Consider the following 57,671-nt stretch of genomic DNA (forward strand, 5'->3'; position numbering starts at 1 on the left):
GATGCTTTCTCGTATCTACTCATGTTTTTTCCTTATATGACTTCGCTAAAAATCAAGTAAGGAATTAACATGAGTATTTTTTCAGGCAAAGCCTAAATGATGATAACCACCTACTGAAGTAGGTGGTTTAGGGCCGAAAATCAAAAAAGCCACGATAAACGTGGCTTTGTTGGATAAAGCTTAAACTTTTACGGTTCTATTATAAGAACTTACCTAGCGCTTTAACTTGGTCTAGCATGCGGTTTGAGAAACCCCACTCATTGTCGTACCAAGCCATCACTTTAACAAGCTTACCATCTACTTTAGTTTGCGTAGAATCGAATATTGAAGACGCTGGATTGTGGTTAAAGTCGATAGAAACAAGCGGTAATTCGTTGTACTCAAGAATACCTTGCATTGCACCTTCTGATGCGGCTTTAACTACTTCGTTGATTTCAGCGGCTGTTGTTTCACGCTTAGCAACAAATGTTAAGTCTACTAAAGACACGTTAATTGTCGGTACACGCACTGCCATACCGTCAAGTTTACCCGCGAGTTCAGGAAGTACTAAACCAACGGCTTTAGCAGCCCCTGTTTTCGTTGGGATCATTGACTGTGTCGCACTACGCGCACGGTATAAGTCTGGGTGATAAACGTCAGATAGATTTTGATCATTTGTATAAGCATGAATGGTTGTCATGCTACCTTGCTCAATACCCACTGTGTCGTTGATTGCTTTTGCAATTGGCGCTAGACAGTTTGTTGTACACGATGCGTTTGAAATGATGTTGCTGTCAGCGTTTAATACGTCGCTGTTCACACCGTGAACAACCGTCGCATCCATATCAGTACCGGGTGCAGATACGATCACTTTTTTAGCGCCCGCTTCAATGTGCTTTGCAGCAGCTTCGCGCGATGTGAATAAGCCAGTACATTCTAAAACGATATCTACGTTTAGTGCTTTCCACGGTAAGTTGGCAGGATCACGTTCTTGTGTCAGGGTAATTTCGTCGTTACCAATTAACATGGTGTTTTCAGCAAGTGTTACTTTTTGAGAAAATTGACCGTGTACTGAGTCAAATTGCGTTAAATGCGCGTTAACATTTGCTGGTGCTAAATCGTTGATGGCAACGATTTTGATTTCGTTGTTTTGAGCTGACTCATAAAGGGCACGTAATACGTTACGACCGATACGTCCATAGCCATTAATTGCAACATTAATCATTCTAATATCTCCCGTTAATTATTTTACTTCACTTGCTTGGCGAGCAAGCGCTTCAATGGCTTGCCAGTCTTTGTTTTCAATAAGTTGTTTATCTAACATCCACGTACCACCCACACAAATAACATTACTTAATGCAAGGTAGTTAGGTGCGGTTTCAAGGCTAATGCCACCTGTAGGGCAAAAAGTCACTTGCGGTAAAGGACCGCCAATTGATTTGAGCATCGCGGTGCCGCCCGCTGCTTCTGCAGGGAAGAACTTTAAGAACTTAAAGCCATGGCTTACTAACTTCATCACTTCACTGGGGGTTGCGGCACCGGGTAAAAATGGAATGTCAGACTCTTTAGCCAGTGCTAATAATTCGTCGTTTACACCTGGGCTCACCATAAAGTCAGCACCGGCTTCAACAGATGCATTAAATGTCGCTTTATCAACCACAGTACCTGTGCCTACGTATGCTTCTGGTACGGCTTCTTTCATTAGCTTTACTGCCTCTGCCGCAATCGGTGTGCGCAAGGTGATTTCTAATGCTTTTAAGCCGCCGTTATAAAGCGCGCGTGCTAGCGGTGCTGCATCTTCAAGTTTTTCGATTACAACAACCGGTACCACAGGTGCCGATGATAAAATTTTCTCAATGCTCATTGTATGTTCCTCATAGCCCAGTAACGGCGTATTATTATTCTAAACCGAAGGCGCTTGCGCCAAGGTCTGCACTACTTACTATATTTCTGAAACCTGCGAATAACTCTCGGCCTGTACCGTATGTTTGGCTCGGTTGGCTAAGTTGTAATTCACGTTTTGCTAATTCTTCATCACTTATATGTACCTTTAATACACCCGCCGGTGCATCAAGCGTTATCAAATCACCTTCGTGAATTTTAGCAATCACACCGCCTTCAACCGCTTCTGGTGCTAAGTGAATGGCTGCAGGCACTTTACCTGACGCACCCGACATACGGCCGTCTGTTACGATAGCCACTTTGTAACCTTGGTCTTGTAACGTTGCCATCACAGGTGTGAGCTTATGAAGCTCAGGCATCCCTTTTGCTTTTGGCCCTTGCTCTTTTAAAACAGCAATAAAGTCGGTGTTAAGTTCACCACGGCTGTACGCTTCTTGTAGCTCACCTTGCGAGCTGAATACTTTAGCTGGTGCAGATACAACTTGGTGCGACTCTGCAACCGCTGATACTTTAATAACCGCTTTACCCAGATTACCCGTTAATAGTTGTAAGCCACCTTGTTTGCTAAATGGATTATCAATTGGGCGTAATACTTCTTCGTCGTGTGATTTTTCTGGACATGCAACCCATTTCACTTTGCTTGGCCCTGAGCTATCCGTCATGATCACTGAAGTATCTTTATCTAGCATTGGCTCAGTTGTATAGGCCTCTAAGCCATCACCTACTATGGTTTTTACATCGTTATGTAGGTAGCCTTTGCTTAATAGCTGCTTCATTAAGAAGCCCATGCCGCCAGCAGCTTGGAAATGGTTCACATCGGCTGAACCGTTCGGGTAGATACGTGTAAGCAGAGGCACAACCTCTGACAAGTCAGACATGTCTTTCCACGTCAGGATCACACCTGCCGCTTTAGCAATAGCCACTAAGTGAATCGCGTGGTTTGTAGAGCCACCTGTAGAAAGCAAGCCTACAAGACCATTAATGATCGTTTTTTCACTGACGACGTCGGCTAGACAGTTTGCATCTTTCGTTTCAATTAACTGTTTCAACATTGTTTCAACAGCATGGCCTGTTAAACCATCACGAAGCTCTGTGTAAGGGTTAATGAATGAGCTACCTGGAAGGTGAAGACCCATAATTTCCATTAACATTTGGTTAGAGTTTGCCGTGCCGTAGAATGTGCAAGTACCTGCACTGTGGTATGACGCGCTTTCAGCTTCTAAAAGCTCTTCACGACTAACCAAACCTTGAGCAAACTTTTGACGAACACGGGCTTTTTCTTTGTTAGGGATGCCAGACTGCATTGGCCCTGCTGGCAAGAAATACGTAGGTAAGTGACCAAAAGATAACGCACCAATTAATAGCCCTGGGACAATCTTGTCACACACACCTAAACAGAAAACACCGTCGAACACATCATGTGATAAAGAAACCGCAGTAGACATTGCAATCACATCGCGTGAAAACAATGACAATTCCATACCATCACGACCTTGCGTAACACCGTCACACATGGCTGGTACGCCACCAGCAACTTGAGCGGTTGCATCATACTTGGTAGCAAGGTTTTTGATGATTTCAGGATAATCTTTGTAAGGCACATGCGCTGAAAGCATGTCGTTATAAGAATTGATAATCGCTAAATTAGGTTGCTCATCTGCTTTTAAACGAGCTTTGTCATCACTGCTACAGGCAGCCATAACATGGGCGATATTACCACAACCTAAACCGGCACGGACTCTTGTTTGTTTTTTTGCGTGCGCGATTCGCTCTAAATAAGCTTGGCGGGTCTCTTTACTGCGTTCGATAACGCGTTCGGTGACTTCTTGAATACGAGGATGCAACATATAAATTCGACTCATCTCTATAGTTAGAGGATAAAGGCTCAGTGACAATTAAAGACTCCACGAAAATAATTGCACTGAGCATCTTTGATTTACCCGTTCAAAGGTACGCTGACAGGCTGTCTCTCACAACCAACCTGACACCGGTGTCACTGTATTAACTCATGACTGTGACACCGGTGTCAACCCTATCTGTTAAATTTAGTTTAATTTTTTAAAATGACCAAATAATGAACAGTACTATTTTAGCTTAGTATGAATAGAATTCATGCAAAATCATGAGAAAGAGATTTATTGAATGATGACACTAATTAGAGTTAACTTATTAATAAACAATATATTAGATGTTTTATATGAACGGTTTATAGATCAAATAAAAAAGCCCGAAAAAGCGTCACTCAATTTCGGGCTACTGTGAAAAACAAGATGAAATTTATTTAATTGCTGCCGTTGACTCACGAGTAATCAATTTTGCTTCCAAAGTCACTTGATATGGTGACTCCTGTGGCTCACTAATATGGCTAATTAATTGTGTTACTGCTTGGTGTGTCATTTCTTCGACTGGTTGAGCAATGGTGGTTAAACCAGGCCAAATATGACGCGCAATGGGGGCATTATCAAACCCTGCTATCGAGATATCATCGGGTACTTTTAGCTGCATTTGTGTTGCTAATTTAAGAACCGCAGCAGCCATGTAATCATTTGATGCAAAAACAGCAGTCGGACGTGGGCTTAAATCTAAAATAGTGCGCGCACTATCAACACCTGAATGGTAACTAAAGTTACCCTCTTCGACTAAACGCTCGTTAAACTCAATGCCATTAGTAGCAAGTGCGCGACGATAACCTTTAAAGCGCTGCTCTGTCGCACTGTGATCCGGGTGACCTTTAATAAACGCAATTTCTTTGTGGCCGAGCTTAATTAAATGTTCTGTTATTTCAAAAGCACCTTGCTCATCATTACTGCGTACAGAAATAGAATCATCCTCTAGCACGGCTGATGCAACACGGGCATACGGAATTTTTTTCGATTTTAAAAATGTAACAAGTTCAGCAAAATCTGAAAATGGAGGCGTTAGAACAATCCCGTCAAGTCGTGATGTTTGAAGTAACTGTTCTATATTACTGATCAGCTCTTCACCACGTAATTCACACGGGTGAATCAACAAATTATAATTGTGTTCATGACACGCAGCTAACGCACCTGTTTGTACCCGCGTGATATAACTCTTACTTGGATTATCGTATAAGCAACCAATAATAAAACTACGGTTCTGCGCTAACCCTCGTGCGATAGGGTTTGGTGTGTAATCAAGCTCTTTAAATACTTTTAGTACTTTTTCGCGTGTAGCATCACTCACGTTTGGCTCATTATTGAGCACACGAGACACTGTTTTTTTAGAAACACCGGCGTAGCTGGCGACACTATTAATGGTTACTTTTTTCATCCGATACTCATCCAACGACACTCCTTGGTTACGCGTTACTATTTACATGTAAACACGCAGCAGCACCAACCAGTGGAATGTTGTCTTGTGTTACAAGCGTAACAGGGATTTGCGACGTATATTGCGACATAATACCTTTATCAGCAAAACGCTCAACAAATCGACTAGATAATAACCGTTGTTGCATACGAGGTAAAATCCCACCACCAATAAATACACCCCCTAAGGCGCCAAATGTAAGTGAAAGATCACCCGCAACACTGCCAATCCAATCACAGAACTGGTTAAGTGTGGCTTCGCATACTTCGCACTGGCCTGTGCTTGCCAGCTCGCTTATTTGCGCCGCATCAAGGTTTTTAGCTTCAATACCTTTAACAGCGGCCATTGCGCGATATAAATGGGCAATGCCTGGACCTGAGAAAACAGTTTCTACAGATACATGGTTTAATTGCTTTTTAAGCTCTTTAATTAACTCACGGTCAAGTTCGGTCACTGCCGCAAGCGTAATATGCCCTGCTTCACAGCTTAATACAGCACTGCCCTGCGACGTTCTCACTAAACAAGCAGCACCAAAACCCGTACCGGGTCCCATGACAGCAATATTTGCATTGTCATCAGCTTGTCCAGCTTTCACTGCAACATTTTTTGAATCATCTAAATAAGGTGCAGCATACGCAAAAGCAGCAAAGTCATTAATGACTTCTAATTGCGTAAAAGCAAATTCATTTTTAAGGTCGGCAACACTAAAGTGCCAACCTAAGTTAGTAAGGTGTACTTGTCCAGCTTTAATTGGACCCGCAACGGCTAAACATGCTCGCGACGGTTTTGCATACGAAATATGATTAAAATAATGTGATATGGCGCTTTCAAGTGAACCAAAATCTGCGCTTGGAAATTTAAGATTTTGCTCGATAACGAATTGATTTGTTTGTTTGTTAAAGTCTGTGATTAAGGCAAAACGCGCATTAGTGCCACCAATATCGGCAACGAGAATGGGATCAAATTCTGTGTTAGGCTGTGTGTTCATGTTGTTTTCTCTATTTGTCTAAGCTTTTTGCCGCTTATTCTTATATTTTTCAATGGCCTAGCCACTGTATTTGATAATACTTTGAGCTATCCTCTCAAAGCAGCTATCTTTAGTATTAAAAAAATGCTGCCCAAATAAATGGGCAGCCAAATACGTTTTGACAACAAAATGATAAAACAGTGACATTATGACACCGGTGTCAGCTTTGAATCAATAAAAATTTTCATTATTTACCCATGCATACGTATTTATTCACTAAAATGACAGTGTAGGTATGGATAAAAAGTAAAATAAATGCTTGCTTATTAACGTATTTCGCTTTGCTGTGTGACTCATCACAAATTGCTTGAAAAAAATAATAAATAGCCGAAAATGGCACTCACTGACACTGTAACTTGGTAACCATATGAAAGGTAAGGCTACATCATTTGACATTGCACACTATGCGGGTGTGTCTCAGTCAACCGTGTCTCGCGCACTCAGAAATAGTCCGCTGGTCAACGAAGAAACACGTCGGCGAGTACACGAGGTCGCAAAACAGCTTAATTATAAAGTAGATAAAAACGCCAGTAACTTGCGCACGCAACAAAGCAGTACCCTCGCGCTGTTACTCTTTGAAGATCCTACATCGGATGAGTCACAAATAAATCCTTTCTTTTTGGCCATGCTTGGCAGTATTACGCGTGCTTGCGCAAAAGAAGGCTACGATTTATTGGTCTCCTTTCAGTCAAGTAGCTCTGATTGGCAAGCCGACTATGAAGATAGTCACCGCGCTGATGGCCTTATATTACTTGGCTATGGCGACTACTTAGACTATCAACCCAAGTTTAGAACCTTAATTGAGCAAAACACCAAGTTTGTTTGTTGGGGAGCCAGTGTAGATAACCGCCCTGACTTAACGGTTAGCTGTGATAATTATGGTGGCGGAAAAATGGCGGCGCAGCATTTACTGGCAACCGGTCGCACCGATTGTGCTTTTATAGGTGATGCATCAGACCATAGCCCTGAATTTTTTGCTCGCTACCACGGTTTTAAAGATGCCTTTTTGGCAAAAGGGATTACTCTTAGCGAACGAAAAATGGCCAATGCAATTTCTACCGAAGAGTCAGGTTACCATGCCACTCGTTCACTGATTGCTAATAATATTCGCTTTAACTCGCTGTTTGCTGCGAGTGACTTAATTGCTATTGGTGCTATTCGGGCTTTAAAAGAAGCAAAAATCAACGTGCCCGACGATGTTCATGTTGTAGGGTTTGATAATATTGCTGTTGCAAGTTTTGTTAATCCACCGCTTACAACAGTACAGCAAGACACCACACTCGCAGGGCAAATGTTAGTTGATAACCTTTTAAAACTAATTCGAGGTGAACCGGTTGAGAACACCCTACTCCCGCCGCGTTTAATCATTCGAGGTTCAAGTATTTAAATCGCTAGATAAGGGCTCTTAAGCGAGTCAATCTCTAGCCATTTTCATTCACTGACAATTCAACCACCATTAAAATGGCTTTTTTTTCGATTTACCCAAGACTATTACCGCGAAAAAGCAGATAATTATACCTATTATGATGAAAACGCTATTAGCAAGCTTTTAAAGTTTGTAGTAGCTAAGCGCACTAAGGTGGAATTTTTTAATGGAAATTAAAGTTAATTTTCTCGACAACCTCAGACTTGAAGCCAAGTTTGATGACTTCTCTGTCATCGCAGATCAACCTATACGCTATAAAGGCGATGGTTCAGCACCAAGTCCTTTTGATTATTTCTTAGCGTCTTCTGCACTGTGCGCCGCTTATTTTATTAAAGTGTATTGTAACTCTCGTGATATCTCGACGGATGGTATTCGTGTTGCACAAAATAATATTGTTGATCCTGAGGATCGTTACAATCAAATATTTCAAATTCAAGTCGAGTTACCAGAGCACCTATCCGAAAAAGATCGCACGGGTATTTTGCGCTCAGTAGAGCGTTGTACAGTAAAACGTGTTATTCAGACAGGCCCTGAATTTAAAATTGATACCGTAGAAAACATTGAAGCCGATGCGCAAGCAATGTTAATGGCAAAACCTGATGAAGATCATAACACCTTTATTTTAGGCAAAGACTTACCGCTTGAAGAAACCATCGCGAATATGACCGCGATACTCGAAGACTTAGGGATGAAAATAGAAATTTCATCTTGGCGCAATATTGTGCCAAATGTATGGTCGTTGCATATTCGTGACGCCGCATCGCCTATGTGTTTTACCAATGGTAAAGGCGCAACCAAAGAAAGCGCACTGTGCTCTGCGCTTGGTGAGTTTATAGAACGTTTAAATTGTAACTTCTTCTATAATGATCAATTTTTAGGTGAAGAAATAGCAAACAGCGCATTTGTTCATTACCCAAATGAAAAATGGTTCAGCCTAACCGACGATGACTCCCTGCCTGAAGGTATATTAGACGACTACACGCGCGACATCTATAACCCCGATGGCGAATTATGTGGCTCTCACCTAATTGATACTAATTCAGGTAACACAGCGCGCGGAATTTGCTCTATTCCTTATGTGCGCCATTCAGATGGTGAAACTGTTTATTTTCCATCAAACTTGATTGAAAATTTATTCTTAAGCAATGGTATGAGTGCGGGTAATAACTTTGCAGAAGCAAAAGTACAGTGTTTGTCAGAGATTTTTGAACGGGCCGTTAAACGCCAAATAATTGAGCAAGAAATTGCTCTTCCAGATGTACCTGACGCAGTCTTAAATAAATACCCAAGCATTGTTGCTGGCATTAAAGGCCTTGAAGAACAAGGCTTTCCTGTTGTTGTTAAAGACGCATCACTGGGTGGTCAATTTCCGGTTATGTGTGTCACGCTAATGAACCCAAAAACAGGCGGTGTATTTGCCTCGTTTGGCGCGCACCCAAGTTTTGAAGTCGCATTAGAGCGCAGCCTTACAGAGCTGTTACAAGGTAGAAGCTTTGAGGGCTTAAACGATGTTCCTAAACCGACCTTTAATAGCATGGCCGTGTCGGAGCCAGAAAATTTTGTTGAGCACTTTATTGACTCAACAGGGGTTATTTCATGGCGCTTCTTTAGTGCGAAGTATGATTTTGAGTTTGTGGAGTGGGATTTCTCAGGCACAAACGAAGAAGAAACCGCAAGCTTATTCGGTATTTTAGAACGCTTAGGTAAAGAAGCCTACATTGCAGAGTTCTCAGATCTTGGTACTGCGTGTCGTATATTAGTCCCTGATTATTCTGAAGTTTACCCAGTCGAAGATTTGATTTGGGATAACACTAATAAAGCCTTAAATTTCCGTGAAGATATTTTAAATCTGCACCGTCTAACTGAAGATCAACTTGCTGATTTAGTTGAGCGATTAGAAGAAAGTGAGTTAGATAACTATATCGATATCATTACGCTAATTGGTATCGAATTTGACGAAAATACGGTGTGGGGTCAATTAACAATTCTTGAGCTTAAGTTATTAATTTACCTAGCATTGGGTGATTTAGAAGCGGCTATGGAGTTAGTTGAAGCCTTTTTACAATACAACGACAATACCCTTGTTGAACGAGGTCTATTTTATCAAGCGATGCATGCAACACTGGAAGTTGCGCTTAGCGATGACCTAGAAATTGAAGATTACATTCACAACTTTACGCGTATGTTTGGTCAAGAAACCATGGACGCCGTGGTTGGCTCGATTAATGGGGATGTTATGTTTTATGGTTTAACCGAAACAAGTATGAAACTTGAAGGCTTAGACAGACATCAGCGTTTAATCGACAGCTACAAAAAGTTGCACGCAGCGCGAGCAAAAAAAGCAGGTTTATAAGGCACAATCATTTTGCTGAACTGATAAATAAAAAAACCGCTGAGGGTTAAAGCTCAGCGGTTTAATTTTAATATTTAAATGCTCAATTTACTTCAAAGCATCTTCGACAACAGGGTAATGATCCCACACATGCTTATCGCTTAAAGAGCGAAGTAATTTAATGTACTCTGCATGCGTCCACGCAAGTGGTGTCGCTGAGTTCGTCCCTTCGCCTAACTCATAGCCAGCTTTATTGTTACCAACACCATCCCACACTTGCTCAGGTAACATCATGCCTTCATTAGCAAATGCTTCCATGCCTTTTACATACGTGTTTTTGATCGTGTTTTGTTTCATCGCATTTAAGCTATTGCTGGCATTTGCTGCGGCAATTTCATAGTGACCGCGTTCACCCGTGAAAAACGGCCATACTCGCCCACGCTGACCTGGGGTATTATTCCCCCCTTCTGCGTAGTTATTGCCCGTTACTTCGTCTTCGCCGTAACCATCATTACCATAACGACGGTAGCCTGGGAATGACCCAGAGCCATCAGCAAAGTTAAAGGTATAGCGCACTTGTAGGTTATCAATTAAGCTTTCGTCATCATATTCTGGAAGCGTTTTTACAATGCTTGGTGCAAGCGCATCACGAACACCGTAGCGAACCAGCTCTAAAAACCCTCCGTCCAGAATTTGCTTTTTGTCGAAGCCATCACGACCATTATTCGCATTAAGCGTGGTCGATGAGTTTGGATCTTTATCTTGGCCAATACGAATGAAATATTCTCCATCGGCATTGTCTGATTTTAGGTTACCTTGCGTGGTAAACATGGTGCTTTCGATTTCACTATTGTATTGCTTAGCGGTTTCTAAGTAACGCACTGCGTTTTTAGTATCACCTGCTTTTTTGGCAATATCAGCAGCAGTAACTAGGCCCGCTACAACAGCAGCAGTCGTAGAAGGAGAGTAACCGTTTTGTTCTTCCCAGCGCTCTTGCTGCGTTGCGGGTGGGGTGATTTGTGTATCATTCCACAGAATCTTTGCAAGGCCACCATCTACCAAAAAGTCAGCCGCTGGTTTGAGCATTTTGCCATACCACTGTGTTAACTCTTGGTCGCTAAGTACGTCGGCTTGATGAAGTTTCCATGCAAGCATAATTGGCATAGCCGTTTGGTCAAGTTGCACACCAACCCATTCAAGTTCACCATCAACGTGTGTTTTTTGTAAAAACCAACCAGTGTCTCCCCCATTACCAGGAGTCCGAGCGGTAACTTGTACTTTTTCTAAATATTCAAAGGCTGTCTTAGCTGTTTTAGTATCGCCCATGGCCATAAACGCCATAGCCACCTGATAAAAGTCACGTACCCAGACTGCTTTATAGCCTGTAGAGCCTGTTTTAGCTGAGACCGTTTCACCCCATGGGTTTGATAACGACGCAATTAGTGCCCCCGCATGTGTTTTATCTTCTTGCGCCTTTAATACCATGGCACTGGTATAAAGTAATTTGCCATTATCAGCGGTACTGCTAGTTAATGTGCTAAGGGGCTCAAGGCTTGCTAAGTAATCTTGCCAACCAATTGCATCACCTTTACCGTTATAGGCATCTAGTAACTTTTGGTAACCTTGACTTAAGCTTGCTTGACCTTCTTTTAGGCTCGCAGCTTCTGATTGACCAAAACTTAGTGCTAAATCGAATGTTGTATTAGTTGAAATATCACCCAGTTCAGCAAGTAAACTAACGTTACCCGATTGCTCACCGGTATTTTGGTACGTTGTGCCAAGTGATTGCGACATTTTAAGTTCTTTTAAACCGTCACTTATGCCCGTAAAACCAACCGTTGCCTGTTTGAATGGCTGACTAGCTTGCAGTGATAAGAAATTATCGTCTTGCCATGCGACTAAGCCTTTATCAGTTACTTTAGCAAAATCGTCTAGGCCGTTATTATCAATATAAGGGTTCACATTCACATAGGCTTTAACGCCTTCTAAATCGGTATTAAATACGCTGCGTACAAACAGAGTTTGACCGTTTGGATCAGTGAAAATATGCTTTTCTAAAGAGAAACGACCTTGCTTATCTTTGCTTACCACTTTATAGGCAAGTGAAAGTGGCCGACCTGCTTCATCTTTGTATAGATAATCAATGCTGACATCAAGATCATCATTTTCTGTCACAGTAAAATCTTTGCCTACCACAACAAATTGCATATCTTTAATTTGTGCTTGGTGAATAAGACCAAACATGGTTTCAGTGATCATGCCTTTGGCAATTGAAAACCACACTTTTGACACTTTACCAGTCGCAGCTGAATCATCATAATGATCCGCTTTATATTGCTCATAGGATGTGCCAATACCTGTTTTACCTGAATAAGCCCAAAATGGCTCAACACCGGGCGCGCCCGGGGCTGAAATCTGCGTTAACGCTGTTGTTGATACAGATTGCTCAGAGCTACAAGCCGTTAAACCTAAAGCAATAAAACTTGCCGTAATAAGATTAATTTTTTTCATTGTGTGTCCTTATTATTGTTGCTTAACGCGAAGTACAGCGAACGCTGCCAGTACGAGCGACACAGCACCTAGCACTAACGCATAAATGGGTTGGTTATCGAAGAAGTGGCGTAAAATCAAGCCTAAAACACTCGCCGCAAGTAACTGTGGGATAACGATAAAAAAGTTGAAAATCCCCATGTATACCCCCATTTTTTTAGTGGGTACAGAGGTGCTTAACATGGCATACGGCAGTGATAAAATAGATGCCCATGCAAAGCCTACTCCTATCATGGGCCAAATAAGTAGACTGGGGTCTTTAATAAAGATAAAGCTGGCAAGTCCCAAGGCACCCAGCACTAGATTGATTGCATGCGCCAGTTTTAAACCATACTTCTTAACGATGACCGGGATACATAATGCTGCAATGGCTGCAAACCCGTTGTACGCTGCAAACAAAACCCCAACCCAATCGGCTCCGTTGTTATAAGCCAGTGAGCCTGTGTCACTACTGCCGTAATGAAAGCTGGTTACCGCTGAGGTTGTATAAATCCACATAGCAAACAGTGAAAACCAGCTAAAAAATTGCACTAAAGCCAGTTGCTTCATTGCCTCAGGCATTGTGAATACATCATTTACTACTTGATAAAAGCCACCCGAGGTTGCATTTTTAGCTTTTAACGCTCCCGCAATGAATTGAATAACACCAAAACTAATTAAACCACCCGCTAATAAATAAAGCTCTTTTTCAAGTGATAACCCCGTAACAATGCCCAGCACCACGATACCAAGCACAGTAAAAATAACCGCACCTTTATTAAAGTTTACATTACTGTGAGTGGCGTTCTGTGCGTCGCTGTGTTCATGTTCATTAAAGCTTTCAAGCTGTTCTGGTGAATATTCTTTGGTGGTAAATATGGTCCAAAAAACGGCAACAAGAAGTACAACTGCACCAAAGTAAAATGAAAACTTTACCGAATCAGGAATTTGACCCGCAGGTGCAGTGTTAGCAATATCAAACCAGTTTGTCATCATCCACGGTAAAGCAGAGGCAACAACCGCACCAATACCTATAAAAAAGCTTTGCATGGCATAACCAGTTGCACGTTGCTTCTTAGGTAGGTTGTCGCTTACCAGCGCACGGAAAGGCTCCATAGTGACATTAATAGAGGCATCCATAATCCATAGCATTCCCGCAGCAATCCACAGGCTGGGCGAATTTGGCATAATAAATAACGATAACGTTGTTAAAATTGCACCGTAGAAAAAGAATGGACGACGACGGCCTAGTTTATTCCATGTTTTGTCGCTCCAGTAGCCAATAATAGGCTGAACAATTAAGCCTGTTAGCGGTGCGGCAACCCACAAAATAGGGATGTCATCAACATTCGCGCCAAGGGTTTGAAAAATGCGGCTCACATTACCATTTTGTAATGCAAAACCAAATTGGATACCGAGGAACCCAAAACACATGTTCCATATTTGCCAGAAGCTTAGCGTTGGTTTGTTATTATTCATAATCAGCCTTTAGGGTATATACTGCGCTGCTTAAGCCGTTCAGTTTTAATTGAATGGGCGCCTGTTTTGTTAGGTCAGAAATAACAATGTCGGCATGACTTTCTAAGTTATCGGTAAGGGTAAGTGACGTGTGATTACGCGTGGGGAGTTGCGTTGCATTAAGTGTAAATGACACAGTTTGAGACGCTTGTGAGAAGTTACTCACTACCAACACCAATTGCTGACCTAGCTTGCGGGTAAAGGCTATTACTTGCTCTGAACCAGTTAGCTCAACTGCTTGCATGTCACCGCCCACAATGGCAGGTAACGTATTAAGTGACATTAGTTTTGTGTAATAGGCGCGCAGTTCTGCTTGTTCTTTCGTTAATGCCCCACCATCAAACTTTCCATCATTCATCCATGCTTGATGCGCTGGCACACCCACGTAATCAAAAATACTGGTACGGGTTGGGTCACCAAATCCAGCGTCTTCAGAGCCATCTTCACCCACTGCTTGGCCAAAATACAGTAATGTCGGCGAGCGAGTCATCAGTGTTGATACCACCATAGCTGGCTTCCCTTTTTCGCTGCTACCCGCAAAATCAGGACTAGCAATACGTTGCTCATCATGGTTTTCTAAAAAGTGCAGCATGTGCTCTTCAATATCGGCCACTTCGCTTTGGATATCAAAAATACTAGTGGCAGGTTGCTTACCTTGCATAACAGCTTTAACGGTATCGTAAAAACCAACTTTGTCGTAAAGGTAGTCCATCTTGCCTTGCTGAATATAAGGACGATAAAGGCTTGGGTTGTACACTTCAGCTAAAATAAACGCATCCGCTTTTTGCATTTTGATAGATGAATTTAAAAAACTCCAAAACTCCACTGGCACCATTTCGGCCATATCATAGCGAAAACCATCCACGCCTTTATCTAACCAGTAAAGCGCGATATCACGGAATTTATACCAGCTATTTGGTAAGTCTTTGTCTTGCCAGAATGCATAGTGAGCGCGGTAGTCTTTACTCGCATAATCAGCTGGCAACGTTGGAAAATCATAACTGCCGTCAGGCTTAACACCGTAGTTAATTTTTACTGTTTCGTACCAATCATTAATATCTGGTTTTGCTTCGCGAGCTCCATTACCCGTCCATTTAGCGGGCGTTTCATCAAAGTGATTGTCAGCAAGTGGGTGTGGCTGCCCACCTAAAACTTGGTAATCTTCACTTGTAGGTACTTGGAATGATTGGCCTGTGACATAGTAAAAGTTGTTATCACGTACGTAAGCTTGTGTTGTATCGTCTTCAGCACCAAAGTCTTTAATTCCTTTTGGTTTTGCTACTGAGTCATAATTACGCGCCACATGATTAGGCACAATATCGATGATGACTTTCATGCCATGCTGATGCGTACGTTCGATAAGCTCTACAAACTCTTCTAGCCGACGTTCAGGGTTTATCGCTAAGTCAGGGTTTACATCATAATAGTCTTTAACAGCATAAGGTGAACCTGCTCGGCCTTTTACAACGTCAGGATCATCTTGCGATAAGCCGTAGTGTGTATAGTCAGTCACTAACGCATGACGTGGTACGCCAGTGTACCAAATGTGGGTAGTACCAAGCTCTTTTATTCCCTTTAATGCTGCGTCATCAAAATCAGCAAATTTACCCACTCCGTTTTCTTCAAGCGTCCCCCATGGTTTATTTGTGGTGTTTGTATTACCAAATAAGCGGGTAAACACCTGATACACGACGGGCTTCGAGACTGTTGCATGTGTTTGCTGTTTTTGTGTGTGCTGTTGTGTTGTTGCTTCATTACCACAGGCTGCTAAACCTAAAATTGAAGCCACGACTAATGCAGTTAATTTATATGTTGTCATCACTACTTCATTATTCTGTAAATATCAGTTAATACTAATGTTAAGGGCTACTCACGGACAGTAAATGCATACGTATTCACCCTAAAACTCACAATTATTCAAGTTCAATTAAGCGTGCTTGCATGGCTTTTAAGCGAATAGGCACAGTTAAAGTAACAGATTCGTTGCTCATTAAGTCGACCCCCGTTTGAGTGTTTTTAAGTACTTCTTGCATATAACTGACATCCCACTCAAGGTCATGTAGGTTTTTATTCAATAACACCACAACTTTTTCACCATTGTGCTCGCGCACATAGCTGTAAACACCTTGCTTAGGTGAAAAATGCATTAAACTCCCTTCACTAAGCGCGGGCTTTTCTTTGCGCAGCTTCAGCAATGTTTGCATTGTGCTTAACATGTCTTTTTGGTCTTTAGAGAGTCCTTCACCGGTAAAGGCATTGACTGTATGTGCTCTAAAACCACCCGGGAAATCAATTCGAATATCGCCATGGTCGTTACTTGGGGTATTATCTAATAGCACCTCTGTGCCGTAATAAATTTGTGGAATTCCGCGTGTAGTCAACAGTAATGTCATTGCCAATTTTGTTTTAGCTAGATTTTGACCCAGCTCTGTATAGACACGGCTCATATCGTGATTGTCGGCAAACACTAAAATATTATCGGTATCTGCATATAAAAAATCATTCGCAAGTGATTGGTATACCCTGACCCAGCCCGTGTTCCAGCTTTCTTGTTCATTCAGTGCTTTAATAAGCGCCTCTTGCAATGAAAAATCCATTACACTGGGTAAGTCTGAGGTATAACCATCTTGATTTATTTTTCCGCGTTGCCAGTACGATGCAATTGCAGGATTACTTGTCCACTCTTCACCCACAATATTAAAATTGGGGTATTCGGTCATAATCGCTTTAGTCCAATCTGCTAAGAACGCTTTATCTGAGTATGAATACGTGTCGACGCGAATGCCGCTCAAGTTAGCGTATTCAATCCACCAAATGGCATTTTGAATAAGGTAAGTCGACAATAACGGTTGACGCTGATTTAAATCAGGCATCGACTCAACAAACCAACCATCATTAAATTGGCGCTTATCGTATTGGCTCGCATGTGGGTCTTGAATTGTTTGACGGGCATGCGTTGTGGCATTTTTACCTTTTTCAAACTGACCATCAAAGCTAACCCAATCAGCTGTTGGCATATCAGACATCCACTGGTGCGATGAACCAAAGTGATTAAGAACCATGTCCATCACTAAACCGATACCATGCTCTTTTGCTTTCACTGATAGCGTTTTATAGAGCTCATTACTGCCCATACGCGGGTCGACCTTGTAAAAATCTGTGATTGCATACCCATGATAAGAGTAACTTGGCATATTATTTTCAAGTACAGGTGTTAGCCAAAGTTGAGTGACGCCTAAATTTTCTAGGTATTCAAGACTATTAATCACACCTTGAATATCACCGCCATGGCGACCGCCCTTAAACTCAGGGTTTGCTGCCTCTTGCATTGAAGCAATACTATCGTTCGTTGGATCACCGTTAACAAATCGGTCAGGATTTATTAAGTACAGCGTGTCTTTATTTGTAAATCCTGGGCGCTTTGCACTGTTTTTATTGCGGGTATTTAACCGATATGTAAAGACAGTTCCATCCGACGCTTTAAAGCTAAGTTCACCTGCTTTTGCATTATCGCTGATGTTTAAATTCAGAAATGCGTAGTTAGCATTATTCGTTGTTGTAACCCCCTTAAACTCAACGCCTTTGTAAGGCAACATCTGCCAAGTTTGTTTCGCAATGTTGCCCTCGTGAAGCATAACTTGTAACGATTCGTTCTGCATGCCCACCCACCAGCTTTCTGGTGAGGCAGTGATTGCATAACTCGCTGTCGAATTTAAAAACGTTAATACGGTGCTTACTGCAAAAATTGTATGTGTTTTTTTCATCATTAATTTTGTATTTTTTCTAAAAATTCACTGTGGCTGGGCAGCTGCTCAACCGTGCTATTAATCAAGGTTTTTAAATTGCTAAATAGCTCATTAAGCTGATTATCTGTTAAGGCATTTGTTAAAGGATGATAATCTTCAGCAATCAGGCCTTGCCCTATCAACACTTGTTGCCACGCGACTTCGGCAAATAACTCATCGTCTTCACGCACTAGCTTACCGCTGGTTTTATATAGTGCTATTTTCTTAGCAAGGCTGCTTGGAATATCCATGCCCTTACAAAGACGCCAAAATGGACTGTCGTCTCGCTCTGTAAGTTTGTAGTGGAGAATAATAAAGTCACGAATTCGCTCAAATTCTGTTTTACTTTGTTTGTTAAATTCATCCACTAAGTTTTGCGTAATACCTTGATGTGGAAAAAACTTAATCAACCGGATAGCTGCACTTTGAATTAAATGAATACTGGTTGACTCTAAGGGCTCTAAAAAACCACTCGATAAGCCAATCGATACTACATTTTTATGCCACTGCTTTAAGCGTCGACCCGTTTTAAATTTAATAATTCGTGGCTCAGTTAAGGGCTTAGCTGGCAAGTTGTTTAGCAGCTGCTGTTTTGCATTTTCATCTGATAGATATCGACTTGAATACACCAAGCCATTACCAACACGATGTTGGAGTGGAATTTGCCATTGCCAACCTGACTCTCTAGCGATAGAGCGGGTATAGGGAATGGCGTTGCTTGCAGACTCACTTTGGACAGCTACAGCGCTATCACACGGTAACCAGTGCGACCAATCTTCAAACCCCGTATTCAGCGTTTGCTCTATAAGTAATGCTCGCAGGCCGGTGCAATCAATAAATAAGTCCCCTTCAATCAGGCTACCATCTTCTAGCTTTAACGCATTGATAGACCCTGTTTGATCGCATTGACTTATCGTTTCTATTTTTCCTTCAATGCGATTAACCCCCCGCGATTGGGCTAATTCTTTTAAAAATTCACCATAGCGTGTCGCATCAAAATGATACGCGTAATGTAAGCCCACTAATTGGGTATTAGGAATGTTTTTGAGATGGGCAAATTTATGCGCTTTTGCAGCTTGGTAGTTGAGAGAGAAATCCCAAAAGTCAGGGGCGTTTTGTGTTTGGTTTGCTTTCAACCAAAAATGATAAAATGCGCAAAACGGGAAGTCCTTACCTATTTCGCCAAAAGCGTGCATATAACTGTGCCCTTGGCTACGCCAGTTTTCAAACTCTATCCCCAGTTTAATGGTTGCACCAGTCGCCTTGATAAATTCTTTTTCTGAAATACCAAGAGCCCCATTTAAATGCAAAATAGGGGGAATACTTGCCTCACCAACGCCAACAGTGCCAATTTCGGCAGATTCAACGAGAGTAATATCAAGTGATTTTCCAAGCACTTTGTTGAGTAGTGCGGCGGTGATCCACCCAGCAGTTCCACCACCGGCAATCACAACTTTTGTTATTTTTTTTGCTTCCATAGTACACCTAACACCAATTTCAATTCATTGAGTGTAGCCCACTGATATAAAAAAGCCCTTGTAAAACAAATCACAAGGGCAATTTTCTATCGCTGTTTAAGCTAATTACAGCTTGTAGCTGAAACCTAACAGGAATGTACGACCGTAGTCTTGGTAATCACGTACTTGCAGTGCGTTATCACCTTGTAGAGACGTGAACGGCTCTTCTGTGATGTTTTGCACTTGGAATGTAACACTCAAGTTTTCGAGACCTTGGATACCGGCTTCTGCAAAATCATAGCCGATTTGAGCATCCCAAATTGTTTCGCCTTTGATATCAACTTGTGTGGTTGCAAATCCTGCTCCATAAATATCACCTTTAAAGTCGCTACGCTTACGCATGCTAGTACGTGCTTGGAAACCGTTGCGCTCAAAGTACACTGTTAAGCTATCAATTTGATCAGATAACCCTGGTAATTCATACTCATTACCATTTGGGTCTGTAATATCCTGCTCAACACCAGTATGGCTTGCGATTAAACCAAAACCATCCAGTGATTCACTGAACATTGTAAATGGCAGTGTTAATGAAAGCTCATAACCCCAAAGGTCACCAGAGCCACCATTTACTTTACCAGAACCGGTACCAGTTGAATTCGAAGGAATTTCACCCGTAGATGGGTCCGCCACACCACTCATATCGATTTCGTACTTACCGTCAAAAATCCATTGCGTGATATCTTTATAGAAAACTGCAGCAGCAAAGTACCCTTCTTCATGGAAGTAGTTTTCGTAGCTTAAGTCAAAGCCAGTTGCTTCTTTAGGCTCAAGTTCTGGGTTGCCCCCTGAGACACTCCAGTAGTTTCCATTATCATCAGGTTGCTGATTATATGATGCACTTACAGATGCATTCATTTCATCCAAACGAGCACGAGAAATCGTTTTCGCAGCGCCGAAACGTACAGTTTGCTCTTCATCAATTGCAAACGATAAGTTTAAGCTTGGCAAAAAGTGGCTGTAGTCATGGCTAATATCTGTAGGAGAGACAACAACTTCACCATCAATTGTATTCGCAGCAAAACCTTGCGAAGACTGCTCAGTTTTAACATAGCGAACACCAATGTTACCTGTCACAGGGATTGAGCCTATTTCTGCATTGATATCAGCTTGAGCGAAGAACGCGGTTACTTCCTCCTGAACTGTCCAAGAGCGAGTTAAATGCTTTGAGTCATTTAAACTTTCACGGAATAAATCATAGTAGCCATCCTCAACAAGCGCATTTGTATCATAAGCAATCATGTCACCCATACCAATAAAGTCTAAGCTTGCGCTGCCTAAACGATATTCCTCAGGAACAATCATCATCCCTGGATTGTCGAGCGAGAAACCTGCTAATGTCATGAAGTACCCTTCTGACTCTTTGCTCTTCTCACGATCACGATATGACATACCAAATGACACGCGGCTAATATACGCGTTATCGAGGACTTTGCTTGCAGCAAGTTTCAATGTGCTTAGTTCATCATTAATTTCAGGTGCATTGATAAAACCATCTTGTGCCTGATGTTTATAACCGGAAATATCATTACCATCGGCATCGACTAGGCCGTATTTTAAGTTAAGTGGTTTACTTTCACCCCAAGATAGTGGGCCTCCTAACTGAATTAGATCGTAGTCACTGTAATCAAGTTCATGAGAGAACTGTGCACCAGTGTTACCGCCATCAAATACATAGCCTATATTATCTGCCACACCACGATCATTACCGCGGCCTGTACCTGAATAACTCTCTATACTCCAAATTTGACGCTCAACTTCTGAACGACTCGCATCAAACTCAACTGACCATTCGTCATTAATATCGTATTTAGTATTGAAACCAAACTGAGTTAGTTCTGCATTACGCTCTTCATAGTCATTACGAACAACAACACGTTGACCTTCTGTTACTGCACTAGTGATAAAACCAGAATTTTCATCAATAACCAAATTTGTTGCTGGAATTTCTTCAGCTGACATTGAGCCTTGACCCCAACCAAATGGCACCTCAATACCACGTAGGATTTTCTCATCAGAAAAATCAACATACAATGCATCGAATGTCATATTTAAGCGGTCATTCGGTGCTGCTTCAATAACGAGCATTGCTGAATCACGCTCAAGCGTTGATGACCGAACAAACGGCTTTGCACCACCTAACATTGAATAGGTATCTGTGTAACCTTCAACCTTTTTATCTGGGTAGCCCCATGAATTCCAGCGTTTCTCTTGGTTAGGTGAGCTCATTGTGTTGTAAGCAAATGCAACACCGATGGTGTCATCAGCAAACTGATCAATGTATGAAACCGTACCACGGAAACCTTTATCGTCACCGTCTGGGTTTAATTTATCAAAACCTGTTTGCTCATATTGGCCATTAAACATGATAACTTGCTCGCCTTTACTTAAAGGCTTAACAGTTTGCATGTCGATTACACCAGCAATACCTTCCGCTTCGATACCTGCGCTTGGTGTTTTGTATACCGTTACACCGCTCATTATTTCTGATGGGTAAAGGTCAAACTCAACACCGCGGTTATCGCCAATTGATACTTGCTCACGACCGTTAAATGTTGTTGCACTTTCGTTTTCACTGAAACCACGCACACTTACGCGACTAGCACGACCATCTAGACGTTGTGCTGTAAGGCCAGGAAGGCGTGCGATTGATTCTGCAATTGATGAATCAGGTAATTTACCGATATCTTCTGCTGAGATTGACTCAACAACTTCAGGAGTGAAGCGTTTCGTGTTAATAGATTCTACAACACTGCCACGAAAACCTTTTACTTCGATAACTTCAACGTTATCGTTTTTTGTTTTTTGGTCTTCTTCTGCAGCATACGCTACAAAGCTATTTAAACCTGCGGCTGTTAAAGCCAGAGTTAATATACTTGGTTTGAACATAGACATGATGTTTTCCCATTACCCAAATTGTAATGTCAACGCCTTGCAGTTATTCATGATAGCAATAGCTGTTAATCGCTGACTGATTTTGTTGTCAACACGAATATTAACGCTCAGATTATTTTCTTAACAAATTTATGCATACGTATTCAGACTAGACGATGCAAACAAAAATTAACAACAAATTTACACGCAGATGTTGTAATGCATTGTTTATTAATCGTTTATTTATAAAACAGAGACGTCAAATGTGAATGAAACATTTTTTATCCAACGTCGTATTGTATTGGGCACAAATACGTATGGAGCACGCCTCTACCTAGTTTATATAAAAGTTGAATGTCATTTAAAAAAGGTAAACGAACGCAAAGTGTTAATTGGTCTTACCAAAAACATTTTGCACCTTTATGGTGAAAGCCAATTAAATTATGCACCACGTAGGCGCGTTGTTTGGTATCACTCTAAACGGCAAAAATTGGTAAATAATTTACTCTTAAAAATAATCGCTGTAAAAGTGGACTCAATCCCTTAGTTTTACAACGCTGGCAGATGAAATTACCGTGCATACGTATGCAGAGTTTTTACAGCATCCCACCCTTCACGTATGCTTTTGACATTCTGGCAACATATTAATACGCGTTGCCCTAGGGTTTACATACACTGAGTGTCACGATGGAGAAAAACATGGCTCAAAAGCAGTGGTATAAAGGTGCGGTTATTTATCAGGTTTATCCGCGCAGTTTCCAAGACACCAATGGCGACGGCATTGGTGATATCAAAGGTATCATTGATCGCATTGATTACATTAAAAGCTTGGGTGTGGATGCTATTTGGGTTTCACCTTTTTTTAAATCACCCATGAAGGACTTCGGATACGACATTAGTGATTACCGCGATATCGATCCTATTTTCGGTAACCTAGACGATTTTGATGAATTAATTGCCCAAGCGCATGAGCGCAATATTAAAATCATCATCGATCAGGTATTGAGCCACACTTCAGATCAACACCAGTGGTTTCTCGATAGCCGTGAAGATAAAAATAATGATAAAGCTGATTGGTACGTGTGGGCTGACGCAAAACCTGACGGTACTCAACCAAATAACTGGCTGTCTATTTTTGGTGGTCCTGCATGGCAATGGGAGCCACGTAGAGGGCAATATTATTTACATAACTTTTTTGCTGAACAGCCAGATCTAAACTTCCATAACCCTGAAGTGCGTAAAGCCGTCCTTGATAACGTTGAGTTTTGGCTGAAAAAAGGCGTAGATGGCTTTCGTTTAGATGCCATTAACTTCTGCTACCATGATGCATTATTACGCGACAACCCCGCTAAGCCACCTGAGAAACGTCAAGGTCGAGGCTTTAGCGAAGACAATCCATATGCATTCCAGTACCACTATTACAATAATACACAACCTGAAAACTTAAGCTTTATGCAGGATATCCGTGCGTTATTAAATAAATACCCTGGCACAGTAGCCCTTGGTGAAATTTCATCTGAAGACTCACTAGCAACAATGGCTGAATATACATCGGGTGGCGATAAGCTTCATATGGGATATAGCTTTGAATTACTAACAAACGATTACAGCGCTGAGTATATTCGTAACACAGTAAGTACACTTGAAGAACGAATGACAGAAGGCTGGCCATGTTGGGCGTTTAGCAACCACGATGTTGAGCGTGTTGCGAGTCGCTGGAGCAAAGGGGATAACATCAACCCTGACCAATGCAAAATGTTAACAGCACTTCTTGCATCACTTCGCGGTAGTGTATGCATGTATCAAGGCGAAGAGCTTGGATTAGGCGAAGCAGAGGTTGCATTTGAAGACCTACAAGACCCATACGGGATAACTTTTTGGCCTAATTTTAAAGGTCGAGATGGTTGCCGCACCCCTATGCCATGGGATGCAAGTGATATAGAGCAAGCGGGGTTTTCTACAACAAAGCCGTGGTTACCTGTGGGTGAGCAGCACAAAGCAGTTGCTGTAAGCGCACAAGATGATGACAACAACTCCATTCTAAATGCATACCGTGAGTTTATGGCTTGGCGTAAAGCGAAAGATGTACTGCTAGAAGGAAGCATCGAGTTCATTAATACTGATGAGCCAGTACTTGCATTTTATCGCAGCCTCAACAGCACTAAGATGCTATGTGTGTTCAATCTAAGTGCACAACGCGCTGAATTTACAACTACTGATGTAATAACGCAGCAGCACAATGAACTATCACATCACACTGCTGAATTAACAGATAATACAGTTACTCTGCCCGGGTTTGGTTGTTTTTATGCAACTCTGAGTTAATCATCAGTTGTATTGTGAGAAGGCCCTGCATTATGCAGGGCCTTTTTTCTTAATGATTTGTTGTTTTACTATTAATATAATCTGTCAGCGCGAATAGCACGCCCGAAACAACAAAAGTAACATGTATTAAAACCTTCCACAGTAATTCATCCGTTGAATGATTTGCCGAACTTATAAACACCTTTAAAAGCTCTACTGCCGATATAGCCACAATAGCGCTTATTAATTTCATTTTTAGGCCAGAGAAGCCCACTTTACCCATCCAAACGGGTCTGTCTTCATGGTTATCTATATTGAGTTTAGAAACAAAATTTTCATAGCCACTAAAAATAATGATTAATAATAATCCCGCTAATAAAGCGGTATCAACCAGTGTCAAAATACCAACCAAGAGTTCCTGATTGCTCGCTGTGAATGTATTTAAGGCCATGCTGTATAAGTATTTAAAAAACTTTAATAGTAGAATCACAACCGCAACTAACAAACCGATAAAAAACGGGGCTAGCAACCAACGAGAGCGGAAAATAAAAGTTTCTACGACTCGCTCTAGTGTTGATGGAACTTTTTTAGGTTTTGTTTGCGACACTGACTCTGACATAACTACACGCTCATTTTATTTTTAAAATTATGTGGATAATACGTGGTTTACAATGCCAATGACTAGTTTCTACAGACAAAAAAATGATTATTTTTTGCTTATCTTAACGATAAAAATATTTCGTTATCTTTTTTAGATATTTAGTTTATAAATTCACTCAAGCAAAGTGGATAACAGTTTGCGTTCCATTACTGCGCTTTTCGATGGCAGTAACTATTAATTATGTTGATTAGGAATAATTAAATGAACAAAGCATTGCTAGCACTAATTTTGGCACCTGTATTAAGCGTGTCAGCGTCATACGCAATCGCTAACGAAGCACCTGAAGCGTCACCAGAAATGATCAAAGAATTCACTGAAATGTGTTTAAACTGGGCAAAGGACGACGATATCAGCAATGAAGAATTAAAACCATACGTATTAAAATGTGTTAACGATGAACTTGAAGCTGAAGGCTTTAAGAAAGTAAAAGACGTACAAATCTAATTTATCGTTGATAGCTAATAAAAAACCGGAGTTGACACAATGATGTGCGCTCCGGTTTTTTATGTTCAGCTATTCTATTGCTTTAACAGACAGGCTACTTTTTAGCCTTTGTTGCAGCTTTCTTTTTAGCGGGGGCCTTCTTCTTACTTTCTTCGACCCATTTTCCACCTTGATAATGAGCTGTCCAGCCTGTTGCTTTGCCGTCTACCTCTGTCATCACATACTGTTCTTTATTTTTACGGCTATAACGAACAATTGATGGGTTACCATCTGGATCATGCGTAGGAGCATCTGCTAGGTAATAAAACTTCTCAGAAATACGGTCTCTAAAACGTTTTAATTCTTCAACTTTAGGAGCTCGCGTTTCCCGTGATTTCGGGAATGTATTCGCCGCTAAGAAAATACCCGACGCGCCGTCACGCAGCACAAAATACGCTTCTGACTTTTCACACTCTAATTCAGGTAAATGGACAGGATCTTCTTTTGGTGGCGCAGCTTCACCATTTTTAAGTAGTTTACGGGTATTTTTACAATCATCGTTACTACAACCAAAATATTTACCGAATCGGCCAGATTTTAGTTGCATATCAGCACCGCATTTATCGCATTCGATTATTGGGCCGTCATACCCTTTAATTTTAAACGTGCCTTGCTCAACCACATAACCTTTACAGGCTGGGTTATTACCGCAGACATGCAGCTTACGGGTTTCATCAATTAGGTATGAATCCATAGCTGTTTCACAGATAGGGCAACGCTTCATTTGCATCAACGTTTCTGTCTCGACGTCTTCAACATCGGCAGCAATGGCTTCATCACCAGAAACAAGATTCATTGTCGTAGTACAGCGCTCTTTGGGTGGTAAGTTGTATCCTGTACACCCTAAGAAAACACCAGTCGATGCAGTACGAATCCCCATTTTACGGCCACAGGTTGGACAATCAATATCTGTTTCAACCATTTGGTTCTGACGCATACCACCTTGTTCTTCATCTCCTGAAGCGATTTCAAGCTGTTTTGAAAAGTCTGCATAAAACTTATCGAGTACTTGCGTCCAGATGCGCTCGCCTTCAGCGATATCATCTAGGCGACCTTCCATTTTTGCTGTGAAATCAAAGTTCATTAAATCTTCAAAGTTTTCAACTAAGCGGTCAGTAACGATCTCTCCCATTTTCTCAGCAAAGAAACGACGGTTTTCAACTCGCACATAACCACGGTCCTGAATGGTTGAAATAATTGAGGCATACGTTGATGGACGCCCAATACCTCGTTTCTCAAGCTCTTTAACCAAGCTTGCTTCACTAAAACGAGCAGGTGGTTTTGTAAAATGTTGTTTCGGGTCAAGCTCAACTAAGCTCAGAATTTCACCTTGCTTTACAGCGGGGAGTGACTGATCTTCTTCATTTTTCTTACGCACAGCAGGCTGTACTCTTGTCCAACCATCAAAACGAAGGACACGGCCTTTTGCTTTTAATTGGTAATCACCCGCGCCAACCGTTAAGGTTGTTAAATCATATTCTGCTGGCACCATTTGACACGCGACGAATTGACGCCAAATTAACTCATATAATTTTTTCGCATCGGCTTCAACACCGTCTAAATGACCCGACAATACAGAAACACTTGAAGGACGAATCGCTTCGTGCGCTTCTTGTGCATTGCCTTTAGAGCTGTAGCTAATAGGTGCTTTTGGTAGGTACTTATCACCGAACTGCTCAGCAACATAGTCACGGCACATTTCAACCGCATCTTTTGACAAGTTGGTTGAATCAGTACGCATATAGGTAATATGACCTGCTTCATACAAACGCTGAGCAAGCATCATGGTCTTTTTAACACCATAGCCTAAGCGAGTGCTCGCGGCCTGTTGCATAGTCGATGTAATGAAAGGAGCACTCGGTTTGCTTTTACTTGGCTTTTCTTCAACGCTTACAACTTCATACTGAGCTTTCTCAAGGTCACGAACCGCAGACATTGCTTGCTGCTCGTTAACAGGCTTAAATGCCTTATCAGCGTGTTTTGTAACTTCAAGGCGTAAGGCAGACTCACTATTTTTAACATCGGCATGCACATCCCAAAACTCTTCAGGAATAAATGCTTTTATTTCACGTTCACGTTCTACCAGCAAACGAACAGCAACAGACTGAACACGGCCTGCAGAAAGACCGCGTGCAACTTTGGCCCACAACAACGGCGAGACCATAAAACCCACTACTCGGTCAAGGAAACGGCGTGCTTGTTGCGCATACACCATATCGGTGTTTAATTCACCGGGTGTTTCAAAAGCTTGCTGAATCGCATTTTTGGTAATCTCGTTAAAAACAACACGCTTATATTTCTCTGGCTCACCACCGATAATCTGTTCGAGGTGCCATGCAATCGCTTCCCCTTCTCTATCCAAATCGGTTGCGAGATAGATTTTATCGGCATTTTCTGCAAGCTTCTTTAATTCTTGAACGACTTTCTCTTTGCCAGGCAAAACTTCATAATGGGGTTCCCAGCCTTTCTCAGGGTCAATTCCCATACGTGCAACAAGATTTTTGTAATCTCGTTGTTTTTTATACGCAGCTTTTTCTTCTGGTGACATTTTTCGAACCTCAGCAGGGGTTTTCGTTGCTGCTGTTTTCGTTTTGCCTGAACCTGAAGTCGGTAGATCACGTACATGCCCAACACTGGACTTGACGATAAAATCGTTACCTAAGTATTTATTAATTGTTTTAGCCTTTGCTGGAGACTCTACAATTACAAGTGATTTGCCCATAGCTGCCTATTTCTGACCAAGAATTTTAAAAGTTTTTTGCCCTTATAAATGTATATCTATCACATCAAACAAATTAGTATGATTTATTAACATCGGAGCACGAATATTTATAGGTATATCTACAAACACCAATTGTTACAAGCTTTTAATCGAAACTTTTAACCATTGACTGAATAATTGAACAATTTTTGCTGCTAAATTAGCCAAAATGATAATTTGCTGTATTTTTATGGGGAATATATAGAACAGCAACAAAAATGCCAACCTTCTGGTTGGCATTTTTTTAAATTTAAACAATTAAATACTTGTTAACCATCATCACTGATTGCGATTGGAGCTGAGGTAACTAAGCCTTTACCTGTGGTAAATTGAACAACTAGGTTCCCCTCTGCTTTTTTATTTGCTTCAGCCTCTCTACTAATTGTTAAACCAAAAGACATGGCTGACGTTTGACTAGTATTAGGCAGCTCAAAGCCAGATGTTCCACTGTAATCACCATTATCAGTGCTCACTGAAACCGCCGTACTCGCTGGTAATGGGTTATTGTAAACATCTGAAAAATAAAGCTCGAAACTTAAAGCAGCCAATTGGTTGCCAACCATCGCTGTGGTTATATTTATTGAACCTAAATCACAGTAATCAGTGTTATCTGTAGGTTCTAAGTCCAAAATAACGGCAGTTGATGAGTCACCAGCTTGACGATAAATCGTATTACACTGCGCTATATCAACCCCTAATTGCATTGCATTGTCAGTAAAAACTGTTGGGTCTGCTGCAGTTTTTTCATTGAGAGCCGAAGCAAATCGATTACGTAACTCAGCTTTCGTAACGACAAAACGAGTGTATGCTTCACTGCCGGACATAACAATTTCAAAAGTATCCCGAATATCAATGACTTCTTTGGTACATAAACTTTCAAACGTTGCTCCCACGGTTGGGGTAGTCGCGCTTTCAGTACACACTAAACCATTGTATTTACCATCAGCAAGTGTATGCATTCCATTTAAGTCAATATCCCAATTTTCCTCAAATTGTCCTGCATTGGTATTTGTTGGGCTACAGGGATCAGTTGCATCACCTTCTTGGCAAAATTCAGCTGACTTCGTCACAGTGCCACTCACTGGGTCGTAAATAGCTGCTAAACCGTCATAGAAACCATTTTCATTATGGTCGATAAAAGCTTCTGGTAAGTCATAGCCACTGTAATATTCATTAGTATCAAAGCGGCCATTCCCATTAATATCAATATATGATTCTTGACCCTTTGCTGTCACCAACACCGTCGAACGTGCGCCTAATGGTACACCATCGTCAAAAAACGCAGCATTTCTAATTCCAGCCATACAAGGGGCTGCGGAACCAAAATAAAGGTCACAATTGATAACACCTGTTTTCGGGTTGATACTGTTTATTTTATTGCCCCACTTATCCTCGGTAAATGGCTTTGGATTCTGTGAACGCCACTGCGCAACACATTGACCATCAACTGTATTACACTCAAGTTGAGGGTTAAATTCAGCACCATCAAGAGTGCCAACCGCCCCACCTTCTGTTGTTAAATACACAGCCGTACCATCTGGTACAGGGTTATTAAAGTGATCAGCTAAATAAACAGAGATATCCGTGGTATCACCAATATAATTAAGTGCTTCTATGTTAATTATAGTAGGGCCAGCTGTGAAACTATTACCATCGGGTAAACCTGAACTAATAGAGACTAAATCTGATACACTCACCACTTGCTCATCAAGTGACACTAATGATAATTCACCTACAGGACACGATACATTACTATTACGTTCCGCTTCTGCTTTTTGGCATTCTAAATACAACTCCTGCCAACACGTGACATTATTATTCTGATCAGCAGGTATGAGCTCTTCAGGTATATAACACGCCTGTACACGTACCGCTTGTGGCACAAAGCCAGCATTTACTTGAATGCGAGCAAGCCCTTCAGAATCGGTAGAGACACTTGCATGTGAATAGCCACCTGCATCTGTTACCTCAGATAGTGAAATGCCACCGTTGGTTGAGCTTAAACGAAAATCCATTCGTTTTTGTTTTGCAGCATTACCGATTTCATCCGTTAGCTTAAATGTTAATTGACTAATTTCCTTACGAGATACGCCACCAGTTCCTTTTAACGCTAAAACATTTTCAGTGGCTTCAATGAATTCTATTGAACTGACTTCTGCAGCAGAAACAGGAACGTTTACATTAACTACTTTGGGCGTGCCACCGGTGAGCACTGTGGCTGTCACAGTATCACCTTGCGAAGTATTACATCCATTGGTTCTGTATGTAGCCGTTGCAACCCCGCTAATACTGGTTGCTTTTGAGTCCATTACAGCCAATCCCGACTCTACGCAACCAGACGTAAACTCAACATCGAGCGGTGTTACAATAGGGTTTCCGTTGCTATCAAAAATCGAAACGGTGATCACCGTAGTTGCACCAGCAGCCAATGGAACATATTCACCGTCGATTGGGTTACCTGACGCATCAAGTTTGTTGTATAGGCCATTGGTGATTTCAACATTAAGCTCTGCGGTGGCAATTTCAAATGCTTTTGAAAGAGTCACTGACTTGGCTGTCACCGACACTTCACCTGCACCACTGTTTGCACCTGGTTGTAGTTTTAAAACCGCGAAACCAAAAGGATCCGTTAATGCTTTGCCAGACTCAGGTAATAAACGACCTAGGTCAGTAGATAACTCTGCGATAATTCCTTCAATTCCATCACCTGAGCTGGTATCGGTAACTTTAACCAGAACGTCAATGAGTTGATCAGATGAAAACTGATTAACAACAACACAGCCCGATGATAAATACGTTGTTTCTAATGAAGTCGTATAGCGATTAGCATCCCAGTCTGCCGCACAACCTTTTAAAAGCTTAATATCAAGTGCGGCTTCTGCATTTTCGATTGGGGCATCATCACCGCTCGAAATAAAACCGGCGATTTTAGTAATTGTGTTACCACTTTCATCAGTGTATGTAGCTACAACTTGACCCGCACCTTTTGAATTACCGCTACTTAAAGTAACAAATGCTTCGCCGTTGGCGTCTGTAAGTGCCGTCCCTAATACAGGCGTAATTTTACCTGTATAGTTGGTAGAGAAAGAAATCAGTTGACCTGCTAAAGGCGTCTCATCGTCTAATAGAGTGGCTGTTACTGTTCCTTTATTATCTTTACTTACTGGGTTTTCTACACTAAATGGGAGGCCTGAGGCATCAACAATAGAGACGCCCAATGTCACTGTGCCACTCACACTTGAATCATCTGACTCAGAACCGTCTGATGTAAATGCAAATGTATCAAAATAGGTTTCGCCACTGACAGTATAAGAGGCTGTCACAATACCCGCACCGGCAACATCACCCGCTGTAAGCGTCATGAGTGCGTTACCATCGTTATTTGTTAATGCTGTACCTGATGAAGGGGTTAGCGATCCAATATCATCGGCAAGTGTGAATGTAACTCTTTGACCCGAGATAACTTCATCATCACGTTTTAAAGTAGCAACTAGGTCTAATGGTGCACCAGCGGTTACTTCATTATTGCTAGTTTGAGTTCCTTTAACAAAACCATTTAATGTAACCGTGAAAGTTTGATCGCCAGTTTGCGCATTGTCGCCCGCTGTTGAAAAGCTAAAACTACCAGAGAAAACAGTACCTGAGCTTGAGGTAAAACTGGCAATAATTTCATCTGCGCCAGCTTGGGTGCCTGCGTTTAATTTAACTTCAGCATTACCTTCACTGTTAGTCAGCGCTGAGGGTTGATCTAAAGTCCCCAAGTTATCCGCTAATGAAAATGTTATTTTTTTACCTGTTACATCTGAATTGCTACTCGTTAAAGAGGCGCGAATCATTAAGGGCTGATCGGCTGTTACATTATTCGATTCAGTACCATCAGCGCTATACCCTTGCACTGTTATTGTATAAGTTGGGTTATCAGTAGTATTCCCACCGTCTAATGAACCCCCTTCTTTCTCAAGTGATCCACCACCGCCACAGGCGACTAAAAGTGAGCTGAAAACTATAACACTTAGCCATCGCAATAAAGGCATTGACCTCTCCCTAGTTAGCTATTTTCATATTTACATTATTGTTTACCTGATATTAACCTAAAATCTGGACGAATATCATAATTATTTTATCTGAATTGCATCGAATTAATTCTAATATTTATCGAATTTTTCTGTATAAAAATCTTCATGCTGGTAGGCTATGGCAAAATTTATAAAAATATAGATTAGGTGTATGTCAAAAGTCCGTTCATTGAGTCTCACATCTCGTATCATGATTGGTATGGTCTTGGGTGTGATCGTTGGTTTTATCTTCCAAGCAATTTTAGCGGGTGAAGACGATTTCCTTATTCCACTAGGGTTATTCTCTTTGCCAATTAAAGCATTTTTCGTTGATGGTATTTTCCACATTGGTGGTCAAATATTCATTGCCAGTTTAAAAATGCTCGTCGTGCCCCTCGTATTCGTTTCCTTGGTGTGCGGTACGTGTAGTTTAAGCGATCCAAAAACACTGGGCCGTTTAGGGGGTAAATCAATTCTACTTTACTTGGTTACAACAGCGATCGCGATTACTGTTGCGATCACACTTGCACTGTTATTTAATCCTGGCGAGGGTATAAATTTACCGTCAGATGCAACCTACAGTGCGAAAGAAGCCCCGACTCTTGCGCAAGTTATTATTGGGATGTTCCCAACCAATCCAATTGATGCAATGGCAAATGGAAATATGCTACAAGTTATTGTTTTTGCCCTTCTTTTTGGCGTGGCAATGGCTTTAAGTGGTAAAGCAGGTAAGCGAGTTGCTAGTGTATTTGAAGACCTTAACACTGTTATTTTAAAGCTTGTAACACTGCTAATGAACATTGCACCTTATGGCGTGTTCTTTTTAATGGCAAAACTATTTACAACCATCGACTTTAAACTGATTAAAAGCTTGGCACTGTATTTTAGTATTGTGATGCTGGCATTATTTATTCACGGTTTAGTGAACTACAGTATTCTTTTAAAAGTGTTAACAGGACTAAACCCAATAACGTTCCTAAAGAAAATGAAAAATGCGTGTCTGTTTGCATTTAGTACATCAAGTTCAAGTGCAACGATGCCAATCACACTGGAAACTGCCACTAAAAAATTAGGAGCTCAGAACTCAGTAGCTTCATTTACGGTCCCATTAGGCGCGACTATTAATATGGATGGCACCGCTATCATGCAAGGTGTTGCGACCGTATTTATTGCGCAAGTATTTTCTGTTGATTTAACTATATCAGATTACTTAATGGTTATTTTAACTGCGACTTTAGCCTCGGTTGGTACTGCAGGTGTACCCGGTGTAGGTCTGATTATGCTAGCGATGGTGTTAAATCAAGTAGGCTTGCCTGTAGAAGGTATCGCTATCATTATCGGTGTTGACCGTTTACTTGACATGACGCGAACAGCTGTCAATGTAACTGGTGACTGTATGGTGACATGTGTGGTAGCAAAATCGGAAGGACAGTTCGATGAGAAAGTCTTTAACGACCCTGACGCAGCCAAAGACCTAGAAGATTATCACAAATCAATTAAATAAATTTGGTCAATAAAAAACCCGCTCCTGAAGCGGGTTTTTTATTCGCATGAAAGCAAATAAATTTAAGGATTCATTCCTTTAAAACGTGACATTAAATTTACCCCTGCTTGACTGATACTTGAGCTCAGACCCACCGCGAGTTTATCCGTTAAGTTCTTTTTAACTTTGTACTTTACTTTATATATTTGGCGTTCATCCGCTTGGTTTAGCAAGATATCATCACTGGTTTCAATTTTGTCCACTAAGCCTCTATCAAAGGCCTGAGTTGCAAACCAATGTTCACCTGTGGCAACCGAATCGATATCAAGTGAAGGACGTTGTTCACTCACGAAGGTTTTAAATAAACCATGTGTTTGTTCTATTTCCTCTTTAAACTTCTCACGGCCCTTCTCTGTATTTTCACCAAAGAGTGTCAAGGTACGCTTGTATTCACCAGCAGTGATTTGCTCAAAATCCACATCATTCTTCTTCAAAATTTTATTGAAGTTGGGTATTTGTGCAATAACCCCTATAGAACCGACAATTGCAAATGGCGCAGCAACAATTTCGTTAGCAACGCACGCCATCATATAGCCACCACTGGCTGCAACCTTATCAATTGCAACGGTTAAATGAATACCAGCATTGCGTAAGCGTTGCAGTTGAGATGCAGCAAGCCCATAGCCATGAACCACTCCACCACCGCTTTCTAAGCGTACCAATACTTTGTCTTTTTCTTTGTCAGCAATGGTAAGAATTGCAGTGATTTCTTCACGTAAGCTTTCAACTTCATGGGCATCTATACTTCCATTAAAATCAATCACATATAATCTTGGCTTAGGGTCTTTATCTTGCTGCTCTTTTGCCTCAGCTTTTTGTTGTTTAAAGTAGGCCTTAAGCTCTTTTTTAGAGAGCGTATTTTCAATAAAGTTTTGCTTAAGATCAGCCAATTGCTCACTTAAATCATCAATGCTTATCTCGCCTTTCTTAGCCTTTGGCTTAACAGCAGCACCCACAATAATCGCAACGATGGCAGCAACAGCAACCACAAAAGTAAGGGTTTTGGCAAAAAACAAGCCATATTCATATAAAAATTCCAAACACTCTCTCCATTAATTGTTAATTCGCCACAATTTACCATGCTTTAAGGCAAAAAAAAGCCACATTATGTGGCTTTTTACTTAATTGGCGGATTTCACTTATTCTGTGACAACATCCGTATTCGTAACCTGTAGAAATTGACCGCGAGCTGCTAAGAAAGTCCCTATTTGCAGCTGCATTTCAGTGGTCGCTGCTGCACTCTCTTGCGCTGTTGCACCTGAGTCTTCAGTAGGCACAGGTGTTAGCACAGAGCTGTGATGTCCTTTAGTAAACTTAACTACATAACTCATAGGATCTGCGGTAGGCGCTTGTGTTTCAGCCACTGTCGTTAACCCCATAAGCTTTGCAAGAGGCAGACTCCCTGCAATTGGGTTGCTTGCAACCATCGGTGGAATAACTTGGTCTGCTTTATTATCTGCACCATCACCCACAACAACACTCATGTATACTGGTGTACCAAGCGCTGCAACTGCAGATGCATAGTTAGAGGGATCGCCACTGTCTAGTGCGGTTTGTGCTGCAAACGCAAATTGCGTTACTACGCCTTGAATATTAGCAAGTTTTTCGGTTTCACCAGCCATAGTTAATGAACCCACATACTCTTTATATGCACATGCTACAAAAGCCGTTTGATCAGCGGCTAAAGAACCACAATTTGAAAGTGCTTCATTTTGTGAATACGCACTAAACTCAGCCGACTCTTCAATACCAGCAGCAAGTAACACAGAACCTTGTACAAATGGGCCAAACCTAGCTGATTCGATTAAGAAACTTGCAAGACCACCGCCACCACTGGCCAGTGCAACGCTTTTTACATTAAACAGTGGATCAACTTGTTCATCCAACGGTGAATTAGCAACCGCGATAAATGCAGGCGCCACTACAGAGCCCAGTGAATGGCCAAGGAAAGAGACATCTTGTGCATTAAGATCAGCTTGGCCTGTGAAGTTCAAGCCCATACGTAAACCTAATAAATCAGCTACCGATTGACGTAAGCTATCACGTGCAACTAATAATGACTGCAAGTTCATGTAGCTTAACACCGACCCAGTCGATGCATTAAAATCATCGGTGCCATCGCCATTAACATCAACACCGCGCTCACCATGTCTTGGGTGATCAATTGCTACAGTCGCAAAACCTTGAACTGATAACTGAGCCGTAATGGCTAACATGTCTTCTTTTTTAGACGTAATACCATGTTGTAAAATAACAATTGGCCAACCACCCTCTGGCATTACAAGCTCATCTTCTCCTAATTGCACTCGGACAGCATTAATTACAGGCAAAATTGGCTTCGTAATTTGCACCGGTACATTAGCCATGCTCTGTGTTTTTGGGATGATATTGTACTTAGTTAGATGTTTCGTTTGGTCAAGCCCTAAATCACGCAATTTACCACCACTTAGCGCCATACAAAGACCATCATTCTCGCTAATTGGATCCGTTGGAAATGATGCTCCCGCAGAAGACGCATAACCAAGTACTGCCACACCACTGTCACACAACCCTTGCCAATAGGTTGCCGACAAATCACTGACATCAGTCCCCGTTGGTGTACCTAGGTACATGGGTAGCATCACGCTGCCTTTTTGATATTGCACCCCTGCAAAAGCTGGCGATAAACCAGTAATACCCCGTGATGCAAATACTTGCTCAACTGTCATAACAGGTCGCTCTGGGATTTGCACTGTAGGACGCGGTAAAGCGTCTTGGGTTAGGCTGGCAGCTAGCAGTTGTTTCACAGTGCCTAATACTTGACCTGCTGATTGCATTGTCATTGCCGCTGAGTAAATGATGTCATCTTTACTGATTTGACCACCTGAAGTGACAGCATTTTCATAGCTGTTAATGACTGCTTGAAGTGACTTTTGAGAATCAGTAATAAGCGGTGCTTCTTCACTAACAAGCGCATACGTAGACGAAGGCTCAATTGAACGACCTTCAGAGTCCAACAACGACGTCGTTAATACATTTATATATGTACTACCCGCTTTAAATGGTTTTAGCGGAATAACAGCGACAGAATCACTCGAACCTTGCGTAATAAAATCAACACCAAAAGTGAGTTCTGATACCAGCTTACATGCAATACCTGCAGGTACTTGTGAACAGGTCTCATCAGTTTGACTTGCACCCATCACAACTTCAAAAATACGTACAGCACCAGGCCCGCCCGCCGAAGCGGCATCAAGCGAAACACCTGGAGGGAATGCGAGGTCGATTTTAAACGGAGTCTGTGTTGACCAACCATCGAGTGCACCCAATGCAAGTTGAGGATTAGCATACGCGGCACGAGGAACACTGACATTGTTGTCATCTAATTCGCCAGGGATATTCAGTGTACCGTCTAGTGTGCCACTCATTAATAAGTCATTTGGCACAGAGATAACACTGTTGGCAGGGTCAAACTTAACTGTCGCGCTAGGGATGATAGGAGGGCTGTCATTTTTTACATCTTCTAATGTTTCTCCTCCACCACAGCCGGTAATGACTGATGCAATGGCTAGTGAAAGTAGCAATTTTTTCATAATTTCGCTCCGCGCAAATCTTATTGTTATTGTGTGTTCAAGTATAAAAGTAGTCGCTAGACTGCCTTTAGTTAAGTTAATTTAATGTAATTAGGTTATTAATAAGACATTAGACCAGTTAAAGTTAACGTAAAGTTTCAATTTTCGCCACCTTAATTTGCAATAAATTCGATAACTTGGCTTTTTGCTATGGTAAAATAGAAAAAAATGTAATCAATGGTACTTTTATGCACACATATAAAGCTGCTGAGAATGCGCTAAAAGACAAAGTAATTCTAATAACAGGTGCCGGTGATGGTATTGGTCGCGTTGCCGCATTAACCTATGCAAAGCAGGGTGCCACTGTTATTTTACTTGGAAAAACAACCAGTAAACTTGAAGCTGTTTACGATGAAATTATCAATGCGGGTGGTCCACAACCTGCTATTGTGCCAATGGACTTAAAAGGCGCAACTAAGCAAAACTACCGTGATCTAGCTGCTACTATAGAACAACAATTTGGTAAATTAGACGGACTACTCAATAACGCTGGAATTTTAGGGTCGCTCGGCCCGCTTGAGCACTTTTGCGTTTCAACTTTCGAAAATATCATGAAAGTTAATGTGACAGCGCAGGCTATGATCACTAAATATATGTTCCCAGTACTTCGTAAATCGCCGAGTGCTTCTGTGATATTCACATCGTCAGGCGTTGGCCGCAAAGGGCGTGAGTTTTGGGGAGCATACGCTATTTCAAAATTTGCAGTTGAAGGGATGATGCAAACATGGGCATCTGAAGTGGGTAAAACTAATATCCGTATTAACTGTATTAACCCTGGTGCAACGCGGACAGCCATGCGCGCGTCTGCCTACCCAGGTGAAGACAGAGATAAATTGGCTACTGCAGAAGATTTAATGCCAACCTATTTATATCTGATGAGTGATGATTCTAAAGAAGTGAATGGTCAATCACTTGATGCACAGCAAAAATAAAAAACGCGGGTATTAAACCCGCGCTTTACTGTTCATTAACGGCGCTTAGTTTGTTTAACGCGGTGATTATGCTTTTTAACCGCTTTACGAATTTGATTAATCTTAGCACGCTTCTCTTTACGTTTATCTGGGATTACAGATAGCTTAGTTTGTGTCTCACGGCCTAGCTGTACTGTTTTACGCAAATAATTCACTGTGTCTAGGTCAAGCTCTGCCCATCCACCTTGCGGTAAACGTTTATCAAGTTCTAACTTACCATAGCGAATACGGATCAAACGAGACACTTCAACATCTTGTGACTGCCACAAACGACGCACTTCGCGGTTACGACCTTCAGTTAATGTCACATTAAACCAACGGTTAATGCCTTCTCCACCCATCGGCTTTATATTTAAAAATTTCGCAGGGCCATCTTCAAGCTCAACCCCTTTGGTCAAATTTCGTAACGTTTCGTTAGTAACTTCACCAAATACACGCGCCGAGTACTCACGCTCTACTTCATAACTTGGGTGCATCAAGCGATTAGCCAGTTCACCGTCATTGGTAAACAACATTAAGCCAGCCGTATTAATATCTAGGCGCCCGACCGCAATCCAGCGATCACCATCAACACGAGGGAGACGATCGAATACTGTGCGTCGGCCTTCTGGGTCTTTACGTGTACATAACTCACCTTCTGGCTTGTTATACATTAATACACGACAAATACGCTCTGCCTTATCTTCAATTTTTACTACATGACCGTCGACACGAATTACATCAGTTGGTTCAACACGATCACCTAAACGGGCAACCTTACCATTTACACTCACGCGATTTGCATCAATGTATTTTTCCATTTCGCGGCGCGAACCCACACCCGCTCTCGCCAACACTTTTTGTAACTTTTCAGTTTCTACTGTACTCATTCAGATAGTTCTCTCACAGAAGGATCACTCAATAGCTGGTTGATTTTACTTTCCTGAGTGTCAGGCAAAGGCGGTAACTCATCTAAACCAGCTAATGAAAAATAGTCTAAGAAAGTGGCCGTCGTTGCATAAAGCGCCGGGCGCCCTGGCACTTCTTTGTGCCCAACAACTCTTATCCACTCTCTTTCTAATAACGTTTTAATAATTCCTGAGCCCACCGTTACACCTCGTACTTGTTCAATTTCGCCACGGGTGATTGGTTGTCGATAGGCAATCAGAGATAATGTTTCTAACAGTGCTCTTGAATATTTAGGCGCACGTTCTTGCCATAAATTCGCAAGCCAAGGCGCAAGGCTTGCACAGGCCTGAAAGCGATACCCACTGCCAACAGCAACAAGATTTATGCCGCGAGTTTGATAATGCGTTTGAATCTGTTCAATTGCATTATTAATTCTGGGCATTGATACGCTTAACTCAGCTAAAACCGTTTCTTTTAAATGACGTTTAGACAGCGGTTTTCCAGCAACAAAAATCGCGGCTTCTATGATTTCGACAAGCTGTTCATCACTGATACGTTTTGTAGCCATTGCACCTAAAGGTCATTTTATTTCACTAACGCTCTATTATGACAGAAGTCACTGAAGGTTGGAAAATTTATTACTAAAAACCAGCGTAATTTACGCCATGCTTTTGCAGCGTGGATAAAACAGAGACCTTTTTGACAGTTTTAGCCATTAAAAAAGCGCTACAAAGAGCGCTTTTATCATTCAGAGTAAGTTATTGCGTCATTCAGCAACACTCACCCATTTTATAAACAGTTATTTTTCATTAAATTGCTGCGTTTTGGTAGCGTTTTACAAAGTCTGTCACCGCTTCGCCATTACATTTTAATGAATTTAAGTTACCTATTTTCTCACGTACAGGAGTTAAGCCTTGCTTAAGTGCTGTAATACACAGCTGAGTTTCTTTTTGCTGGTTTTTTGCAAAAACTTCAACCTGCGCTTTTTTTGGAACATGCTGTGAAGGTGCTTTTTTAGCGAGCTCACGAATGTCAGTTCCATTGCATAAAATACTTGGTGAAAAACGTGACATTGCGATGCCATGTTTTGCTGCTTCTTTACGAGCAGCGGTAAACCCTTCATTTGCACTTAAACTACATAACTTAGATTCGATACTGTTGTCTGCAGAAAAGTAGCTCGGGTTGCTTGCTAATGTGCCAAATGAGATAGACGCAATTGAAAGCATCACTAATTGTTTTTTCATGGTTTACCTTTAAGTAGTACATAATTTGAACGGGTGTGTTCGCGCATTATATAAACAAAAATAAGCAGATCAACTGAATTATTTATTTAATTTAATAATTAATAACGAGTTAACAATACCTTTAAGAAGTTAATCAATTGTGCAACATTTATTCATAGTGTTTTTCAAAATTTGCTCATGAATAGCCGTTAGTTTGATGGTAGAATTAACCTACTCGTTCTAAACAAAAATAACTTATAGGTGCACGATGAAGGTAATTTCATTCAACATTAACGGGCTGCGTGCTCGTCTACATCAATTGCAAGCCGTTATCGATAAACATCAGCCTGATATCATTGGCTTACAAGAAATTAAAGTTCACGATGAAGCCTTCCCTCTCGAAGACGTGCAAAAAATGGGTTATCACGTTTATTTTCATGGTCAAAAAGCGCATTACGGTGTAGCTATGCTGTGTAAGCAAGAGCCAAAGTCTATTGTTAAAGGTTTTGCGACTGATACAGACGAATCACAGCGCCGTATGATCAGCGTAACTGTGGCGCAAGAAAATGGCCGTGACTTAACGGTAATGAATGGTTACTTTCCGCAAGGAGACAACATTGCTCATGAAACAAAATTTCCTTATAAACGTCAGTTCTATAAAGATTTAATGACGCATTTAAATGATAACCACACGCCAGATCAAGATGTAATCGTGATGGGAGATATTAATATTTCACCGACTGACCTCGATATTGGTATCGGTGAGCCAAATCGTATACGTTGGTTAAAAACGGGTAAATGCTCATTTCAACCTGAAGAGCGTGAATGGCTAGCCACATTATTAAATTGGGGTTTTAAAGACACGTTCCGCGAGCTTTACCCTGAAAAAACAGAGCAGTATTCGTGGTTTGATTACCGCTCGAAAGGGTTTGATGACAACCGAGGACTGCGTATCGACGTTATTTTAGCAACTCCAACTCTTGCTGAGCGTTGTGTCGAATCTGGTATCGATTACGAATTACGTGGAATCGAAAAGCCATCAGATCACGCCCCTATCTGGTCTTCTTTTGACGCATGATAGAGCAATTGCAATGGCAGCTCCCTTTGTGGAGCTGTGTGGCTTTCATACTTTGGCTTAGCTTTGATAAAAATAACTTTGCACAGCTATTGGCAACGCCAATCAGACAAGTAGGTGTGCTTGCCTGTGCACTTGTGCTTGCTGTGCTGTGGCGTATAAAAGCCGGTATTTTACCTGGCCTCGAATTGCATATACTAGGGGTCAGTGCAGTTACCCTTATTTTAGGCTGGCGGTTGGCAATTTTTGCAAGTGTGCTCGCAAGTGCCTTGTTGATTTTAGTGGCTCAGTTGCCCATAAGCCTTCTGCCGATTCACTTACTTTTCACTGCCTTTATACCCATTTCGCTCAGCTACCTGTGTTTTGTGCTTTGCTATACCTACTTACCAAAACACTTTTTTATCTATATCTTTTTCTGTGCCTTTTTAACTGCTGCACTCATCGCCTGTATTAAAATACTCACCAGTGGCATGCTCTATTACGTTATGGGTGAATATAGCTTGATTGAAATTTCGCAAAACTACCTAATTTTATGTGCCATAATTTGGTTTCCTGAAGCGATGCTCAATGGCATGGCTATTACCTTATTGATCACCTATCGCCCACATTGGGTTAAAACCTTTTATGATAAGGACTACTTAGACTCATGAGTCTTCACTACCACTGCCCGCTTTGCAAACACGCACTGACTTTAACTGATAAAACATATCGCTGCGTGAATAATCACAGCTTTGATATTGCCAAAGAAGGCTACGTAAATTTATTACCCGTACAAAATAAAAAGTCGAAGCAACCGGGTGATAACCTCGACATGGTACAAGCGCGCCGCGCCTTTTTATCTGCTGGCCATTATGGCTTTTTACAGCACGCTATTGCACGCTTAGTCTCTAAATTAAAACCTGTGTCAGTAATAGATCTTGGCTGTGGCGAAGGGTTTTACACCCACGCGATAGCGAACTCATCGAATGCAACAGTGTATGGGGTCGATATTTCGAAACCGGCAGTGAAATATGCCGCAAAACGCTATGAAAATGCCCATTTTAGTGTCGCATCAATTAGCCAATCGCCCTTTGCAGATAGTGAAGCTGATGTACTGGTAAGTGTCTTTGCCCCGCTTTTTGCAGACGAACTCGCGCGCCTAGCAAAACCCCAAAGCACATTGATTGTGGCAAGCCCCGGCCCATGGCACCTTAAAGAGTTAAAGTCGTTTATTTACGCAGATGTTAAACCACATACCCAGATAGAAGCGCCCAATGGTTTTAGCACAAAATCGACAGAGCTACTTGAGCAACAAACCGTATTAAGTGTTGAAGACATTAAGCATTTGATAATGATGACGCCATTTGCGTGGAAATTTCGCCCTGAACATTGGCAAGAAATAGAACAAAAAGGCCCACAAACAGTGACATTATCATTTTATGTGAGCCAGTTTATTCGTGACTAAAAGTGTTCTTTTGTGAAGGCTTTGTCCATTTTTTCGAACATATCTTTTAGCAGTTGAGCCAAATCAGAATAGCGTGGTTTTTCAGTCGTTAATTGCGACTGGTAACCATGCGCTTTCATTTTACTATGAAGCTCTGTGTACCAGTTAAACATTGCAGGCTCTAACCGAGTTTCTGCGCGCTTACCTAACCACAACAAACCTTGCAATGGTAATGACAGAAAAAATAATGCAATTGTAATTGCTTGTGGGAAAAATTCACTGCCTAAGTAGTTTACTTGCATAAACACAGTCAGCATCGCCAGTATAGGCATTACTGTAATGGCAAGCTCAGTGGCTTTTATCACTTTAAATTCAGCAAACAAGGGAGCAAGCTCTTGTCGCATAGGCCACTTTTTGGCGTATTGGCGACCTGTTTGCACTTGTGACATGACACTTTTTTGCATCATCACTCCTAGGTTTTCATACTGTTTCACATGTGAGTGTAACACACTCCCGGACACAATCCCTGCAAAACCTGTCCTAGTTTTTTGTTAATCAGGCTAACGTTTAACAACTAAATGAGATAAAATATTATCGGCACAAGTCAACAAGACTTTAGTATAATTACGACCTAACTCTGTTAAGTGTAGCAACAAAATATGTTTTTACTATACTGGCACAGAACACTAATTATCAAGCCGTACTCACTCTGATATTGTATTTTTAGGACTCAGCTATGCCTTTGCAACCTTGCTCACCACGCCATGTTTTAGTATTAAACTGTGGTAGTTCAAGTCTAAAGTTCGCCATTTTAGACGCCACCACCTCCGACGAAATAATTTCTGGTCTTGCTGAACGATTAGGCTCAGAAACACCTTCAATTAAGTACAAATACAAGGGCAACAAGCAAGTTATTGAACTAGCAAATGGTCAAGCACATGACGCGGCAATCGCTGAGTTAGTTAATCTGGTGAATAGTTTAGGTTTAGCAGACAACCTAATAGCTGTCGGGCATCGTGTTGTTCACGGTGGAGAACATTTCACCGAGTCAGTGCTTATCGACAACGATGTATTATCTGCGATTGAAAAAACGGCAGCCTTAGCCCCCTTGCATAACCCTGCAAATTTACTTGGTATTCGCACTGCGCAGCAGGCATTTTCAACGCTGCCACAAATTGCAGTATTTGATACCGCTTTCCATCAAACAATGCCAAATATTGCTTACTTGTATGCCCTACCTTACTCGTTATACAAGGAGCATGGCGTGAGACGATACGGCTTTCATGGTACCAGCCATTTCTATGTAGCGGGTGAAGCGGCAAAATTACTTGGCAAAGAACGCGAACAAACCAATGTGATCAGTGCTCATTTGGGTAATGGCTGTTCTGTGTGCGCCATTAAAGATGGCAACAGTGTTGATACCAGTATGGGCCTAACCCCTCTTGAAGGCCTTGTGATGGGCACGCGAAGCGGTAGCATTGACCCGGGTTTATTTACGTTCTTAACCCAGCAACTTAACTATTCTGTACAAGAAATTGATGATCTACTAAACAAACAAAGTGGTCTATTAGGTATCAGTGAGTTATCTAACGATTGTCGCACAATTGAAGAAGCGGCTGTTGCTGGTCATCAGCAGGCTAATCTTGCGCTTGATATTTTCTGCTACCGATTAGCAAAACAAATAGCCGCATTTATGGTGCCTTTGCAGCGCCTAGACGCGCTGATTTTTACCGGGGGTATTGGTGAAAACTCAGACATCATTCGCAAAAAAGTGATCACACAATTAGGCTTTTTAGGCCTTATTTGTGATGATCAAGCAAATTTAGCCGCACGCTTTGGTCACGCAGGCTTAATCACACAAGGTGATGCCTTTACAAAAGCCTTTGTTATTCCAACCAATGAAGAATGGGTAATAGCAAACGACGCAGCACGCATTGCGAAGGAGTGTTAATTATGGCTCGCAGAATAATGTTGATCCCTATTTCAACAGGGGTTGGTTTAACATCCGTTTCGGTTGGTTTAGTACGCGCACTTGAACAAAAAGCGTTAAAAGTAAACTTTTTTAAACCTATTGCACAGCCTCGTTCGGGTGATACAGGCCCCGAGAAGTCAACACAAATTGTGACTCATGGCTCCCCCATCACTCCACCTAAGCCTTTTGATTTAGCCTATGCTGAGCAAATGATTGGGGATGGTAAGGGAGATGATCTACTTGAAGAAATTGTTGAACGCTTTGAAAACACCATAAAAGAAGACGAAATTGCCATCATCGAAGGCATGGTGCCAACGCGACGCCAGCCTTATGCTGGGCGAGTAAACCGTGAGATAGCGCAAACTCTTGGGGCTGATATTGTCTTTGTGCTAACCCCAAGCAACGACAGTAATGACCAAATTGAAGACCGCTTAGAAATTGCTTCTGGTAACTACGGCGGCGTCAATCACCCTCGCGTATTAGGCTGTATTTTTAATAAAGTGAATGCCCCACTTGATGAAGAAGGCCGCGCACGTGCTGACCTTGTTGAAGCGCATGAACCTGAGCAACTTGAAAACGAATTAAACCGTTTAGCTTCATTGCCGATCTTTAGAAAACACCCATTTAAATTACTTGGTTCAATTCCGTGGGATTTTGATCTTGTTGCACCTCGCGTTAAAGATTTATGTGAATACTTAAAAGCAGAAGTCATTAATGAAGGTGATATGGCACACCGACGTTTACGTCACGTTACTTTTTGTGCTCGCACGGTCTCGAATATTTTAAACCATTTTACCCCAGGCGTCCTTTTGGTTACGCCCGGTGACCGCTCCGACGTACTCGTTGCTGCGTGCTTATCAGCAATGAATGGTACAAAAATTGGCGCTATATTACTCACCGGTGGTTTTAAACCTGAAGACCGTATTATGCAGTTATGTGAGCAAGCAATGGACACTGGTTTGCCTATTATTGCCACAAAAGAAGACACTTGGCGCACTTCATTGCTGCTGCACAACTTTAATATGGAAGTGCCGTGTGATGATGACCAACGTATCGATAAAGTGAAGCACCATAACGCTAGCCACATCGACTCTGACTGGCTAGACAGTCTTGCGAAAAGCGTCGGTCGCACCCGAAAAATGTCACCGCCAGCGTTCCGTTTCTTATTAACAGACAAAGCACGCCAAGCGAACAAAACGGTTGTGTTACCCGAAGGTAATGAGCCACGTACAATTAAAGCTGCCGCAATTTGTGGCCAACGCGGGATTGCCAAAACCATTCTCCTTGGTGATAAAGAAGAGATTTTACGTATTGCACAACAGCAAGGTGTTGAGCTTAACGACCATGTAACCATTGTTGAACCTAAAGATGTGATCAACGAGTATGTTGCACCTATGGTAGAAATTCGTAAAAGCAAGGGCCTAACAGAAGTCGTTGCACAAGAACAACTGCTTGATAACGTTGTACTTGGTACGATGATGCTCGAACAAGGCAAAGTTGATGGATTAGTATCAGGGGCCGTTAATACCACTGCTAATACGATTCGCCCGCCATTACAACTTATTAAAACAGCACCAGGCTCGTCATTAGTATCATCCGTGTTTTTCATGTTGTTACCTGATCAAGTGCTAGTCTATGGTGACTGTGCTATTAACCCTGACCCAACGGCTGAACAACTCGCCGATATTGCGATTCAATCAGCTGACTCTGCCGCTGCATTTGGCATTGAACCCCGTGTTGCGATGATCAGTTACAGTACTGGCACATCAGGTTCAGGAGCTGATGTTGAAAAAGTGCGTGAAGCCACCAAGTTAGCGCAGCAAAAACGCCCTGATCTCATCATTGACGGTCCTCTTCAATACGATGCCGCAATTATGGAAAATGTCGCAATTAAGAAAGCGCCTGACAGCCCTGTTGCGGGTAAAGCAACTGTCTTTGTGTTCCCAGATCTTAATACCGGTAATACAACCTACAAAGCCGTACAACGAAGTGCAGAACTCATCAGTATTGGGCCTATGTTGCAAGGTATGCGTAAACCTGTGAATGACTTAAGTCGCGGTGCATTAGTTGACGATATTGTCTACACAATTGCCCTTACGGCGATTCAAGCAAAACAGGCAGAAAGCTTACTAAAATAACCCCTCAAAAATTAGGCTAGTTTATAATTCACTTATAAATTAGCCTGTTACCTTCTTTATACTGAGCTATTCCCATATTTATCCACAGATTCTGTGGACAACCTTCCAGCCCCTCTTTGACTAAAAACACGGCAACTAAATTTATTGCGCTTTAACTTACTCGTATTTATATATACTATAAATTTAAAGGCGACCTAGATAGGATTACAGATGTCAAAACAAACGCTACAGCTTCATAGTACAGAACTTACGATTCATAGCCTTGATGTCAATGACACAATTGATCCTGCCTTACTTCAACAAGCCATTTTTTTTATTGCTAAAACTGCTGACGAATTATCGATTGTTTGTCCGAGTAGTTTTGAACTTCAAAGCCTTGATCAAGAGACTGATTGGCTAGCACTTGAAGTGATTGGTCCATTGGGCTTTTCACTAACGGGGATAATGGCAAATATTTCTGGGGTATTAGCAAAAGCCTCTATTTCAATTTTTGCGTTATCAACGTATGACACTGATTATGTATTGGTAAAAAAACAAAGTATGCCAAAAGCCATAACTGCGCTAAAAAAAGACGGCTACCATGTACTCGGTGAGCAAAAGTAACCCTATGAGTAACGACGTAAAATACTTGCCAGAGCGTACGCTAAGAAAAAGCCAAATAATGGCCATTAAAAGCCCTTTTAGCGGTCGGGTAAAACCAATAACAGAACACCCTGAGCCCTTTTTTCGGTTTTCGACATTGGGTCCGGGGATTTCTGTTGAGCTCACAAGCCATAACATTATTGCACCGTTCGATGGCACCTTATTACAAGTTAAAAATGCGGGTAAAGAATACCTATTACAAGCAAACAATGGCCTGAAAATTTTAATAAATTTATATTTTTCATCTGAAGATGATCACATTAATCACACCAACATTGCTAAATTAAACGGCAATAAAATTTCCCAAGGCGAACGCTTAGCGTATTTCGATTTACGTGAATTAACGCGCCCAATGATAGGCACACTGTGTGTGTTGAATGCAGCAAACCTTGGACCGCTTTATTTTTCGTTATCTCAGGTCACCGCTGGGGTAGATACATTACTAACAGTAACTTAAAAGTAGAATTTATGACGATCATGTATGGTATCAGCAATTGCGATACAATTAAAAAAGCCAAGAAGTATTTATCTGATAAAAATTATGACTTTACTTTTCATGACTATCGAAAAGACGGCATTAGTATCGACCTTATCACCGAATTTGCACAACATATAGACTGGCAAGAACTCGTCAATAAGCGTGGCACAACCTACCGTCAACTCACTGATGAGCAAAAACAAAATTTAGATAAAGAAAGCGCTTTAGCACTCCTTGTCGCGCAGCCAGCAATGATAAAACGTCCAGTACTGATTCATAACGGTCAGTATCATTTAGGATTTAAAGCTGCTCAATACGACGAGATTTTTGCCTAATGACTGATCCCGTTATTGAATTAGCCCAAGCACTCATCCAACGAGAATCGGTCACCCCTGACGATGCAGGCTGCCAAGCGCTTATGAACGAACGCTTAGAAAAGCTAGGGTTTAATATTGAGTCGCTATTTTTTACCGACACGCTTAATACGTGGGCAAGAAAAGGGACTGAATCTCCCCACTTTTGTTTTGCCGGACATACCGATGTTGTCCCGACAGGCCCAGAAAAAAATTGGCAATTCCCACCTTTTTCAGCCCTTATTAAAGACGGTATGCTTCATGGCCGTGGTGCTGCAGATATGAAAGGCTCTTTAGCAGCAATGGTTATCGCAACTGAGCGCTTTGTTGCTAAACACCCTGACCATAAAGGCTCCATATCATTTTTAATCACCTCTGACGAGGAAGGCCCATTTATCAATGGTACAACCCGAGTGATTGATACACTCGAAGCACGTGGTGAAAAGATTGATATGTGCTTGGTCGGCGAACCGTCTTCGCGTGATGTGCTCGCAGATGTTGTAAAAAATGGCCGCCGAGGCTCTCTCACAGGGTTTTTAACTGTCAAAGGAGTGCAAGGACACGTTGCCTACCCTCACCTTGCTGAAAACCCCATCCATTTAGCTGCCCCAGTTCTTGCAGAACTGAGCCAAACTCAATGGGATGAAGGCAATGCGTTTTTTCCAGCGACCAGTTTCCAAGTATCAAACATTAATGGTGGCACCGGTGCAGGCAATGTCATCCCTGGTGAGTTAGACATTCAATTTAATTTTAGATTTAGCACCGAAGTAACCTATGAAGAACTACAACAACGCGTTGTTAAAATTGTTGAAAAGCATGGCTTAAACTACGAATTAAGCTGGATTGTTAATGGCTTACCTTTTTTAACCGACCACGGTCCGCTCGTCGACGCAACGGTAAACGCCATTAAACACGTTACGGGTCGCGATACTGCACTTGAAACCACAGGCGGTACGTCTGATGGACGTTTTATCGCACAGACAGGTGCCAAAGTCATTGAACTTGGTCCTCGCAACGACACAATTCATAAAGTGAATGAATGCGTGAGCTGTGACGACCTCATTCAACTTGCAAAGATATACGAAACCATTCTCGAGCAATTGTTAACATGAGTCAGCCCGATTTACTGCAATGCGTTACAGGGTCAAGTAGCTCACATTTAGTTGAGCTGCAGAACCACCGTTTACATGCAGATATTGTTACCGACTTTTTAGCATTACAACAAGGCGCTAAAAGGGCTGGAATTGAGCTTAGAATTGCCTCAAGTTTTCGTGATTTTACGCGCCAAAGTGCAATTTGGAATGCTAAATTTAAGGGCCTTCGCCCTGTTTATACCCTTGAACAAGAAACCGTTGACCTATCGGCATTGAGCGATGCTGAAAAATGCCACGCAATTATGCTTTATTCAGCCTTACCCGGCGCGAGTCGACATCATTTTGGTACCGATTTAGATATTTTTGACACTGCAGCCATCAGTGATAGTTATCAACTGCAATTAAGCCCCGAAGAGTATTCAACTTCTGGGCCATTTGCTAGATTAACAGCGTGGCTTGATGATAATCTCGAGAAATATGGCTTTTTTCGTCCATACCGAGAGTACATGGGTGGCGTTGCACCTGAACCATGGCATATCAGCCATATAGCGCAGTCAGCAAACATGATGCAGTACCTTTCTATCGACACATTACAACAGCGCATAACTGAGAGTGACTTATGTGGCAAAAAAGCCATTTTATCCGAGTTAAACAGTTTATATGAACGCTACGTATTAAATGTAAATAGCCCACAATAAGTTACGTTCTCACTGGCCTTTTTGCTAATAAAAACACCATAACAGCGCCAAGAATTAAGGCGCTGGCTATCACTAACCTCATGGTTAATAGCTCATTTAAAAATACCACACCAGCAAACGTTGCTAGTACAGGCACAATAAGTTGAACAACGCCTGCTTGACTGCTTTTGAGTTTAGGTAACACTAAGTACCAAATACTATACCCAACCCCTGATGCCAGTGAACCCGAGGCTATAGCAAGCCAAATGCCGGTAGGTGATACAGCGTGCCATTGCATCGTCACTAACAAAATGAGTATGGGTACGAGCATTAAGCTCCTAAGAAAGTTATACGCGGTTGCTTGAAGAGGCGCTTCGCATGTTTTTCCTCGAATACTGTATATTCCCCAAGCAACACCACTGACAGCCATTAACACCGCGGGTAATAAGGATGGAACCGTTGCAGAGGGTAACATTAGATACACAAAGCCGGCAAAAGCAACGATGAGTGCGCCCCACTGTAATTTACGCAATGGCTCTTTGTTGATAATACTGTGCCCTATCATCGTCAATTGCACTGCTGAGAATAATATCAGCGCCCCCGTTCCCGTGTTTAAATTAACGTAAGCAATTGAAAAGCACAGCGCATATACAAACAAACTCAATGCACTTAAGTTATTACCTCTGTCCACAACGGTCATCGATTTAACTGATTTAACCTGCCATTGCATTAACAAAAATAAGGTTAATGCACCACTGACTAAACGAATGGCAGTGAAGCTCAAAGGGTCAATATCACCACTTTGTAAAGCCATTCTGCACAATAAAGAATTGGCGGCAAAAGCGCACAAAGCCATCAAGGTATAGAACACAGTGGTTAGCAAAATACAGATATCCTTTTGATAATAAAATACAAGACCGTTCTAAACGTAAATCACTTACGATTTTTTACATAATTTATCATAGACGGTTAAGTCGCGTATGCTACTCTGATTACATTGTCTTATAGGAGTATTCAGTGCATCGACATTTATTTATTGGAGCTGTTTTACTGTTATCTGGTTGCAGTACCATAGGTATTACTGATCTATTCCAAGATTATGCAACACAGCTAAGGCCAGTGCGCCAAGCTGTCAGCCAAAATGATATCGACACAGCCAACCAACTATTACCTAGTAACAGTTCAATGCACAGTAACTATTTGTTAAATCAGCTTGAAACTGCGCGGTTAGCGTTTTTATCAGATCAGCACTCTGAGGCTAACAGCACATTTGAAGCTGTTTATATGAACATGGAAAAAAAGCGCCAAGCTGCAAAACTACAAATAAGCGCAGGTCTTGAGCAAAGTAACGCATTATTAACCAATGACTCAGTCATTAGTTATGAACCACCCGCGTACGAAATGACTATGTTGCATAGCTATAAAGCGCTTAGTTATGTATTTGAAAACCAATTAGAATCGGCTTTAGTAGAAATAAGGCGTGCAAACAAAGTACAAGAAGATGCACTGAAAGATAATCAAGCTGAGCTCGATAAACGCACTGAAGAAGCCGCCGCTGGCTACCCCGACATGACCACGCTAATTGGTGATGTGAAGAACGGTTTTCAAAATGCTTTTACGTTTTATTTATCGGGTATGCTTTATGAGGCGAATAAACAATTTGATGATGCCTATATCGATTATAAAAAAGCCCTAGAGATAAACACCGATAATACATATTTACAACAAAATGTATTACGACTCGCTAAAAAACAAGGTTTTGATCAAGACTTTGAAACTTTTAGTCAGCGTTTTGGTAAGCTCAATGAGGTCAACGCCAATCAAGGTCAGGTTATTATTATTGCCGAGCAAGGCCTGGTCCCTGCTAAGCAAGAATATAATTTACGGTTACCCATTTATACTTCGCGTGGCGATGCGCGTTTTTACAGTATCGCCATGCCCGTATACAGCGACGTGCCTTATGTGAGCTCACAAAAAAATATCACGGTCTCGGGTGAAAGTTTAACACTCACGCCGATAGTTCGGCTTGAGTCACTTGCAGCGAAAACATTGAAAGATCAAAGTGCGGGCAGAGTTTCACGACAAGTTTTGAGGCTAGTGGCAAAAGAAAAAATGCGTGCAGAACTTGCCAGAAGTGGTGGTGATGTCGGCAATATTTTAGCGAATATATATAACCTTGCCTCTGAGCAAGCAGATACTCGCAGTTGGTTAACTTTACCAAATCAGTTAAGTATCGCACAAACAGCAATGACCCCTGGTAATCACTCTCTGTGGGTGTCAGGGCACGGAAAAATTGACTTTGCGGTTAGTAAGCAGGGGTTAACCTTTGTCTACCTAACCTTTATTAATAATTACTTTGACTCACATGTAGTCCAACTCTAGGAGCAATAATGAAATATTTAGTGCCATTACTAACCCTATTACTCGTTGCGGCTTGCTCCTCTCGCCCAACCACCTCTGGTATCGGTGTCGAGCAAGCATCACAACAATATAATCAACAACTTATTGTTAATAACCCTGAACTTGGTAACAAGCTTGCGATTTCTGATGTAAAAACTCGCCAAACCAATGGCTTAACCGATGTGGTTGTGACATTAGCAAGTCAGTATAAAAAGTCTCAATATTTACAATATCAATTTACTTGGTATGACGCCGATGGGTTTGTCATAAAAGGCAATCACTCACCATGGCAAGCAATTACCTTGTTTGGTTTTGCAAAAACACAACTACCGGGCTTAGCCCCAACATCTGATGCAGTCACCTTTTCGCTTGCTGTTCGTGAAGTCTCAACAGAAGCACAAGAATTCGAAGATTAAGGAAGCCACAATGAAATTATATTCAGTGAAATCAGCCACCGCTATCGCAATTGCAACGTCGTTACTGTTATCTGGCTGTGCCAACAAAGCAGTTGTCAGTTATGGTGATGCTCAGGCTGTTGAAACAACCGATATCAACTTTGGTTCAACTGATTTGCAAAAGGTCGCCAGCCAAATGACAGATTCGTTATTGGCATCGCCTGTTGTGGGGACATTAACAGCAAATTCGCGTCCTATCGTGTTTGTTGAGCGGATAAAAAATAAAACCAGCGAGCATATTGATACAGAATCAATCACTGACTCTATTTCGACACAATTATTACGCAGCGGTAAATTCCGTTTTGTTGATATGACGCGTGTCGAAGCGGTGCGCGAACAGCTTAATTTCCAAAATGTCGACCCGCTCGTCAATCCCAATACTGCAATCGCATTTGGTCAGCAAGTGGGAGCGCAGTATATGTTATACGGCAACCTGTCGAGCATTGTAAAATCTAATGCAGATAAAGCCGATGTCTATTATAAATTCACGATGCGTTTAATGGATTTAAAAAGTGGCCTGATTGAGTGGGCTGATGAAACTGAAATCCGTAAAACACGCGAAAAATCTACTTTTGGCTGGTAGCCAGGAGGTTATATGAAGTACCTTATTAGTTTATTTAGCCTATGTTTATTGCTCAGTGCGCCGAGTTACGCTGATTATCAGCGTAATAAAGCGGTTCCCGTGCAGCAAGTTTTGTTTGGTTCAGTGCAGTCAGTTCGTAATATAACCGAGCAAGAACTGGTTAAAGATCAAACAAATGGCTGGAAAACCTTTGGCGGCGCACTATTAGGCGGTGTTGTAGGGAATCAATTTGGCGGCGGAAGTGGTCGAACTGTGGCAACTATTCTTGGTTCAATGATTGGCGGGTCGATTGCACACAACCGTCAGCAATCAAGCCGTTATATTGAATATCAACTTGTTGAGTTAATGATTCAAGTAGAAAATGGCGAGCAATACATGGTCGTTCAAGACAAGGATAGTCGGATGATATTTAATCAAGGTGACAAAGTTCGTCTTGTTTATTTAAGTGATAACACCGTTCGCGTAGATAAGGCTTTTTAATAGTAATACTAATTCGCTTAATTAAGTAATCTATTTTGAGGCAATAAAACCGCGTTGATAATAAGGTAAAAATGTCGTTATTTAGGTGTTATCGGCAATTGCTCTGCATCTATGCCGTCGTAAGTCAGAGATTTTTAACGCAGGTAGCGACAGGTTCAATTCCTCAAAATGATTAAGTATTATTGCACATTGGTATAATGTATTATTACAAACTGGTAAAAGTAACAGCGAGCAATCGTTACTTCATAAAAAGAAATGCCGCTCACCTAAAGTGAACGGCATTAGAGCCTTATCTCGCTATTATGAGCGATGATTTTAGCTCTGTTTGTAATCTGCAAAGAATCGTTGCATCTTACCCATTGCTTCAGTTAAATCATCTTTGTTCGGTAAAAACACCAATCTAAAGTGGTCAGGCTCAGGCCAGTTGAATGCCCTGCCGTGCACGAGCAGTATTTTTTCGGCTTTTAGCAAATCTAAGATCATGCGTTCATCGTTTTTAATCTTAAACTTGTCGGTGTCAACTTTTGCAAAGGCATACAGTGCGCCTTTTGGTTTTTTACAACTAATGCCGTCTATCGCATTTAGTCCTTGCCATGCAATATCACGTTGCACACACAAGCGCCCACCGGGGTTAATTAGATTATCGATTGACTGTACACCACCCAATGCTTGCTGAATCGCATATTGTGCAGGTACATTGGCACACAGGCGCATAGATGCCAACATATCTAAACCACGCACTAAGTCTTCCATTACACTTGTACGGCCACTTAATACCATCCAGCCCATACGCAAGCCCGCTGCTCGGTATGTTTTTGCAAGGCCGTTAAAGGTAATAATAGGCACATCATCACACAACGCCCCTATTGAGGTATGTGTGGCGCCGTCATATAAAATTTTCTCGTATATCTCATCACTTAATAACAGCAACTTATGCTCTCGCGCAATATTAATAAGCTCCATTAATAAGTCATCACTGTAGACAGCCCCCGTTGGATTGTTCGGGTTAATCAGTACCAGCGCTTTTGTCTTTGAGGTAATTTTACTTTTTATATCAGCAATATCTGGAAACCAATCTTGTTCTTCATCACATAAATAATGAACAGGGTTACCACCCGCTAATTTAACAGACGCGGTCCATAGTGGGTAATCGGGTGCTGGGATCAGTACTTCATCATCGTTATCAAGCAATGCTTGAGTCGTCATTTGAATAAGCTCGCTCACCCCATTACCGATATAAATATGGTCGACATCTAGGTTGAATAATCCACGTTGCTGATAGTGTTGATAAACAGCCACACGGGCAGAGTAAAGGCCTTTAGAGTCACAGTAGCCTTGGGCTGAATACAAGTTACGGATGATATCGCGGTGCATATCTTCAGGCATATCAAAACCAAAGGCCGCAGGGTTGCCAATATTAAGCTTGAGAACTTTTTGACCTTCATCTTCCATTTTTCGAGCTTGTGCAAGCACAGGCCCACGAATGTCATAACAGACACCGTTAAGTTTGTGACTCTTTTTTATTTGTGACATGGTTACCTCTACTATTAGACCCTAAGACTAACCTAGCAGAGGCTAACCACGCTAGTGGATTTTTGAGGTTATAACTGAAATAAATTCAAGTTATTAGCGACCAGCAAACCAGGCCTGTAGTTTTTCAACTGAACCTGCAACTTGCGCGTCAAGGTTTTGTGACTTTTCTATTGCTGTATCCACATGCCCCTCGTTTAACGCCTGTTCAATTTCGCGAGCAACATCAGATAAGCTCGATGCACCGAATTGCGCAGCATTTGACTTTAAGCTATGTGCATGACGCGCAGCAACTTCATTTTCTGAATCCAAATTCGCTAAAACTTCACCACTCAAGCGTTGAAACTCACTGCAGCAAAAGGTTAAGGTGTCGGCAAATTGATCACCCAAAAGCGATTCCATACCTTCAAGTGCACCTTCATCTATTGTGATCGTCGTCATGTTTATCCCTTGATCAAAAACGTCATCATTTAAATCGCAACTCTAGCTGTTCATTGTAAAAAAGCAACCCTATGACCAGAGCTCATGTATAATAGCCATACTTTAATTGTATGCTAGAAGTTTAATATGGCTAGAGAACTGTGTTCGGGTTGTGGCTTTTCAGTCAGAACCTGCTTATGTAATGCGATAAGCATAATTAATAATAAACTAAAAATCATTATATTACGTCATCCTAGCGAAGAAAAAGTAACTAAAAACACAGCGCACCTGCTTAAATTAGGTTTAGCGAACTGTATTATTTTGAGTGGCGAGTCTGAACAAGACTTTCCTGAGCTTGCCTCACTGCCAACACAGAGCACGGCACTGTTGTATCCCGCCGATAATGCAATCATGCTTGATAAGTGCACTGATGCAACATTAGACTTTAAACAACAGCTTACTCATTTAGTGGTGCTTGATGGCACATGGAAAAAAGCCTACAAAATGCTGATGCTGACCCCAAGTTTGCAGCACTTCAAGGCTGTCAGCTTCGCCACTTTACCAAAAAACAAATACGTGATCAGAAAAGCACCTCGCGCCGATAGCTTGTCGACATTAGAAGCCGTTGCACAGAGCCTTAATTTAATCGAACAGTGTAATGTTGACCCGCTTTATCACTTACTCACGGCGCTTGTTGAAAAACAAACTCAGCACATGCCTCAAGCAGTCAAGGCACGTTACTTATAATGCGAGTGTCTAAACGTTTAAGTGCGGGGTTTAGCCGCCAAGGTCCCGATTACCGTTTTGATGACCAAGTTGATTTTGACGATATTCGCGACACGTTCGGATTTCGTACCCTCGTTGTGGGTCATTGGGTTACCAAGCAAGAACGATTATTAGCTGCAAATTTAATTTATGACGCGCTGGCAGATCTCGCACAAATACTGTCATTACCACCTGTGGCAATGGGCCTTCGTGGCAAACTGAATTTTGCTTTCGGTCATGGCGGTCAAAAAGGAGTGCAAGCACATTATAATGCGCAAAGCCAAACACTTGCTCTGGCAAAAAATGCCGGAGGAGGAGCCCTCGCACATGAGTGGTTTCATGCCTTTGATCACCATATTTGCCAGCATATGTTCCCACACAGACAACCCATGCAGTTTTGCTCATCATTGTGGTTAACCCAAACACCTGATTTAACACACCCGTTAAATCATTTCCTCAATCAGTTTTTT

Annotated in this window: 45 protein-coding genes (1 of these 45 running past the window's edge); 22 read left to right on the top strand and 23 right to left on the bottom strand. The window is 41.7% G+C overall.

Translation table 11 applies throughout. From position 1 onward, the window contains the following. Window positions 1-199 precede the first annotated feature (199 nt). The 5 genes from gap to glk all read right to left on the bottom strand — a co-directional run bounded on the left by gap (window position 200) and on the right by glk (window position 6,199). Window positions 200-1,204: a type I glyceraldehyde-3-phosphate dehydrogenase gene (gap, locus tag JIG41_RS10030; RefSeq protein ID WP_036968813.1), complete on the bottom strand. Its 1,005-nt coding sequence runs from the start codon at window positions 1,202-1,204 to the stop codon at window positions 200-202. 18 nt (window positions 1,205-1,222) lie between these two features. Then, entirely contained in the window at window positions 1,223-1,843 is a 621-nt protein-coding gene (locus JIG41_RS10035; protein WP_036968816.1) for a bifunctional 4-hydroxy-2-oxoglutarate aldolase/2-dehydro-3-deoxy-phosphogluconate aldolase, read from the bottom strand. Between the two features lie 34 nt (window positions 1,844-1,877). Then, a complete protein-coding gene (edd, locus tag JIG41_RS10040; protein ID WP_199524674.1) occupies window positions 1,878-3,728 on the bottom strand; it encodes a phosphogluconate dehydratase in 1,851 nt (616 codons plus the stop codon). Window positions 3,729-4,158: 430 nt separating this feature from the next. Continuing rightward, on the bottom strand, window positions 4,159-5,172 hold the full coding sequence (locus JIG41_RS10045) for a LacI family DNA-binding transcriptional regulator (RefSeq protein WP_036968823.1): 1,014 nt from the start codon (window positions 5,170-5,172) through the stop codon (window positions 4,159-4,161). Between the two features lie 28 nt (window positions 5,173-5,200). Then, window positions 5,201-6,199 (bottom strand): glucokinase, encoded by a 999-nt coding sequence (gene glk / locus JIG41_RS10050; RefSeq protein WP_199524675.1) that lies wholly within the window; start codon window positions 6,197-6,199, stop codon window positions 5,201-5,203. 406 nt (window positions 6,200-6,605) lie between these two features. Between glk and JIG41_RS10055 the strand changes: the two genes are divergently transcribed. Together JIG41_RS10055 and JIG41_RS10060 are read left to right on the top strand one after the other, a co-directional pair. Then, the gene (locus JIG41_RS10055) at window positions 6,606-7,625 is read left to right on the top strand and encodes a LacI family DNA-binding transcriptional regulator (RefSeq protein ID WP_036968830.1); all 1,020 of its coding nucleotides are present in this window, start codon (window positions 6,606-6,608) and stop codon (window positions 7,623-7,625) included. Window positions 7,626-7,830: 205 nt separating this feature from the next. Then, window positions 7,831-10,017: an OsmC domain/YcaO domain-containing protein gene (locus JIG41_RS10060; protein ID WP_199524676.1), complete on the top strand. Its 2,187-nt coding sequence runs from the start codon at window positions 7,831-7,833 to the stop codon at window positions 10,015-10,017. Window positions 10,018-10,104: 87 nt separating this feature from the next. Here the strand turns inward: JIG41_RS10060 and JIG41_RS10065 are convergent, their stop codons facing one another. The 6 genes from JIG41_RS10065 to JIG41_RS10090 all read right to left on the bottom strand — a co-directional run bounded on the left by JIG41_RS10065 (window position 10,105) and on the right by JIG41_RS10090 (window position 22,237). Further along, entirely contained in the window at window positions 10,105-12,507 is a 2,403-nt protein-coding gene (locus JIG41_RS10065; RefSeq protein WP_199524677.1) for a glucan 1,4-alpha-glucosidase, read from the bottom strand. A 12-nt stretch (window positions 12,508-12,519) separates the two neighbouring features. Then, on the bottom strand, window positions 12,520-14,004 hold the full coding sequence (locus JIG41_RS10070) for an MFS transporter (protein ID WP_199524678.1): 1,485 nt from the start codon (window positions 14,002-14,004) through the stop codon (window positions 12,520-12,522). Then, window positions 13,997-15,862, bottom strand: coding sequence for an alpha-amylase family glycosyl hydrolase (locus tag JIG41_RS10075; protein WP_199524679.1), 1,866 nt, complete (start codon window positions 15,860-15,862; stop codon window positions 13,997-13,999). The genes JIG41_RS10070 and JIG41_RS10075 overlap by 8 nt, the downstream gene beginning before the upstream one ends. A gap of 94 nt (window positions 15,863-15,956) precedes the next feature. Then, window positions 15,957-17,807 (bottom strand): alpha-amylase family glycosyl hydrolase, encoded by a 1,851-nt coding sequence (locus JIG41_RS10080; RefSeq protein WP_199524696.1) that lies wholly within the window; start codon window positions 17,805-17,807, stop codon window positions 15,957-15,959. A gap of 2 nt (window positions 17,808-17,809) precedes the next feature. Beyond that, entirely contained in the window at window positions 17,810-19,306 is a 1,497-nt protein-coding gene (locus JIG41_RS10085) for a tryptophan halogenase family protein (protein ID WP_199524680.1), read from the bottom strand. A gap of 105 nt (window positions 19,307-19,411) precedes the next feature. Further along, entirely contained in the window at window positions 19,412-22,237 is a 2,826-nt protein-coding gene (locus JIG41_RS10090; RefSeq protein ID WP_199524681.1) for a TonB-dependent receptor, read from the bottom strand. A gap of 678 nt (window positions 22,238-22,915) precedes the next feature. Here JIG41_RS10090 and JIG41_RS10095 point away from each other — a divergent pair. Then, window positions 22,916-24,541, top strand: a complete 1,626-nt coding sequence (locus tag JIG41_RS10095; protein ID WP_036968853.1) for an alpha-glucosidase family protein — start codon at window positions 22,916-22,918, stop codon at window positions 24,539-24,541. Window positions 24,542-24,590: 49 nt separating this feature from the next. Here the strand turns inward: JIG41_RS10095 and JIG41_RS10100 are convergent, their stop codons facing one another. Next, window positions 24,591-25,139: a TIGR00645 family protein gene (locus JIG41_RS10100; protein ID WP_036968856.1), complete on the bottom strand. Its 549-nt coding sequence runs from the start codon at window positions 25,137-25,139 to the stop codon at window positions 24,591-24,593. A gap of 243 nt (window positions 25,140-25,382) precedes the next feature. Here JIG41_RS10100 and JIG41_RS10105 point away from each other — a divergent pair, with 243 nt between their 5' ends. Beyond that, on the top strand, window positions 25,383-25,625 hold the full coding sequence (locus JIG41_RS10105) for a hypothetical protein (RefSeq protein WP_036968859.1): 243 nt from the start codon (window positions 25,383-25,385) through the stop codon (window positions 25,623-25,625). Between the two features lie 94 nt (window positions 25,626-25,719). Here the strand turns inward: JIG41_RS10105 and topA are convergent, their stop codons facing one another. After that, window positions 25,720-28,386 (bottom strand): type I DNA topoisomerase, encoded by a 2,667-nt coding sequence (gene topA / locus JIG41_RS10110; protein ID WP_036968862.1) that lies wholly within the window; start codon window positions 28,384-28,386, stop codon window positions 25,720-25,722. Window positions 28,387-28,694: 308 nt separating this feature from the next. Continuing rightward, entirely contained in the window at window positions 28,695-32,459 is a 3,765-nt protein-coding gene (locus JIG41_RS10115; protein ID WP_199524682.1) for a hypothetical protein, read from the bottom strand. A 193-nt stretch (window positions 32,460-32,652) separates the two neighbouring features. On the opposite strand from JIG41_RS10115, the gene JIG41_RS10120 reads away from it, so the two are divergent. Continuing rightward, window positions 32,653-33,984 (top strand): dicarboxylate/amino acid:cation symporter, encoded by a 1,332-nt coding sequence (locus JIG41_RS10120; RefSeq protein ID WP_036968865.1) that lies wholly within the window; start codon window positions 32,653-32,655, stop codon window positions 33,982-33,984. Window positions 33,985-34,046: 62 nt separating this feature from the next. On the opposite strand, the gene sohB is transcribed toward JIG41_RS10120, so the two are convergent. Both sohB and JIG41_RS10130 read right to left on the bottom strand, forming a co-directional pair. Continuing rightward, window positions 34,047-35,063 (bottom strand): protease SohB, encoded by a 1,017-nt coding sequence (gene sohB / locus JIG41_RS10125; RefSeq protein ID WP_065979832.1) that lies wholly within the window; start codon window positions 35,061-35,063, stop codon window positions 34,047-34,049. Between the two features lie 99 nt (window positions 35,064-35,162). Then, window positions 35,163-37,595, bottom strand: a complete 2,433-nt coding sequence (locus JIG41_RS10130; RefSeq protein ID WP_199524683.1) for a VolA/Pla-1 family phospholipase — start codon at window positions 37,593-37,595, stop codon at window positions 35,163-35,165. 227 nt (window positions 37,596-37,822) lie between these two features. On the opposite strand from JIG41_RS10130, the gene JIG41_RS10135 reads away from it, so the two are divergent. Then, complete coding sequence (locus JIG41_RS10135) at window positions 37,823-38,566, top strand: YciK family oxidoreductase (protein ID WP_036968874.1); 744 nt, start codon at window positions 37,823-37,825, stop codon at window positions 38,564-38,566. Window positions 38,567-38,601: 35 nt separating this feature from the next. On the opposite strand, the gene rluB is transcribed toward JIG41_RS10135, so the two are convergent. The 3 genes from rluB to JIG41_RS10150 all read right to left on the bottom strand — a co-directional run bounded on the left by rluB (window position 38,602) and on the right by JIG41_RS10150 (window position 40,737). Next, window positions 38,602-39,474: a 23S rRNA pseudouridine(2605) synthase RluB gene (rluB, locus tag JIG41_RS10140; protein WP_199524684.1), complete on the bottom strand. Its 873-nt coding sequence runs from the start codon at window positions 39,472-39,474 to the stop codon at window positions 38,602-38,604. Beyond that, complete coding sequence (gene scpB / locus JIG41_RS10145; protein WP_199524685.1) at window positions 39,471-40,061, bottom strand: SMC-Scp complex subunit ScpB; 591 nt, start codon at window positions 40,059-40,061, stop codon at window positions 39,471-39,473. Before scpB ends, rluB begins: the two co-directional genes overlap by 4 nt. 241 nt (window positions 40,062-40,302) lie before the next feature. Further along, a complete protein-coding gene (locus JIG41_RS10150; protein ID WP_036968882.1) occupies window positions 40,303-40,737 on the bottom strand; it encodes a hypothetical protein in 435 nt (144 codons plus the stop codon). 247 nt (window positions 40,738-40,984) lie between these two features. Here JIG41_RS10150 and xthA point away from each other — a divergent pair, with 247 nt between their 5' ends. The 3 genes from xthA to JIG41_RS10165 are packed head-to-tail and all read left to right on the top strand — an operon-like array spanning window position 40,985 to window position 43,235. After that, window positions 40,985-41,794 carry an exodeoxyribonuclease III gene (gene xthA, locus JIG41_RS10155; RefSeq protein ID WP_074988308.1) on the top strand — a complete coding sequence of 270 codons (810 nt, stop codon included), beginning with the start codon at window positions 40,985-40,987 and terminating at the stop codon, window positions 41,792-41,794. Continuing rightward, window positions 41,791-42,441: an energy-coupling factor ABC transporter permease gene (locus JIG41_RS10160; RefSeq protein ID WP_074988311.1), complete on the top strand. Its 651-nt coding sequence runs from the start codon at window positions 41,791-41,793 to the stop codon at window positions 42,439-42,441. Before xthA ends, JIG41_RS10160 begins: the two co-directional genes overlap by 4 nt. Further along, a complete protein-coding gene (locus JIG41_RS10165; RefSeq protein WP_074988313.1) occupies window positions 42,438-43,235 on the top strand; it encodes a putative RNA methyltransferase in 798 nt (265 codons plus the stop codon). The genes JIG41_RS10160 and JIG41_RS10165 overlap by 4 nt, the downstream gene beginning before the upstream one ends. Here the strand turns inward: JIG41_RS10165 and yfbV are convergent. After that, window positions 43,232-43,678, bottom strand: a complete 447-nt coding sequence (gene yfbV, locus JIG41_RS10170) for a terminus macrodomain insulation protein YfbV (RefSeq protein WP_036968894.1) — start codon at window positions 43,676-43,678, stop codon at window positions 43,232-43,234. The genes JIG41_RS10165 and yfbV overlap by 4 nt on opposite strands. A 272-nt stretch (window positions 43,679-43,950) precedes the next feature. Between yfbV and JIG41_RS10175 the strand changes: the two genes are divergently transcribed. From JIG41_RS10175 to JIG41_RS10205, 7 genes are all read left to right on the top strand, one after another. Beyond that, window positions 43,951-45,165: an acetate kinase gene (locus tag JIG41_RS10175; RefSeq protein ID WP_074988315.1), complete on the top strand. Its 1,215-nt coding sequence runs from the start codon at window positions 43,951-43,953 to the stop codon at window positions 45,163-45,165. A gap of 2 nt (window positions 45,166-45,167) precedes the next feature. Continuing rightward, complete coding sequence (pta, locus tag JIG41_RS10180; RefSeq protein WP_036968900.1) at window positions 45,168-47,324, top strand: phosphate acetyltransferase; 2,157 nt, start codon at window positions 45,168-45,170, stop codon at window positions 47,322-47,324. 210 nt (window positions 47,325-47,534) lie between these two features. Then, window positions 47,535-47,927 carry an ACT domain-containing protein gene (locus tag JIG41_RS10185; RefSeq protein ID WP_036968903.1) on the top strand — a complete coding sequence of 131 codons (393 nt, stop codon included), beginning with the start codon at window positions 47,535-47,537 and terminating at the stop codon, window positions 47,925-47,927. A gap of 4 nt (window positions 47,928-47,931) precedes the next feature. Next, window positions 47,932-48,423: a PTS glucose transporter subunit IIA gene (locus JIG41_RS10190; protein ID WP_036969254.1), complete on the top strand. Its 492-nt coding sequence runs from the start codon at window positions 47,932-47,934 to the stop codon at window positions 48,421-48,423. 11 nt (window positions 48,424-48,434) lie between these two features. Further along, window positions 48,435-48,779, top strand: a complete 345-nt coding sequence (locus JIG41_RS10195) for an ArsC family reductase (RefSeq protein ID WP_036968906.1) — start codon at window positions 48,435-48,437, stop codon at window positions 48,777-48,779. After that, window positions 48,779-49,909, top strand: coding sequence for a succinyl-diaminopimelate desuccinylase (dapE, locus tag JIG41_RS10200; protein ID WP_036968908.1), 1,131 nt, complete (start codon window positions 48,779-48,781; stop codon window positions 49,907-49,909). The genes JIG41_RS10195 and dapE overlap by 1 nt, the downstream gene beginning before the upstream one ends. Then, a complete protein-coding gene (locus JIG41_RS10205; protein ID WP_180311519.1) occupies window positions 49,906-50,589 on the top strand; it encodes a M15 family metallopeptidase in 684 nt (227 codons plus the stop codon). Before dapE ends, JIG41_RS10205 begins: the two co-directional genes overlap by 4 nt. Window position 50,590: 1 nt before the next feature. On the opposite strand, the gene JIG41_RS10210 is transcribed toward JIG41_RS10205, so the two are convergent. After that, window positions 50,591-51,451: a DMT family transporter gene (locus JIG41_RS10210; protein ID WP_283246056.1), complete on the bottom strand. Its 861-nt coding sequence runs from the start codon at window positions 51,449-51,451 to the stop codon at window positions 50,591-50,593. 134 nt (window positions 51,452-51,585) lie between these two features. Here JIG41_RS10210 and JIG41_RS10215 point away from each other — a divergent pair, with 134 nt between their 5' ends. Genes JIG41_RS10215 through JIG41_RS10230 form a run of 4 tightly spaced genes read left to right on the top strand, consistent with a single transcriptional unit; the run spans window position 51,586 to window position 54,486 of the window. Beyond that, window positions 51,586-52,950: a COG3014 family protein gene (locus tag JIG41_RS10215; protein ID WP_199524686.1), complete on the top strand. Its 1,365-nt coding sequence runs from the start codon at window positions 51,586-51,588 to the stop codon at window positions 52,948-52,950. Between the two features lie 8 nt (window positions 52,951-52,958). Continuing rightward, window positions 52,959-53,384 carry a YcfL family protein gene (locus JIG41_RS10220; RefSeq protein WP_036968913.1) on the top strand — a complete coding sequence of 142 codons (426 nt, stop codon included), beginning with the start codon at window positions 52,959-52,961 and terminating at the stop codon, window positions 53,382-53,384. Between the two features lie 10 nt (window positions 53,385-53,394). Beyond that, window positions 53,395-54,006 carry a penicillin-binding protein activator LpoB gene (gene lpoB / locus JIG41_RS10225; protein WP_036968915.1) on the top strand — a complete coding sequence of 204 codons (612 nt, stop codon included), beginning with the start codon at window positions 53,395-53,397 and terminating at the stop codon, window positions 54,004-54,006. A gap of 12 nt (window positions 54,007-54,018) precedes the next feature. Next, window positions 54,019-54,486 carry a glycine zipper 2TM domain-containing protein gene (locus JIG41_RS10230; RefSeq protein WP_180311518.1) on the top strand — a complete coding sequence of 156 codons (468 nt, stop codon included), beginning with the start codon at window positions 54,019-54,021 and terminating at the stop codon, window positions 54,484-54,486. A 315-nt stretch (window positions 54,487-54,801) separates the two neighbouring features. Here JIG41_RS10230 and JIG41_RS10235 read toward each other — a convergent pair whose 3' ends face one another. Together JIG41_RS10235 and JIG41_RS10240 are read right to left on the bottom strand one after the other, a co-directional pair. Then, window positions 54,802-56,019 (bottom strand): pyridoxal phosphate-dependent aminotransferase, encoded by a 1,218-nt coding sequence (locus tag JIG41_RS10235; RefSeq protein ID WP_036968919.1) that lies wholly within the window; start codon window positions 56,017-56,019, stop codon window positions 54,802-54,804. Between the two features lie 93 nt (window positions 56,020-56,112). Then, the gene (locus JIG41_RS10240) at window positions 56,113-56,457 is read right to left on the bottom strand and encodes an Hpt domain-containing protein (RefSeq protein ID WP_065979823.1); all 345 of its coding nucleotides are present in this window, start codon (window positions 56,455-56,457) and stop codon (window positions 56,113-56,115) included. 126 nt (window positions 56,458-56,583) lie between these two features. On the opposite strand from JIG41_RS10240, the gene JIG41_RS10245 reads away from it, so the two are divergent. After that, a complete protein-coding gene (locus tag JIG41_RS10245; RefSeq protein ID WP_065979822.1) occupies window positions 56,584-57,183 on the top strand; it encodes a tRNA-uridine aminocarboxypropyltransferase in 600 nt (199 codons plus the stop codon). Continuing rightward, window positions 57,180-57,671, top strand: the 5' portion of a protein-coding gene (locus JIG41_RS10250; protein ID WP_371915637.1) for a CLCA_X family protein. It continues 288 nt past the right edge of the window; only the first 492 of its 780 coding nucleotides appear in the window; its start codon is at window positions 57,180-57,182; its stop codon lies beyond the right edge, outside the window. The genes JIG41_RS10245 and JIG41_RS10250 overlap by 4 nt, the downstream gene beginning before the upstream one ends.

Origin of the sequence: Pseudoalteromonas sp. bablab_jr011, assembly GCF_016464045.1 — a bacterium.
Lineage (GTDB): Bacteria > Pseudomonadota > Gammaproteobacteria > Enterobacterales > Alteromonadaceae > Pseudoalteromonas > Pseudoalteromonas lipolytica.

Coding starts and splice junctions, on each gene's coding strand:
- lpoB (WP_036968915.1), top strand. CDS start 53,395: ATGAAATTATATTCAGTGAAATCAGCCACCGCTATCGCAATTGCAACG.
- glk (WP_199524675.1), bottom strand. CDS start 6,199: ATGAACACACAGCCTAACACAGAATTTGATCCCATTCTCGTTGCCGAT.
- JIG41_RS10095 (WP_036968853.1), top strand. CDS start 22,916: ATGGCTCAAAAGCAGTGGTATAAAGGTGCGGTTATTTATCAGGTTTAT.
- JIG41_RS10165 (WP_074988313.1), top strand. CDS start 42,438: ATGAGTCTTCACTACCACTGCCCGCTTTGCAAACACGCACTGACTTTA.
- pta (WP_036968900.1), top strand. CDS start 45,168: ATGGCTCGCAGAATAATGTTGATCCCTATTTCAACAGGGGTTGGTTTA.
- dapE (WP_036968908.1), top strand. CDS start 48,779: ATGACTGATCCCGTTATTGAATTAGCCCAAGCACTCATCCAACGAGAA.
- JIG41_RS10235 (WP_036968919.1), bottom strand. CDS start 56,019: ATGTCACAAATAAAAAAGAGTCACAAACTTAACGGTGTCTGTTATGAC.
- JIG41_RS10175 (WP_074988315.1), top strand. CDS start 43,951: ATGCCTTTGCAACCTTGCTCACCACGCCATGTTTTAGTATTAAACTGT.
- JIG41_RS10035 (WP_036968816.1), bottom strand. CDS start 1,843: ATGAGCATTGAGAAAATTTTATCATCGGCACCTGTGGTACCGGTTGTT.
- gap (WP_036968813.1), bottom strand. CDS start 1,204: ATGATTAATGTTGCAATTAATGGCTATGGACGTATCGGTCGTAACGTA.
- JIG41_RS10060 (WP_199524676.1), top strand. CDS start 7,831: ATGGAAATTAAAGTTAATTTTCTCGACAACCTCAGACTTGAAGCCAAG.
- JIG41_RS10075 (WP_199524679.1), bottom strand. CDS start 15,862: ATGACAACATATAAATTAACTGCATTAGTCGTGGCTTCAATTTTAGGT.
- JIG41_RS10045 (WP_036968823.1), bottom strand. CDS start 5,172: ATGAAAAAAGTAACCATTAATAGTGTCGCCAGCTACGCCGGTGTTTCT.
- yfbV (WP_036968894.1), bottom strand. CDS start 43,678: ATGCAAAAAAGTGTCATGTCACAAGTGCAAACAGGTCGCCAATACGCC.
- JIG41_RS10100 (WP_036968856.1), bottom strand. CDS start 25,139: ATGTCAGAGTCAGTGTCGCAAACAAAACCTAAAAAAGTTCCATCAACA.
- JIG41_RS10245 (WP_065979822.1), top strand. CDS start 56,584: ATGGCTAGAGAACTGTGTTCGGGTTGTGGCTTTTCAGTCAGAACCTGC.
- JIG41_RS10230 (WP_180311518.1), top strand. CDS start 54,019: ATGAAGTACCTTATTAGTTTATTTAGCCTATGTTTATTGCTCAGTGCG.
- JIG41_RS10135 (WP_036968874.1), top strand. CDS start 37,823: ATGCACACATATAAAGCTGCTGAGAATGCGCTAAAAGACAAAGTAATT.
- JIG41_RS10120 (WP_036968865.1), top strand. CDS start 32,653: ATGTCAAAAGTCCGTTCATTGAGTCTCACATCTCGTATCATGATTGGT.
- JIG41_RS10220 (WP_036968913.1), top strand. CDS start 52,959: ATGAAATATTTAGTGCCATTACTAACCCTATTACTCGTTGCGGCTTGC.
- scpB (WP_199524685.1), bottom strand. CDS start 40,061: ATGGCTACAAAACGTATCAGTGATGAACAGCTTGTCGAAATCATAGAA.
- topA (WP_036968862.1), bottom strand. CDS start 28,386: ATGGGCAAATCACTTGTAATTGTAGAGTCTCCAGCAAAGGCTAAAACA.
- JIG41_RS10150 (WP_036968882.1), bottom strand. CDS start 40,737: ATGAAAAAACAATTAGTGATGCTTTCAATTGCGTCTATCTCATTTGGC.
- JIG41_RS10105 (WP_036968859.1), top strand. CDS start 25,383: ATGAACAAAGCATTGCTAGCACTAATTTTGGCACCTGTATTAAGCGTG.
- JIG41_RS10240 (WP_065979823.1), bottom strand. CDS start 56,457: ATGACGACGATCACAATAGATGAAGGTGCACTTGAAGGTATGGAATCG.
- JIG41_RS10090 (WP_199524681.1), bottom strand. CDS start 22,237: ATGTCTATGTTCAAACCAAGTATATTAACTCTGGCTTTAACAGCCGCA.
- JIG41_RS10195 (WP_036968906.1), top strand. CDS start 48,435: ATGACGATCATGTATGGTATCAGCAATTGCGATACAATTAAAAAAGCC.
- JIG41_RS10115 (WP_199524682.1), bottom strand. CDS start 32,459: ATGCCTTTATTGCGATGGCTAAGTGTTATAGTTTTCAGCTCACTTTTA.
- JIG41_RS10055 (WP_036968830.1), top strand. CDS start 6,606: ATGAAAGGTAAGGCTACATCATTTGACATTGCACACTATGCGGGTGTG.
- JIG41_RS10205 (WP_180311519.1), top strand. CDS start 49,906: ATGAGTCAGCCCGATTTACTGCAATGCGTTACAGGGTCAAGTAGCTCA.
- JIG41_RS10190 (WP_036969254.1), top strand. CDS start 47,932: ATGAGTAACGACGTAAAATACTTGCCAGAGCGTACGCTAAGAAAAAGC.
- JIG41_RS10160 (WP_074988311.1), top strand. CDS start 41,791: ATGATAGAGCAATTGCAATGGCAGCTCCCTTTGTGGAGCTGTGTGGCT.
- JIG41_RS10185 (WP_036968903.1), top strand. CDS start 47,535: ATGTCAAAACAAACGCTACAGCTTCATAGTACAGAACTTACGATTCAT.
- JIG41_RS10080 (WP_199524696.1), bottom strand. CDS start 17,807: ATGAAAAAAACACATACAATTTTTGCAGTAAGCACCGTATTAACGTTT.
- edd (WP_199524674.1), bottom strand. CDS start 3,728: ATGTTGCATCCTCGTATTCAAGAAGTCACCGAACGCGTTATCGAACGC.
- rluB (WP_199524684.1), bottom strand. CDS start 39,474: ATGAGTACAGTAGAAACTGAAAAGTTACAAAAAGTGTTGGCGAGAGCG.
- JIG41_RS10130 (WP_199524683.1), bottom strand. CDS start 37,595: ATGAAAAAATTGCTACTTTCACTAGCCATTGCATCAGTCATTACCGGC.
- JIG41_RS10065 (WP_199524677.1), bottom strand. CDS start 12,507: ATGAAAAAAATTAATCTTATTACGGCAAGTTTTATTGCTTTAGGTTTA.
- JIG41_RS10070 (WP_199524678.1), bottom strand. CDS start 14,004: ATGAATAATAACAAACCAACGCTAAGCTTCTGGCAAATATGGAACATG.
- xthA (WP_074988308.1), top strand. CDS start 40,985: ATGAAGGTAATTTCATTCAACATTAACGGGCTGCGTGCTCGTCTACAT.
- JIG41_RS10085 (WP_199524680.1), bottom strand. CDS start 19,306: ATGGAAGCAAAAAAAATAACAAAAGTTGTGATTGCCGGTGGTGGAACT.